This is a genomic window from Streptomyces sp. NPDC086023 (assembly GCF_044540325.1).
Taxonomy (GTDB): Bacteria; Actinomycetota; Actinomycetes; order Streptomycetales; family Streptomycetaceae; genus Streptomyces.
The window spans coordinates 1-56,180 of the sequence record NZ_JBITRX010000029.1; the positions used below are offsets into that span (position 1 = coordinate 1).

Annotated in this window: 49 protein-coding genes, 4 tRNA genes and 1 pseudogene (1 of these 54 running past the window's edge); 22 read left to right on the forward strand and 32 right to left on the reverse strand. The window is 73.4% G+C overall.

Annotated features, from left to right (window positions below):
* Window positions 1-663, forward strand: a 663-nt coding sequence (locus tag ACIF6F_RS34350) for an SIS domain-containing protein (protein WP_399956485.1), incomplete at its 5' end; no start/stop codon positions are given.
* 100 nt (window positions 664-763) lie between these two features.
* Here the strand turns inward: ACIF6F_RS34350 and ACIF6F_RS34355 are convergent.
* Complete coding sequence (locus tag ACIF6F_RS34355) at window positions 764-1,333, reverse strand: GPR1/FUN34/YaaH family transporter (RefSeq protein WP_399956688.1); 570 nt, start codon at window positions 1,331-1,333, stop codon at window positions 764-766.
* A gap of 167 nt (window positions 1,334-1,500) precedes the next feature.
* Window positions 1,501-2,028 (reverse strand): universal stress protein, encoded by a 528-nt coding sequence (locus ACIF6F_RS34360; RefSeq protein WP_399956488.1) that lies wholly within the window; start codon window positions 2,026-2,028, stop codon window positions 1,501-1,503.
* Between the two features lie 295 nt (window positions 2,029-2,323).
* On the opposite strand from ACIF6F_RS34360, the gene ACIF6F_RS34365 reads away from it, so the two are divergent.
* The 4 genes from ACIF6F_RS34365 (at window position 2,324) to ACIF6F_RS34380 (ending at window position 5,212) form a co-directional block, all read left to right on the forward strand.
* Entirely contained in the window at window positions 2,324-2,722 is a 399-nt protein-coding gene (locus ACIF6F_RS34365) for a hypothetical protein (protein WP_399956491.1), read from the forward strand.
* 376 nt (window positions 2,723-3,098) lie between these two features.
* Window positions 3,099-4,277: a helix-turn-helix domain-containing protein gene (locus ACIF6F_RS34370; RefSeq protein ID WP_399956494.1), complete on the forward strand. Its 1,179-nt coding sequence runs from the start codon at window positions 3,099-3,101 to the stop codon at window positions 4,275-4,277.
* 154 nt (window positions 4,278-4,431) lie between these two features.
* Window positions 4,432-5,034 (forward strand): oligoribonuclease, encoded by a 603-nt coding sequence (gene orn / locus ACIF6F_RS34375; protein WP_399956497.1) that lies wholly within the window; start codon window positions 4,432-4,434, stop codon window positions 5,032-5,034.
* A 105-nt stretch (window positions 5,035-5,139) separates the two neighbouring features.
* A tRNA-His gene (locus ACIF6F_RS34380) sits at window positions 5,140-5,212 on the forward strand.
* A gap of 99 nt (window positions 5,213-5,311) precedes the next feature.
* Here the strand turns inward: ACIF6F_RS34380 and ACIF6F_RS34385 are convergent.
* Window positions 5,312-6,391, reverse strand: a complete 1,080-nt coding sequence (locus ACIF6F_RS34385) for a LacI family DNA-binding transcriptional regulator (RefSeq protein WP_399956500.1) — start codon at window positions 6,389-6,391, stop codon at window positions 5,312-5,314.
* Window positions 6,392-6,509: 118 nt separating this feature from the next.
* Between ACIF6F_RS34385 and ACIF6F_RS34390 the strand changes: the two genes are divergently transcribed.
* From ACIF6F_RS34390 to ACIF6F_RS34405, 4 genes are read left to right on the forward strand one after another with little or no spacing between them, the layout of a single operon-like run.
* Window positions 6,510-7,820: an ABC transporter substrate-binding protein gene (locus ACIF6F_RS34390; protein ID WP_399956503.1), complete on the forward strand. Its 1,311-nt coding sequence runs from the start codon at window positions 6,510-6,512 to the stop codon at window positions 7,818-7,820.
* Window positions 7,817-8,791 (forward strand): carbohydrate ABC transporter permease, encoded by a 975-nt coding sequence (locus tag ACIF6F_RS34395; protein ID WP_399956506.1) that lies wholly within the window; start codon window positions 7,817-7,819, stop codon window positions 8,789-8,791. Before ACIF6F_RS34390 ends, ACIF6F_RS34395 begins: the two co-directional genes overlap by 4 nt.
* Window positions 8,743-9,609 carry a carbohydrate ABC transporter permease gene (locus ACIF6F_RS34400; RefSeq protein WP_399956692.1) on the forward strand — a complete coding sequence of 289 codons (867 nt, stop codon included), beginning with the start codon at window positions 8,743-8,745 and terminating at the stop codon, window positions 9,607-9,609. The genes ACIF6F_RS34395 and ACIF6F_RS34400 overlap by 49 nt, the downstream gene beginning before the upstream one ends.
* Window positions 9,606-11,000 (forward strand): GH1 family beta-glucosidase, encoded by a 1,395-nt coding sequence (locus ACIF6F_RS34405; RefSeq protein ID WP_399956509.1) that lies wholly within the window; start codon window positions 9,606-9,608, stop codon window positions 10,998-11,000. The genes ACIF6F_RS34400 and ACIF6F_RS34405 overlap by 4 nt, the downstream gene beginning before the upstream one ends.
* 138 nt (window positions 11,001-11,138) lie before the next feature.
* On the opposite strand, the gene ACIF6F_RS34410 is transcribed toward ACIF6F_RS34405, so the two are convergent.
* The 5 genes from ACIF6F_RS34410 to ACIF6F_RS34430 all read right to left on the reverse strand — a co-directional run bounded on the left by ACIF6F_RS34410 (window position 11,139) and on the right by ACIF6F_RS34430 (window position 15,782).
* On the reverse strand, window positions 11,139-12,119 hold the full coding sequence (locus ACIF6F_RS34410; RefSeq protein ID WP_399956512.1) for a trypsin-like serine peptidase: 981 nt from the start codon (window positions 12,117-12,119) through the stop codon (window positions 11,139-11,141).
* A gap of 524 nt (window positions 12,120-12,643) precedes the next feature.
* Entirely contained in the window at window positions 12,644-13,276 is a 633-nt protein-coding gene (locus tag ACIF6F_RS34415; protein WP_399956515.1) for a disulfide bond formation protein B, read from the reverse strand.
* 12 nt (window positions 13,277-13,288) lie between these two features.
* Window positions 13,289-13,453: a DUF5993 family protein gene (locus tag ACIF6F_RS34420; protein ID WP_399956518.1), complete on the reverse strand. Its 165-nt coding sequence runs from the start codon at window positions 13,451-13,453 to the stop codon at window positions 13,289-13,291.
* Between the two features lie 215 nt (window positions 13,454-13,668).
* Window positions 13,669-15,096 (reverse strand): ATP-binding protein, encoded by a 1,428-nt coding sequence (locus ACIF6F_RS34425; protein WP_399956522.1) that lies wholly within the window; start codon window positions 15,094-15,096, stop codon window positions 13,669-13,671.
* Window positions 15,093-15,782 carry a response regulator transcription factor gene (locus ACIF6F_RS34430; protein WP_399956525.1) on the reverse strand — a complete coding sequence of 230 codons (690 nt, stop codon included), beginning with the start codon at window positions 15,780-15,782 and terminating at the stop codon, window positions 15,093-15,095. The genes ACIF6F_RS34425 and ACIF6F_RS34430 overlap by 4 nt, the downstream gene beginning before the upstream one ends.
* Window positions 15,783-15,871: 89 nt before the next feature.
* Between ACIF6F_RS34430 and ACIF6F_RS34435 the strand changes: the two genes are divergently transcribed.
* Window positions 15,872-16,429: a hypothetical protein gene (locus ACIF6F_RS34435; protein WP_399956527.1), complete on the forward strand. Its 558-nt coding sequence runs from the start codon at window positions 15,872-15,874 to the stop codon at window positions 16,427-16,429.
* A gap of 17 nt (window positions 16,430-16,446) precedes the next feature.
* On the opposite strand, the gene ACIF6F_RS34440 is transcribed toward ACIF6F_RS34435, so the two are convergent.
* The 4 genes from ACIF6F_RS34440 to ACIF6F_RS34455 all read right to left on the reverse strand — a co-directional run bounded on the left by ACIF6F_RS34440 (window position 16,447) and on the right by ACIF6F_RS34455 (window position 19,806).
* Complete coding sequence (locus ACIF6F_RS34440; RefSeq protein WP_399956530.1) at window positions 16,447-16,605, reverse strand: hypothetical protein; 159 nt, start codon at window positions 16,603-16,605, stop codon at window positions 16,447-16,449.
* Between the two features lie 18 nt (window positions 16,606-16,623).
* Entirely contained in the window at window positions 16,624-17,490 is an 867-nt protein-coding gene (locus ACIF6F_RS34445) for a spermidine synthase (protein WP_399956534.1), read from the reverse strand.
* A 221-nt stretch (window positions 17,491-17,711) separates the two neighbouring features.
* Window positions 17,712-18,095: a hypothetical protein gene (locus ACIF6F_RS34450; RefSeq protein WP_399956695.1), complete on the reverse strand. Its 384-nt coding sequence runs from the start codon at window positions 18,093-18,095 to the stop codon at window positions 17,712-17,714.
* 40 nt (window positions 18,096-18,135) lie between these two features.
* Window positions 18,136-19,806: an IS200/IS605 family accessory protein TnpB-related protein gene (locus ACIF6F_RS34455; protein ID WP_399956537.1), complete on the reverse strand. Its 1,671-nt coding sequence runs from the start codon at window positions 19,804-19,806 to the stop codon at window positions 18,136-18,138.
* A 362-nt stretch (window positions 19,807-20,168) separates the two neighbouring features.
* Here ACIF6F_RS34455 and ACIF6F_RS34460 point away from each other — a divergent pair, with 362 nt between their 5' ends.
* Complete coding sequence (locus ACIF6F_RS34460) at window positions 20,169-21,500, forward strand: tetratricopeptide repeat protein (RefSeq protein WP_399956540.1); 1,332 nt, start codon at window positions 20,169-20,171, stop codon at window positions 21,498-21,500.
* Window positions 21,501-21,546: 46 nt separating this feature from the next.
* On the opposite strand, the gene ACIF6F_RS34465 is transcribed toward ACIF6F_RS34460, so the two are convergent.
* The gene (locus ACIF6F_RS34465) at window positions 21,547-22,143 is read right to left on the reverse strand and encodes a histidine phosphatase family protein (RefSeq protein ID WP_399956543.1); all 597 of its coding nucleotides are present in this window, start codon (window positions 22,141-22,143) and stop codon (window positions 21,547-21,549) included.
* A gap of 196 nt (window positions 22,144-22,339) precedes the next feature.
* Between ACIF6F_RS34465 and ACIF6F_RS34470 the strand changes: the two genes are divergently transcribed.
* From ACIF6F_RS34470 to ACIF6F_RS34485, 4 genes are all read left to right on the forward strand, one after another.
* The gene (locus ACIF6F_RS34470) at window positions 22,340-23,542 is read left to right on the forward strand and encodes a hypothetical protein (RefSeq protein WP_399956546.1); all 1,203 of its coding nucleotides are present in this window, start codon (window positions 22,340-22,342) and stop codon (window positions 23,540-23,542) included.
* Entirely contained in the window at window positions 23,542-25,110 is a 1,569-nt protein-coding gene (locus ACIF6F_RS34475) for a hypothetical protein (protein WP_399956549.1), read from the forward strand. The genes ACIF6F_RS34470 and ACIF6F_RS34475 overlap by 1 nt, the downstream gene beginning before the upstream one ends.
* 148 nt (window positions 25,111-25,258) lie before the next feature.
* The gene (locus ACIF6F_RS34480) at window positions 25,259-26,527 is read left to right on the forward strand and encodes an AAA domain-containing protein (protein WP_399956700.1); all 1,269 of its coding nucleotides are present in this window, start codon (window positions 25,259-25,261) and stop codon (window positions 26,525-26,527) included.
* Between the two features lie 293 nt (window positions 26,528-26,820).
* Window positions 26,821-27,168: a hypothetical protein gene (locus ACIF6F_RS34485; protein ID WP_399956552.1), complete on the forward strand. Its 348-nt coding sequence runs from the start codon at window positions 26,821-26,823 to the stop codon at window positions 27,166-27,168.
* 236 nt (window positions 27,169-27,404) lie between these two features.
* Here ACIF6F_RS34485 and ACIF6F_RS34490 read toward each other — a convergent pair whose 3' ends face one another.
* Entirely contained in the window at window positions 27,405-27,734 is a 330-nt protein-coding gene (locus ACIF6F_RS34490) for a recombinase family protein (RefSeq protein ID WP_399956555.1), read from the reverse strand.
* A gap of 132 nt (window positions 27,735-27,866) precedes the next feature.
* Here ACIF6F_RS34490 and ACIF6F_RS34495 point away from each other — a divergent pair, with 132 nt between their 5' ends.
* The 3 genes from ACIF6F_RS34495 (at window position 27,867) to ACIF6F_RS34505 (ending at window position 29,120) form a co-directional block, all read left to right on the forward strand.
* On the forward strand, window positions 27,867-28,211 hold the full coding sequence (locus ACIF6F_RS34495; RefSeq protein ID WP_399956558.1) for a hypothetical protein: 345 nt from the start codon (window positions 27,867-27,869) through the stop codon (window positions 28,209-28,211).
* A 167-nt stretch (window positions 28,212-28,378) separates the two neighbouring features.
* The gene (locus ACIF6F_RS34500; RefSeq protein WP_399956561.1) at window positions 28,379-29,056 is read left to right on the forward strand and encodes a bifunctional DNA primase/polymerase; all 678 of its coding nucleotides are present in this window, start codon (window positions 28,379-28,381) and stop codon (window positions 29,054-29,056) included.
* A tRNA-Lys gene (locus ACIF6F_RS34505) sits at window positions 29,047-29,120 on the forward strand. The genes ACIF6F_RS34500 and ACIF6F_RS34505 overlap by 10 nt, the downstream gene beginning before the upstream one ends.
* An 87-nt stretch (window positions 29,121-29,207) precedes the next feature.
* Here the strand turns inward: ACIF6F_RS34505 and ACIF6F_RS34510 are convergent.
* Window positions 29,208-30,446 (reverse strand): M6 family metalloprotease domain-containing protein, encoded by a 1,239-nt coding sequence (locus ACIF6F_RS34510; RefSeq protein WP_399956565.1) that lies wholly within the window; start codon window positions 30,444-30,446, stop codon window positions 29,208-29,210.
* Window positions 30,447-30,836: 390 nt separating this feature from the next.
* Between ACIF6F_RS34510 and ACIF6F_RS34515 the strand changes: the two genes are divergently transcribed.
* Window positions 30,837-32,687 (forward strand): putative bifunctional diguanylate cyclase/phosphodiesterase, encoded by a 1,851-nt coding sequence (locus ACIF6F_RS34515; protein ID WP_399956568.1) that lies wholly within the window; start codon window positions 30,837-30,839, stop codon window positions 32,685-32,687.
* A 40-nt stretch (window positions 32,688-32,727) separates the two neighbouring features.
* Here ACIF6F_RS34515 and ACIF6F_RS34520 read toward each other — a convergent pair whose 3' ends face one another.
* Both ACIF6F_RS34520 and ACIF6F_RS34525 read right to left on the reverse strand, forming a co-directional pair.
* Window positions 32,728-34,419, reverse strand: a complete 1,692-nt coding sequence (locus ACIF6F_RS34520) for a glycosyl hydrolase family 18 protein (RefSeq protein WP_399956571.1) — start codon at window positions 34,417-34,419, stop codon at window positions 32,728-32,730.
* Window positions 34,420-34,682: 263 nt separating this feature from the next.
* Complete coding sequence (locus ACIF6F_RS34525) at window positions 34,683-35,753, reverse strand: LLM class flavin-dependent oxidoreductase (protein ID WP_399956575.1); 1,071 nt, start codon at window positions 35,751-35,753, stop codon at window positions 34,683-34,685.
* Window positions 35,754-36,015: 262 nt separating this feature from the next.
* Between ACIF6F_RS34525 and ACIF6F_RS34530 the strand changes: the two genes are divergently transcribed.
* Entirely contained in the window at window positions 36,016-36,774 is a 759-nt protein-coding gene (locus ACIF6F_RS34530; protein ID WP_399956578.1) for an IclR family transcriptional regulator, read from the forward strand.
* Window positions 36,775-36,883: 109 nt separating this feature from the next.
* Here the strand turns inward: ACIF6F_RS34530 and ACIF6F_RS34535 are convergent.
* From ACIF6F_RS34535 to ACIF6F_RS34550, 4 genes are all read right to left on the reverse strand, one after another.
* A tRNA-Lys gene (locus tag ACIF6F_RS34535) sits at window positions 36,884-36,957 on the reverse strand.
* 79 nt (window positions 36,958-37,036) lie between these two features.
* Window positions 37,037-38,740, reverse strand: a complete 1,704-nt coding sequence (locus ACIF6F_RS34540) for an AMP-binding protein (RefSeq protein WP_399956581.1) — start codon at window positions 38,738-38,740, stop codon at window positions 37,037-37,039.
* Between the two features lie 41 nt (window positions 38,741-38,781).
* The gene (locus tag ACIF6F_RS34545; RefSeq protein ID WP_399956584.1) at window positions 38,782-39,402 is read right to left on the reverse strand and encodes a lytic polysaccharide monooxygenase; all 621 of its coding nucleotides are present in this window, start codon (window positions 39,400-39,402) and stop codon (window positions 38,782-38,784) included.
* 287 nt (window positions 39,403-39,689) lie between these two features.
* The gene (locus tag ACIF6F_RS34550; RefSeq protein ID WP_399956587.1) at window positions 39,690-42,443 is read right to left on the reverse strand and encodes an SPFH domain-containing protein; all 2,754 of its coding nucleotides are present in this window, start codon (window positions 42,441-42,443) and stop codon (window positions 39,690-39,692) included.
* Between the two features lie 541 nt (window positions 42,444-42,984).
* On the opposite strand from ACIF6F_RS34550, the gene ACIF6F_RS34555 reads away from it, so the two are divergent.
* Window positions 42,985-43,794: a hypothetical protein gene (locus ACIF6F_RS34555; RefSeq protein ID WP_399956590.1), complete on the forward strand. Its 810-nt coding sequence runs from the start codon at window positions 42,985-42,987 to the stop codon at window positions 43,792-43,794.
* A gap of 1,024 nt (window positions 43,795-44,818) precedes the next feature.
* Here ACIF6F_RS34555 and ACIF6F_RS34560 read toward each other — a convergent pair.
* Complete coding sequence (locus ACIF6F_RS34560; RefSeq protein WP_399956703.1) at window positions 44,819-46,162, reverse strand: peptidoglycan-binding protein; 1,344 nt, start codon at window positions 46,160-46,162, stop codon at window positions 44,819-44,821.
* A gap of 185 nt (window positions 46,163-46,347) precedes the next feature.
* Between ACIF6F_RS34560 and ACIF6F_RS34565 the strand changes: the two genes are divergently transcribed.
* Window positions 46,348-46,421 (forward strand) — tRNA-Lys (locus ACIF6F_RS34565).
* Window positions 46,422-46,684: 263 nt separating this feature from the next.
* Here the strand turns inward: ACIF6F_RS34565 and ACIF6F_RS34570 are convergent.
* The 10 genes and pseudogenes from ACIF6F_RS34570 to ACIF6F_RS34615 form a co-directional block, all read right to left on the reverse strand.
* A pseudogene (locus ACIF6F_RS34570) lies at window positions 46,685-47,329 on the reverse strand (class F sortase); the annotation flags it as partial.
* Window positions 47,329-47,919 (reverse strand): hypothetical protein, encoded by a 591-nt coding sequence (locus ACIF6F_RS34575; RefSeq protein WP_399956593.1) that lies wholly within the window; start codon window positions 47,917-47,919, stop codon window positions 47,329-47,331. The pseudogene ACIF6F_RS34570 and the gene ACIF6F_RS34575, both read right to left, overlap by 1 nt.
* A gap of 167 nt (window positions 47,920-48,086) precedes the next feature.
* Entirely contained in the window at window positions 48,087-48,866 is a 780-nt protein-coding gene (locus ACIF6F_RS34580; RefSeq protein ID WP_399956597.1) for an HAD-IIA family hydrolase, read from the reverse strand.
* 122 nt (window positions 48,867-48,988) lie between these two features.
* Window positions 48,989-50,569, reverse strand: coding sequence for an alkaline phosphatase family protein (locus tag ACIF6F_RS34585; protein ID WP_399956601.1), 1,581 nt, complete (start codon window positions 50,567-50,569; stop codon window positions 48,989-48,991).
* A gap of 19 nt (window positions 50,570-50,588) precedes the next feature.
* Window positions 50,589-51,656, reverse strand: a complete 1,068-nt coding sequence (locus ACIF6F_RS34590; protein ID WP_399956604.1) for a 2-aminoethylphosphonate ABC transporter substrate-binding protein — start codon at window positions 51,654-51,656, stop codon at window positions 50,589-50,591.
* A 124-nt stretch (window positions 51,657-51,780) separates the two neighbouring features.
* A complete protein-coding gene (locus ACIF6F_RS34595; RefSeq protein WP_399956607.1) occupies window positions 51,781-52,578 on the reverse strand; it encodes an ABC transporter permease in 798 nt (265 codons plus the stop codon).
* Window positions 52,565-53,464, reverse strand: a complete 900-nt coding sequence (locus ACIF6F_RS34600; protein ID WP_399956610.1) for a 2-aminoethylphosphonate ABC transporter permease subunit — start codon at window positions 53,462-53,464, stop codon at window positions 52,565-52,567. The genes ACIF6F_RS34595 and ACIF6F_RS34600 overlap by 14 nt, the downstream gene beginning before the upstream one ends.
* Window positions 53,457-54,533, reverse strand: a complete 1,077-nt coding sequence (locus ACIF6F_RS34605; protein WP_399956613.1) for an ABC transporter ATP-binding protein — start codon at window positions 54,531-54,533, stop codon at window positions 53,457-53,459. The genes ACIF6F_RS34600 and ACIF6F_RS34605 overlap by 8 nt, the downstream gene beginning before the upstream one ends.
* A complete protein-coding gene (locus tag ACIF6F_RS34610; protein WP_399956616.1) occupies window positions 54,530-55,246 on the reverse strand; it encodes a phosphonatase-like hydrolase in 717 nt (238 codons plus the stop codon). The genes ACIF6F_RS34605 and ACIF6F_RS34610 overlap by 4 nt, the downstream gene beginning before the upstream one ends.
* Window positions 55,247-55,251: 5 nt before the next feature.
* On the reverse strand, window positions 55,252-56,180 hold the 3' portion of the coding sequence (locus ACIF6F_RS34615; protein WP_399956619.1) for a TIGR03364 family FAD-dependent oxidoreductase. The gene runs 193 nt beyond the window's last position; the window shows 929 of its 1,122 coding nt (coding positions 194-1,122); its start codon lies off the right edge, out of view; the stop codon is at window positions 55,252-55,254.

Sequence of the window (56,180 nt, forward strand, 5' to 3'; positions counted from 1 at the left end):
GCCGACGGCGGCGTGTACGTGCACGCCGGCCCCGAGGTCTGCGTCGTGTCCACCAAGTGCTTCACCAACACCGTCGTCGCCTTCGCGCTGCTCGCCCTGCACCTGGGCCGCATCCGCGACCTGTCCGTCGCCGACGGCAAGCGGATCATCGAGGGCCTGCGCAAACTGCCCGCCCAGATCCAGGAGATCCTTCAGGGCGAGGAGGACATCAAGAAGCTCGCCGCGGAGTACGCCGAGGCCAAGTCGATGATGTTCATCGGCCGCGTCCGGGGCTACCCGGTCGCCCTGGAGGCCTCCCTGAAGCTCAAGGAGATCTCCTACATCCACGCCGAGGCCTACCCCGCCTCCGAGCTCAAGCACGGCCCCCTCGCCCTCATCGAGCCCGCCATGCCGACCGTCGCGATCGTCCCGGGCGACTCGCTGCTGGAGAAGAACCGCGCCGCCCTGGAAGAGATCAAGGCCCGCAGCGGCCGGATCCTCGCCGTCGCGCACGCCGAGCAGGAGAAGGCCGACCACACGATCGTCGTCCCGAAGAACGAGGACGAGCTCGACCCGATCCTGATGGGCATCCCGCTCCAGCTCCTCGCCTACCACACCGCCCTGCACCTGGGCCGGGACATCGACAAGCCGCGCAACCTGGCGAAGTCCGTCACCGTCGAGTAGTCGCGACGGTGGACGCGGAAGGGCCCCTCGTGCTCCTGCACGAGGGGCCCTTTCCTCTGCGCCGGGGCGGTACGGGCCCGCGCCGGGGGCGGTGCGAGCCTCAGCTCGCGGCCACCGCCCCGCTACCGGAGGCGCGGCGGACCGAAGCCGGCCAGCCGGTGAGGGCCGCCGTGGCGCCGTACCAGGCCATCAGGCCGCCGACGGCGGCGACCCAGCCGCCCGCCTTGGCCAGGGAGCCGACGTCCGCGAAGGCGGATATCGCCAGCAGCAGGAGGGCGAGGAACTGCAGGGCGTAGACGCCCTGGCTGAAGAGTCCGCCGGGTGCGGCTGCCGCGAGGGTCAGCGCGAGCAGGGCGAACAGGACCAGAAACGTTCCGGCAGCGTCCGCGGAGGCCTTGCCGTCCGCCGCGTTCGCCCAGGTGAACCAGAGGGCGCCGAGGCCGGCGAAGGCGGTTCCGTTGAAGCCGTTGCCGCCGCGGTACTCGAGGACGCCGAGCACGAAGAGGGTGAGCCCGCCGACGTACGTGGCGAGCGAGACGGAGTCGGCCGCGGTCACGCCGTCGATGACGCCGGTGTGGCCGATTCCGAACGCGAGAAGGGTCAGACCCAGGGCGATGTGCCCGAGGGTGGAAGTGGTGGCCTTGCTCCCGGCGGAGACGTCGTTGTCCACGGCCAGGCTCCCTTCGATCTGCAATTTTCTGCTGCTACCCAGCGACTCTTATGTTCCCTTCACAAGGGCACAATGCACCCGAACGTGGTCACGGAAAGGTATCGAATCCTCACGGAGTGCAGGCGCGGGCGAACAGAACACGCCACATCAGGTCGTGCCGGGATCCGTCAGGGGATGACGACGACGGGCCGCTGCGCCCGCTTGGCCAGCCGGCCGGCGACGGAGCCGAAGATCCGGCCGACGATGCCGTGGGTCGAGCCGACCACGATGGCGTCGGCCGAGTACTCGCGGCCGACCTCTTCCAGCTCGTGGCAGATGTCGCCGCCGCGCTCGACCAGGATCCACGGGACCTCGGCCAGGTAGTCGGCACAGGCCAGTTCGAGCCCCAGCACCTCGGTGCGGTGGTCCGGCACGTCCACGAAGACGGGCGGCTCGCAGCCGGCCCAGACGGTGGTGGGCAGCCGGTTGGCCACGTGCACGATGATCAGGCCGGAGCCGGAGCGCTTGGCCATGCCGATCGCGTACGCCAGGGCGCGCTCACTGGAGGTGGAGCCGTCGAACCCCACGACGACGCCGTGCCGGAAGGCCGGGTCGCACGGGTGGCGTGCCTCTTCGACCGCGCGGAGGTCCGGCGCGGAGTCTGCGAGCTGCTTGCGCTTGCGGCCCGCGGGTTCGGGGAAGTCGTGACCGGCCATGAGTGTCTCGGCGAGGAGAGTCCTTGTGGAGGCAACAGAGGGTGACGAAGCTGTGTCCGGGAATCATCTTCCCAAGCCCATACCCCCAAGGGTACGGCGACACTCCTCCCCTGCACAGGGCCGTCCGGCCCTTGGGAAAGCGTCCCGTGGAGCATGCCGGAGGCGGGGGCTCTTGGCAATGGCGGCTGGCCCCTACAGTCAGTGACGAGCCACCCTCCCGGGCAGTGACCGACACCTCGCACAGGGCGTTGAACAGACGTCCGACCGTCCCCGAAGAGCCCGCAGGGAGCGCTCCGTGCCCGGTCACCCGGCCCACTCGGCCCAGCAGTCCGCCCCGCCGCCGCCCGCCCGGCCCGCCGTCCATCCGGTTCACCCGTCCGGGGACCCCGCGGGGGACGTCGTACGGTGGGCCGCCTTCAGCTGCGTCCTGGTTCCCGTGGTGCTGGTGGTGTACGGGACCTCCTTCGGCGGGGCCGCGGTGGCGACCCTGGGCCTGGTCGCCGTCACCGCGGTGTGCCGGGTGCTCCTGCGGTACTCGGAGCTGACCGCGGCCCGCGTCACGGCCGCCGAGCAGAGCGCCGCCGGCCACCGCGGCCGGCACTCGCGGACGGGCAGCGGCGCCCACCGCGGGTGCCACGGCGGCGGGGGGACTCCCGGCCGGGGGCCGGGCGGTGGCCCGAACCCGCATGGCTGACCGGTTCGCACAGGCGCCCCCCGTATGTTTTCAGCCAACTTCGCGCCCCAGCACAACCCTTGGCGGAATGTCCACCCAACCCCCCCATCACCAGGGACGACACCGGTGCAGGTACGGTCGGACCGTATGGGTACAGGCCACCGCGGCCCGGCGCGCTTCCCCCCAAGGTCGCGGAGTGGAACGCTTCCTGATCGAATGCTTTACGCCAAGTTGCCAAGTCGACATAGCGCTGCGTGCTGAACTTGTCACGCCGACACCACGCGACGCAGTAGATTCGATCATGTATTTACGGCGGGGGAACACGTGCAAGGCCGAGGGGAAACGTGCAGGTGCGACCAGACCAAGGAGTCGCGACACCCAAGGGGGGCTTAGCGCCATGAGCCAGGACTCCACCGCCGTCGTCGCCGACGCGGGCAGGAAGCTCGCGGGGCGCCGCCGCAGGGAGATCGTCGCGGTGCTGCTGTTCAGCGGCGGACCAATCTTCGAAAGTTCCATTCCACTCTCCGTGTTCGGCATTGACCGGCAGGACGCGGGGGTGCCTCGATACCGACTGCTCGTCTGCGCGGGCGAGGACGGGCCGCTGCGGACCACGGGCGGACTCGAACTCACCGCGCCGTACGGGCTGGAGGCGATCGCCCGGGCAGGCACGGTCGTCGTTCCGGCCTGGCGGTCGATCACTTCACCGCCGCCTCCCGAGGCGCTCGACGCACTGCGTCTGGCGCACGAGGAGGGGGCCCGGATCGTCGGCCTGTGCACGGGCGCCTTCGTGCTCGCGGCCGCCGGTCTGCTGGACGGCCGCCCGGCGACGACGCACTGGATGTACGCGCCGACGCTGGCCAAGCGGTACCCGTCCGTCCACGTCGATCCGCGCGAGCTGTTCGTCGACGACGGCGACGTCCTGACGTCCGCGGGCACCGCGGCCGGAATCGACCTCTGTCTGCACATCGTGCGGACGGACCACGGCAGCGAGGCGGCCGGGGCCCTGGCCCGCAGGCTCGTCGTCCCGCCCCGCCGCACCGGCGGGCAGGAGCGCTACCTCGACCGGTCCCTGCCGGAGGAGATCGGCGCCGACCCGCTGGCCGAGGTCGTCGCCTGGGCGCTGGAACACCTCCACGAGCAGTTCGACGTGGAGACCCTGGCGGCCCGCGCCTACATGAGCAGGCGCACCTTCGACCGGCGGTTCCGCTCGCTGACCGGCAGCGCGCCGCTCCAGTGGCTGATCACCCAGCGGGTGCTCCAGGCACAGCGGCTGCTGGAGACCTCCGACTACTCGGTCGACGAGGTCGCCGGACGCTGCGGGTTCCGCTCGCCGGTCGCGCTGCGCGGGCACTTCCGGCGGCAGCTGGGGTCCTCCCCGGCGGCGTACCGGTCCGCGTACCGGGCGCGCCGGCCGCAGGCCGACACGTCCAACGTCACCGAGGTGCCGGTGCCGCACCAGCGCACTCCGCAGCCCCAGCGGGCGGCGGCGGCACTGGCGGCCAGCGGCCCGTCCGTCACGGAGCTGTACGCCCCGGGCCGGGCGTCGATGATGCCGGGGCAGCGCGAGCACGCCTAGCGCCGCCCCCGTGAACCGAGGTCCCGCGGATCTGTAGTCGTACGGTCCGCGGGACCTCCCACGTGTCCGGGTCCCCGCGCGCGGGGCGCCCCGGCGCGTTCCCGCGCCTCCGCGGGACCCCCCGTTCGCGGATACCTCCCATAAGGTGGACCGCATGAACGATCGCATGGTGTGGATCGACTGCGAGATGACCGGGCTCTCGCTGACGGACGACGCACTTATCGAGGTGGCCGCACTGGTCACCGACTCGGAGCTGAACGTGCTCGGCGACGGCGTGGACATCGTGATCCGCCCGCCGGAGGCGGCGCTGGAGAACATGCCCGACGTGGTGCGCCAGATGCACACCGCCTCCGGCCTGCTGGACGAGCTGGCCGGCGGGACCACCCTGGAGGACGCCGAGGCCCAGGTCCTGGCGTACGTGCGCGAGCACGTCAAGGAGCCGGGCAAGGCCCCGCTCTGCGGGAACTCCGTCGGCACCGACCGCGGCTTCCTGCTGCGCGACATGCCCGCGCTGGAGGGCCACCTGCACTACCGGATCGTGGACGTGTCCTCGGTCAAGGAGCTGGCGCGCCGCTGGTACCCCCGGGCGTACTTCAACAGCCCGCCGAAGAACGGCAACCACCGGGCGCTGGCGGACATCAAGGAGTCGATCGCGGAGCTGCGCTACTACCGCGAGGCGGTCTTCGTCCCGCAGCCGGGTCCGGACTCCGAGACCGCGAGGACCATCGCGGCCAAGCACGTCCTGCCCGCCGAATAGCGGGCTGACGGCCACGGCACCGCCGGCCGGGCGATAAGGCGGAGCGAGCACCCCTTCCGACCCTGTACTCTTTTCTTCGGCCGGTCGGAGTTCCGACCGGACATGGTGGGTGTAGCTCAGTTGGTAGAGCACCTGGTTGTGGTCCAGGTGGCCGCGGGTTCGAGTCCCGTCACTCACCCTGTACGAGGGCCCCGTTCCGCGGATGCGGAACGGGGCCCTCGCCGTTTTCGGCACTGCACCCGGCCGGATGGCCACGCTCCCGGCACCGGGCCCCGGCTCACGCCGAGTCCCGCACCACCAGCTCCGTCGGCAGCACGATCCGCGGCCGCTCGCCCGAGCCGGCGATCTGTTCCAGCAGTACCCGGGCCATGGTCCGGCCCATCTCCTCGATCGGCTGGCGGACGCTGGTCAGGGCCGGGTCCATGTGCCGGGCCACCACCGAGTCGTCGAAGCCCACCAGTGCCACGTCGTCGGGTATCCGGCGGCCCGCCGCGCGCAAGGCCTGGCGGGCGCCGGCCGCCATCACGTCGGAGGCGGCGAAGACCGCGTCGAGGCCCGGGCGCCGCTCCAGCAGCTCGGCCATCGCCCGCCGGCCGCCCTCCTCGGTGAAGTCGCCCTCGGCCACCAGCAGGGCGTCCGCGGGCAGGCCGGCCGCCTCCAGGGAGGCCCGGTAGCCGTCGAGCCGGCGGCGGGCACCGTACACGTCCAGGCGGCCGGTGATGGTGGCTATGGTCCGCCGCCCCCGGTCCACGAGGTGGCGCACGGCGGCGGTGGCGCCCGCGAAGTTGTCGGAGTCCACCGAGGCCAGCGGCTCGTCGGCGGACCTGCGGCCGCTGACGACGGCCGGGATGTTCAGCTCGTCCAGGAGGTCGGGCAGCGGGTCGTCGGCGTGTACGGAGACCAGCAGCACGCCGTCGACCCGGTCGGCCGCCAGGTACTGGGCCAGCCGGGTGCGCTCGCGCTCGTTGCCCGCGAAGGTCAGCAGCAGCTGCATCTCGGTCTCCGCGAGGGCGGCCCCGACCCCGCGCAGCACGTCGGAGAAGTAGGGCTCGGCGAAGAACCGGGACTCGGGCTCGGGCACCACCAGGGCGATCGCGTCGGTCCGGTGCGCGGCCAGCGCCCGGGCCGCCCGGTTGGGCACGTACCCCAGCTCGGCGACGGCGGCCTCGACCGCCGCCCGGGTGGCGTCGCTGACCTTCGCCGAACCGTTGATCACTCGGGACACCGTGCCGCGGCCCACGCCCGCCCGCGCGGCGACCTCCTCCAGGGTGGGCCGTCCCCCGCGCCCCGAACCCGCGCCGGGACCGCCCGCGCCGGGCCTCGCCCCGGGGGTCCCCACCCGCCCACGACCGTTCATGGCTGCCTCCCTCGTGGAAATCTAACGAACATCCCTCCGATTCGGTCCGTGCAGGACCCCTTGACGCCCCGTGGGAGCGCTCCCACACTGTGGCACACATCGGTCAGGGAGGAAACGCATGCGCTCCAGAACCAGAACCGCCGTCACCGCCGCCCTCGTGGGCACCGCCCTGCTGGCGGCCGGCTGCGCCCAGGACGGCACGCCGGGGCGGGACGCCGGCACCGGCGGCGCCAAGGGCAAGACCACGATCACCGTCGGCGTCTTCGGGGCCTTCGGGCTCCAGGAAGCCGGCCTGTACGACCAGTACATGGCCGAGCACCCGGACGTCGTGATCAAGCAGACCTCGATCGAACGCAACGAGAACTACTACCCCCAGCTGCTCACCCACCTGGGCACCGGCAGCGGCCTGGCGGACATCCAGGCCGTCGAGGTCAACAACATCGCGGAGATCACCGCGACCCAGGCCGACAAGCTGGTGGACCTCGGAAAGACGGCGGGCGTGGACCAGGCCGCGTTCCTGCCCTGGAAGTGGGCGCAGGCCGGCACGAAGGACGGCCGGACGGTCGGCCTCGGCACCGACATCGGCCCCCAGGGCATCTGCTACCGCAAGGACCTGTTCGCGGCGGCCGGACTGCCCACGGACCGCGCCGCGGTCGGCGCCCTGTGGGCGGGCGACTGGGCCAAGTACCGCGACGTCGGCCTCAGGTACAAGGCCAAGGCGGCGAAGGGCAAGGCGTTCGTGGACTCGGCGTCCGGCGTGATGGCGGCGGTCACCGGCAGCAGCGCCCAGCGCTTCTACGACGCGGACGGCAAGGTCGTCTACAAGACCAACCCGGCGGTCAAGGGGGCCTTCGACCTCGCGGCCTCCTTCGCGACCGGCGGGCTGAGCGCCAAGCTCCAGCAGTTCACCCCCGGCTGGGACCAGGGCTTCTCCAACGGCTCCTTCGCCACCGTGTCCTGCCCGGCGTGGATGCTGGGCTACATCCAGGACAAGGCCGGGGACGCCGGCAAGGACAAGTGGGACGTGGCGCAGGCGCCGCTGCCGAGCAACTGGGGCGGTTCGTTCCTCGTCGTGCCCAAGGCCGGCCGGCACAGCGCCGAGGCGGCGAAGCTGGCGGCCTGGCTGACGGCCCCGGCGCAGCAGGCGAAGCTGTTCGAGAAGCGCGGCAGCTTCCCGAGCGCCAAGGCCGCGTACGCGCTGCCCGCGGTGTCCGGCGCCAAGCACCCGTACTTCGGCAACGCGCCCATCGGGGAGATCTTCGCGAAGGCCGCCGAGGGCATCCCGGTGACGATCGTGGGACCGAAGGACCTGGTGATCGCGCAGAACCTGGCGGACGTCGGCATGCTCCAGGTGGACCAGAAGGGCCGTACGCCGCAACAGGGCTGGGAGGCGGCCGTGAAGGCGATCGACAACGCCCTCGACCAGTGAGCCGGGAGCTCGTGGGCCGGCGCCTGTCGGCACCGGGCAGGTGGGCCGCCGAGCGGCCCGCCGCCCGGCGCCGGGGCGCCGGGCGCTGGACCCCGTACGGCTACCTCGCGCCCTTCTTCCTGTTCTTCGCGGTCTTCGGGCTGTTCCCTCTGCTGTACACGGGCTGGGCGGCGCTGCACCAGGTGGAGCTGACCGACCCGGACACGATGACCTGGGTGGGGCTGCGGAACTTCACGCGGCTGTGGGACGACGAGTTCTTCTGGAACGCGCTGCGCAACACGGTGACCATCGGGCTGCTGTCGACGGTGCCGCAGCTGGCGGTCGCCCTCGGCATCGCGCACCTGCTCAACCACCGGCTGCGCGGCCGGACCTTCTTCCGGGTGGCCGTGCTCACCCCGTACGCAACCTCCGTGGCGGCGGCGACGCTCGTGTTCGTGCTGCTCTTCGGTCGGGACTACGGGATGGTCAACTGGGCGCTGGAAGCGGTCGGGTTCGGGCCGGTGGACTGGCAGAACGGCACGCTGGCCTCGCAGCTGGCGGTGTCCACGATCGTCGTCTGGCGCTGGACGGGCTACAACGCGCTGATCTACCTGGCGGCGATGCAGGCGGTGCCGGAGGAGCTGTACGAGTCGGCGGCACTGGACGGCGCCTCCCGGTGGCAGCAGTTCGTGCACGTGACGGTGCCCTCGCTGCGCCACACGATCCTCTTCACCTGTGTGGTGTCGACGATCGGCGCGACGCAGCTGTTCGGCGAGCCGCTGCTGTTCAACGGCAGCGCGGGGGCCACGGGCGGGGCGGAGCACCAGTTCCAGACGCTCGGGCTGTACCTGTACGAGCAGGGCTGGGTGAACCTGCACCTCGGGCGGGCCTCGGCGATCGCCTGGGCGATGTTCCTGATCCTGCTGCTGATCGGGGCCGTGAACTGGGCGCTGGCCAGGTGGCTGCGGCGCGGCGAGGGGGAGGTCGCGTGAGGCGGCGGGCCGGAGTGTGGACGTACGTGGCGCTGGGGCTGTTCACGGCGGGCTCGCTGTTCCCGCTGGTGTGGACGGCGGTGGCGGCCTCCAGGGACAACACGCGGCTGGCGCAGACGCCGCCGCCGCTGTGGTTCGGCAGCAACCTCTGGGCGAACCTGCAGACCGCGTGGACGGACGCCAACCTGGGGTCGGCGCTGCTCAACACCACGGTGGTGGCGGGGACGGTGGCGGCCGGTTCGGTGCTGTTCTCGACGCTGGCCGGGTTCGCCTTCGCCAAGCTGCGGTTCCGGGGGCGCGGGGTGCTGCTGATGGTGGTGATCGGCACGATGATGGTGCCGCCGCAGCTGAGCGTCGTACCGCTGTACATGCTGGTCGCGAAGCTGAGCTGGACCGATCAGCTGCAGGCCGTGATCCTGCCGACGCTGGTGTCGGCGTTCGGCGTCTTCTTCATGCGGCAGTACCTGGTGGAGGCGCTGCCCGGGGAGCTGGTCGAGGCCGCGCGGGTGGACGGCGCCGGGGCCCTGCGGCTGGTGTGGCACGTGGTGTTCCCGGTGGCCCGGCCGGCCATGGCCGTGCTGGGGATGCTGACCTTCGTGATGGCCTGGAACGACTTCTTCTGGCCCATCATCGCGCTGACGCAGCACGGGAGTCCGACCGTCCAGGTGGCCCTGACGGGCCTGGGGCGCGGCTTCATCCCGGACCAGTCGGTGATCATGGCGGGCGCGCTGCTGGGAACGCTGCCGCTGCTGCTCGTCTTCGTCCTGTTCGGAAAGCACATCGTCGGCGGAATCATGCAGGGAGCGGTGAAGGGATGACGGGCGTGGAGTTTCCGGAGGACTTCGTGTGGGGGGCCGCCACGGCCGCCTACCAGATCGAGGGGGCCGTGCGGGAGGACGGGCGGCAGGCGTCGATCTGGGACACGTTCAGCGCGACGCCCGGGAAGGTGCTCGGCGGGGACACCGGCGAGGTGGCCGTGGACCACTACCACCGGTGGCAGGAGGACATCGGGCTGATGGCCGACCTCGGGCTGTCCTCGTACCGGTTCTCGGTCTCGTGGCCGCGGGTGCGGGCCGGCGGGCTGGGGTTCTACGACCGGCTGGTGGACGGGCTGCTGGAGCGGGGGGTGCGGCCGAACCTGACGCTGTACCACTGGGACCTGCCGCAGGAGCTGGAGACCCCGTCCGGGGGCGGCGGCGAGGGCGGCTGGCCGGCGCGGGACACCGCGTACGCCTTCGCGGAGTACGCCGGCCAGGTGGCCAAGGCCCTGGGCGACCGGGTCGGCATGTGGACCACGCTCAACGAGCCCTGGTGCGCGGCCTTCCTGGGGTACGCCTCGGGGGTGCACGCGCCGGGCCGTACGGACCCGGTGGCGGCGCTGCGGGCGGCGCACCACCTGAACCTCGGGCACGGCCTGGCGGCGGCGGCGCTGCGGGCCGCGCTGCCCGCGGACGCGCGGATCGGCATCAGCCTCAACCCGAGCGCGGTGCGCCCGCTGACGGGATCGGCCGCCGACCTGGACGCGGCGCGGCGGATCGACGCCCTGGCGAACCGGGTGTTCACCGGCCCGCTGCTGCACGGCGGCTATCCGGAGGACCTGCGGGCGGACACGGCGGCGCTGACCGACTGGTCCTTCGTGCGCGAGGGCGACGAGCGGGCGATCGGGGCGCCGCTGGACTTCCTCGGGGTGAACTACTACACCCCGGCGGTGGTCTCGGCGGCGGACGGGGCAGCGGTACGGGCGGACGGGCACGGCGCCTCGGCGCACTCGCCCTGGCCGGCGGCGGACGGGGTCTCCTTCCACCAGCCGCCGGGCGAACGGACCGCCATGGGCTGGTCGGTGGACGCCACGGGCCTGTACGACCTGCTGATGCGGTTCACCCGGGAGGCGCCGGGGCTGCCGCTGCTGGTGACGGAGAACGGCGCGGCGTACGAGGACGTGCCGGGGCCGTCGGGGCAGGTCGAGGACCTGGACCGGATCGCGTACCTGCGGGCGCACCTGGCCGAGGTGGCCCGGGCCCGGGCGGACGGAGCGCCGGTCGAGGGGTACTACCTGTGGTCGCTGCTGGACAATTTCGAGTGGTCGTACGGCTACAGCAGGCGGTTCGGGCTGTACCACGTGGACTACGCGACGCAGCGGCGCACGCCGAAGGCCAGCGCCCACTGGTACGCCCGGCTGACCCGCTCCGGGGTACTGGCGAGCGAGTAGGCCCGGCCATGGTTGCGTCTATTTTCAGCCATGCGTGACCTCCCCCACACTCATGGCCGGAAACGGGTGTGCCCCCGCCCCCGGGAACCGGGGACGGGGGCACACCGTTCAGATGCCGCTCGCGGTGCGGTCAGGTCGTCAGACCCGGCTGCCCTGCGCGTCGAACATCTTCTTGACGTACTCGTCGAAGTACGGGCTCTTGTTCCAGCCCAGCGAGTTGACCGTGCTGGTCACACCGTTGAGGTAGCCGAGCTGGGTGGAGCTGCTGTACTTGCGCAGCCAGGGGCCGCCGGAGGCGCCACCGGTGAGGTTGCACTTGATGCGGACCTTGGAGGTGCCGGGGTCCGCCGAGGTGGTGCCCTGGCAGTAGATCATGACCTGGCCGTTCTGGCGGGCGACCGGGTAACCGAAGATCGTGACGTAGTTGCTGCGGTCGTAGTTGTAGCTCAGACCGTTGCCGCCGACGACGTTGACGAGCTTCTTGCCGTCGCTGCGCTTGTAGGTCGTGACGAAGGCGACGTCACGGCTCAGGTTGCTGCTGGATATCCAGGACGTGAAGGTCCGGAACTCCTTGGCGGCGAAGGTGCCGTAGGGACGCGAGCCGTTGTTGTAGCGCGGCACGAACGTCCAGTTGGTCATCCACTTGCCGCCCTTGCCGCCGTGCACGCAGTGGCCGGCGGTGGCGACCATCTGCTTCGAGGCGCTGTTGATGGCGCTGGCGGAGCAGACGTAGTTCTTGCCGTCCTGGGGGTTCTTGAAGAACACCTTGCCGGCGGTACGCGACGCGGTGGGCGCGAAGGTGGAGCTGGGCTTGCCCTCGGTGGCCTGCGCGGGCGCGGTCGAGCCCGGGTTGCCGACCTTGTAGACGGTCTTGGCGGCCACGGCCTCGTCGGCCTTCGTGGCCACGCGGTCGAGCGAGATGGCGTTCTTCATCCGCTCGGGGGTCCAGTACGCGACCGCCGCCTTGGCGGCGTCGTCCTGGACGTTCTTCGTCGCGAACGCAGAGTCCGTCGTGGTGGGCGACGACGGAGCGGCTACTGCCTCTGCGGAGGCGATGCCGGACACGGCCAGGGTCGTGGCCGCGGCCAGGGGCAGGAGGACCTTGCGGAACCTGCGCACAGAGAAAACCTTCCCGTAGGTGATTCATTTGCGACGACATCGGCCGCCGCACAGCAACGACAGTACGGGGGGCCGCTCTGTACCTGACAAGCGCGGAATCAGACGCTCCGCCCGAGAAGTTGGCTGAAAACAGTCGCTTTTTGGGGCACTTTTCGGCGTCTATGCGCGAAGTAAAGGGGACCGAAGTACGTCGGAGACAAGGGCGGGTCGGCGCACGAAGGGAGGTTGATCAAATGTCCGAACCTGTAGGCTTCCGCGGGGTTTTCGCCCCCGCGGGACCCACGCCGCCCGTGACGGCGTTCCCGGCACGGCCGCCCGCCGCGCTCTGCCCGACGGGAACCCTGCCGCTCGTCGACGAACAGCCGCCGGTGGCGCGGACCGCGCTCGCGCCCGCCGCCGGTCCGACGGTGCCGCAGATCGGCCCGGGGCACCGCAGTGCCGGGGGGCGGCTCGGGGTACCCGGCGTCCGGCTCGGGGTACCAGGGGGCTCCGGGTGCCCGGGGGGCGCCTCCGGGCGCCCGCGGTCAGTTCAGGATGCCCAGGTCGTACAGCAGCTCGTACCGGATCGGGTCGTCCGGCAGGAACCAGTGGAAGCCCTCCTCGAAGAAGACCGCCACCACGTTGATCGCGATCACCACGCCGAGGAAGCCGAGGGCCAGCCTGCCGGTGATCCGGTACGCGTCCGTCGTCGGCACCGTGCGGTCCGCCGTGCTGTGCGCGAACGCCATCACCAGCCCGATGGCCACCACCGAGGCCTGGAAGAGGATCCACGCCCAGACGTACAGGTGCAGGCCGAAGACCTCGCTGCCGTACCCCTTGTCGCCCGGGAGGATGTGCAGCATGGTCTGCCGCCACGAGGCGAAGGACCCGGCGATCACCGCGATCAGCGCCAGACCCCAGCCCATCATGTAGTCGCGGCCGGCGATCTGGCCGTCGATGCCCCGGCGGACGATCACGCCCGCGCCGATGGCCGCGAGGAGCATGAACATCCGCTGCACGATGCACAGCGGGCAGGGGTACTCCCACTCCACGAACTGGTAGTAGAGCCCGCCGCAGACGACACCCGTCCAGCCGACGACGAAGAAGCACGCGAACCAGTACTGGATCCTGCCCAGGAGGCCGCCCTCGACGGAGGCCTCGGGGAGGATGCTGCTCATCGCTGCCATGGGTCAGTAGCTCAGGTTCAGGGCGAGGCTGCTGGTGATGTGGTGGGCCATCAGCAGGATGACGGCGACCAGCATGACGAACCAGGCCCCGAGCACCACCATCCGGGACGACTGCCGGTACATGGCCAGCAGGGTGGCGAGCAGGCCGCCGAAGATCAGGGTGTCCATGAGGCCGGACGGTACCGAGACTCGGACAAATGCCCCATGAGGCGCGCCCGAGGATGCCCACGACGGAGGCCGCGCCCGCGGCACACGGGAGGAGCCCCCTGCCCCTCGGGGTGGCCCCTGCTTCCCGGCCGTCCCGGCGCGCCCGCCGCCACGCGAGTCCCCTCTCTCTATAGGGGCCGCACAAGGGGCCGCCCGCCACGGACCGCCCCCGGCCCCTACGAAGCCGCCCCCGCGCCCTTCCGCCGCCGTCCGACCCGGCTCCGGTGGCCCCGGCGCCCCTGCTCCGGGAGGCGCCCGCGCCCGCCGGCACCGATCCACACCCGTACCTCCGTGCCCCCCAGCACCGAGCGCCCGATGCGCACGTCGCCGCCCGTCGACTCGGCGACCCGCCGCACGATGTCCAGGCCCAGGCCGGTCGACCCGTCCCGCGCCCCGTCGTTGCCCCGGCGCAGCGCGCCCTCCGGGTCCGCGATGCCCGGCCCCGCGTCGGAGACCAGCACGATCACCGCGTCCCCCGCGTCGTGCACGTCCACCGCGAACGGCGTCCCCTCGGGCGTGTGCCGGAAGACGTTGCCGAGCATGGCGTCCAGGGCCGCGGCCAGTTCGGCCCGCGCCACGGGGATCCGTACCGTACGGTCCACCCCCGCCATCCGCACCTCACGGCCCTCGTCCTCGGCCAGCGCCGACCAGAAGGCCATCCGCTCCCGGATCACCTCGGAGGCGTCGCAGCCCGCCCCGGCACCAAGCTGCCCCTGGGTCCCCGGGCGCTGCTCGCGGGCGGTACGGATGATCGTGTCCACCTCCCGCTCCAGCTGTTCCACCGCGGCCCGCGTCTGGTCGGCCGCCGGCCCCTCCCCGAGGGAGGCCGCGTTGAGCCGCAGCACGGTCAGCGGGGTGCGCAGCCGGTGCGAGAGGTCGGCCGCCAGCTCCCTCTCGTTGGCCAGCAGCCGCACCACCTGGTCGGCCATCGAGTTGAACGCCACGGCCGCGGACCGCAGCTCCGCCGGCCCCTCCTCGGGCACCCGGGCGCCCAGGCGGCCCTCCCCCAGCTCCTGTGCGGCGTGCGCGAGGCGGCCGGCGGGCTGGACCATGCGTACGCCGAGCCGGTCCGCCACCGCCACCGAGCCGACGACCAGCGCGAGGCCCACGCCCGCCAGCACCAGCCAGGCGGTGCCGACGCCGTTGCTGACCTCGCCTTCCGGGACGTAGACCTCCACGATCGCGATCCCGCCCGAGCCGATGGCGGTGGGCTGGAGCAGGACGAAACCGCCGCCCGCGACGGCCATGGTGGTGGCCCGCCCCAGCCGCCGGGTGTCCGCCACCTGACCGGGGCCCGCCCAGCCGCGGCCCACGTCCACCGGGCCGGCCCCGGCCACGCCGGCGCCGGGATCGGCCGGTACGGCGGGCACGTGCACGGCCATCCGGTCCGCGGCGCCCATCTGCGTGGAGGCGACGGCCTTGGCCAGCTGGCGGCGGTCGGTGGTGATCGAGAGGGTGGGGCCGATGGCGGCCGCCTGCCGCTCGGCGTTGGAGAAGGCCCGGTCCCGCGCCATCTCCTGCACCACGAGACCGAGGGGTACGGCGAAGGCCACGACCACCATCACGGTGACCGCGAGGCACACCTTCACCAGCGCCCACCTCACAGCGGCGGCTCCAGCTTGACGCCCACTCCCCTGAGGGTGTGGAGGTACCGGGGCTTGGCGGCCGTCTCGCCCAGCTTGCGGCGCAGCCAGGACAGGTGCACGTCGATCGTCTGGTCGTCGCCGTACGACTGCTGCCAGACCTCGGCCAGCAGTTCCTTGCGCGCGACGACCACGCCGGGCCGTCCGGCGAGGAAGGCCAGCAGGTCGAACTCCCGGCGGGTCAGGTCGAGCACCGCGCCGTCCAGCTCGGCCGAGCGGCGCAGCGGGTCGATGGCCAGCCCGCCCACCCGCAGCACCCGCGAGGGCGGCTCGGCGCCGGCCGCGGCCCGCGACCGGCGCAGCACGGCGGCCATCCGGGCGGACAGGTGCTCCACGGAGAACGGTTTCGTCAGATAGTCGTCCGCGCCGTCGTTGAGCAGGCGCACGATCTCGGCCTCGTCGTCCCGGGCCGTCGCGATGATCACGGGTACGTCGGTGATGCCGCGCAGCATCTTCAGGGCCTCGGCGCCGTCGAGGTCGGGCAGGCCGAGGTCCAGGATGACCACGTCGAACCGGTGGTGGGCCACCTCGCGCAGCGCCTCCAGAGCCGTGCCGACGCTCCGCACGGTGTGGGCGGCCTCGGTCAGGTGCCGGATGAGGGCGGAACGTACGAACTGGTCGTCCTCGACCACGAGCACACTTGCCATGGGCGGCACCGTACGCCATACGGGGGAACTCGCGGGACCCTCGGGGGTGTCGGTGCACCCCTGGGGCGTGTGGTGCAGTATGTGCCCTGATGCACAGAGGACTTGTACACGTGTTGGCGTGGACCCTGGCGACCGGCGCCGCGGTGACCCTGTCGTGGTGGGGCGTGCACACGGTCATGTCGGGCACCGCGTACGACCCTCCGCGCGCCCTCCCGCTCTCCGCGGGCGCCCTGTCCTCCTCCACGCACGGGGTCGCGCCACCGCCCTCCCCCACACCTTCACGGCCGCCCTCGGCCCGGCCGAGCCCGTCGGCACCGCCGCCCCCGGCCACCACCCGCCCGGCCACGCCGAAGCCGAAGCACAGCACCGCGCGCCCGGCCCCGGACACGTACGGCTCGTCGGGCTCGTCGGGCTCTTCCGGCACCGTGAAGAGCTACGCCGTGGAGGGCGGGCGGGTGGTCTTCGACCTGGGCACGACCTCGGCCGAACTGGTCAACGCCACCCCGGACGCGGGCTGGCGCATGCAGGTCTGGAAGCAGCCCACCTGGATCCGCGTCACCTTCACCCGCGACGGCCGCGAGATGTCGGTCTTCTGCACCTGGCACGACCACCCGCCGCTGGTGGAGACCTACCAGTCGGACGGGTAGCTCTTCAGCGTGGACGTTCAGTCCGTGGGGGGGGCGGTCGGGATCATCATCGCGACGAGGATCCGGCCATCGCTCGTCTGCACCTTCCACCGGCCCTCGTGGTGCTCCGCCAGTTCCGCGATCTGCTCCGCGAAGTGGTGCAGCCGTCGCCTGTCGTCAGGTGTCAGGTCGGCCACGAGGGTCCTCCCGATGGGTCAGCGGAACACGGAGGGCGGCGGGGGCGGGGAGGGGGCGGCTGCGGTGTCGGTGACCGGGGTCGCGCCGCCGGTGAAGTCGACCAGGCCGCGGCCGTGTTCGACGCGGCCGGGGTGCGGGTCGCTCGCGACCCGGCGGGTGAGTTCCGCGACCGGAAGCGGCTGGTCGGCCGCGACCAGCACGGCGTTGCCGAAGCGCTTGCCGCGGAAGACCACCGGGTCGGCGGCCAGGGCGAGTTCGGGGAAGCGCACGGCGGCGGTGGCGATCTGGCCCCGGAGGTGGGCCAGCGGGGGGCCGTCCGCGAGGTTGGCGACGTACCAGCCGGTGGGCGACAGGGCGCGGCGCACCTCGTCGAGGAACTCGGTGCTGGTCAGGTGGGCCGGGGTGCGGGCGGCGCTGAAGACATCGGCGACGACCAGGTCCGCCCAGCCGTCGGGGACCTTGGCCAGGCCGGCGCGGGCGTCGACGGACCGGACCCGGATGCGGGCGCCGGGGTCGAGGGGGAGGTGGGTCCGCACCAGCTGGACCAGGCGCCCGTCGATCTCCACGACCTGCTGGGTGGAGCGGGGGCGGGTGGCCACGACGTACCGGGCGAGGGTGAAGGCGCCGCCGCCGAGGTGCACGACGTTGAGGGACTGGCGGGCCGGGGCGGCCAGGTCGATGACGTGGCCGATGCGGCGCTGGTAGGCGAAATCCAGGTACGTGGGGTCGTCGAGGTCGACGTGGGACTGCGGGGCGCCGTCGATCAGGAGGGTCCAGGCGTTCGCGCGCTCGCGGTCGGGGGCCAGCTCGGCGAGCCCGCCGTCCACCTGCTCGACGACTGCTTCCGGGGTGCGCGGGCGGCTGCCGCGCCGTTCTCTGGCCATCCGGCCATTATCCCTGGCCGGGGGCGGGGCGGGGGCGGGCCTGGGGCCGGGGGCCAAGCCTTCCGGGGGCGGGCCGGGGAACCGGGGGTTCGGGGTCGGGCCGCACCGAGACGGGCCGGGGGCGGCTGCCGGGCCGCACCGAGGCGGGGCGGAGGGGCCGCGGCCCGAGGCGGGCGCCGGGCCCGGGTGGTCACCGGGCCACTGGGCCACCGGTCACCGGGTCACCGCGTCAGCTGGTCGGCGGCCTCGATCAGGCGGGCCGCCTCGCCGAGGGCCGCGCGCAGCACCTCGGGGTCGGTGACGGGCTCCACGGCCTCCGGCGGCAGCAGCCACTGCGGTCCCTCGGGGGCGGGCGGCTGCTCGATGCGCAGCCCGCGGCCCGAGGTGTGCGTACAGGCGCTGCCCGGCAGGTCCCAGCCGTCGGCGGTGCCGTGCGGCACCAGGAAGCCCAGGGTGTCGTCCGCTCCGTCGTGGAGCACGGGCCCGACGCCGACCGCCGCCGCGGCGCGGCGGATGATGTCCACCGCCTCCAGGCCCTGCCGGGCGGGGACGGTGACGAGGTCGGGGGCGGTGTCCTCGCCGCTCCCGCCGCTGCGGGTTTCCATGCGTTCGGCCTCCAGGGCTGTCTCCGACATCGGACCGTTCCTAAACAGTGTCCAGGAGTGACATTTGCTGCCAGCTCCCGGAACTGCACGCATCCCGAACGGTGTTGGATGCGCTGGTTGCCCGCGTTCGCTGTGTCCCCGTCCGGCGACGTGCATCGTGTGCACGTTCCGTGACGGGCGGGCGGGTTCCCTCACGCCCTGGTGCATCCGGTGCGGCCTGGGCGGTCCGATGCCCCGCGGCATCACTCTGGTGTTGCGGGGGCGGTGCCGTCCGTCGCCGGATCGGGTGTCCGAGGGCGCGTCGCCCGATCGCGATGCCAGCGGCATCGTGTCGGGACATCTTTCGCTTGTTGCTGGTCAGGGGCTCACGCCAGTGCTGATCGCCCCACATCGACGTGTATGCCGGGTCGACGGCGACGATCGACAGGCCGTGCTCGGCGGCCATGGAGACGAGCCGGGCTTTGAGCTTGCCGGTGGGGATGCGGGAGATGAGCTGCCGGAACCTCTTGCGCCGGCCGTGCTTCTCGCGGGTCTTCTCGGCGGTGAAGTCGAGGTTCTCGATGCCGATGGCTTTGACGCCGCAGCGGTTTGCCCAGTGCAGCAGTTGGCTGATGGCGTGCCGGATCTGGGCGTCGCGGTGGTCGGCGGTGCCGGTGAGGTCGTAGAAGAAGCGCTTGGGGTCGCCGACAGGGTTGCCGTGTGGGTCGAGCTGGTAGGCGGCGAAGTGGTCGGTGTTGGTGTCCACACCGACCATGCCCTCAGCCCGTGCCGTCTCCAGCGGGATCGTTTTGATGACGGGCTTCGTCCACGAGGCGGTGAGGTACCGGCGTCCGCGTTCCACGTCGTAGTGGATGCGGTACGCCACGGCACGGTTGCCCTCGATGCGGTCGCGCCACTCGGCGCCCCGGTGCCGGAAGGCGACCTTGGAGGCGAGGACGTACCGGCCGTGCTTGGCGTTGGCCAGGTCGGCGAGCGGTGCCGGGGGCTTGATGCTGATCTCGCCGTCAGGGGTGACGCGGATGGTCTCGTTGCCGAAGCGTTTGCCGGACTCGCCGTCGGCGGCGAGGAACCACCGTTCGGTTTCCCACCGCTGCCGCCACTGCTCGGCGGTGAGCTGGGCAGCTTCGAGGTTGTGACGGGTGTTGAGCAGGCGTCGGCCGCCGCGCACGACATGCACGACACCTGCCTCACGCTCAGCGCGGGCGACATCGAGGCGGTGTTCCAGCGTGGCCAGGCGGCGGGACTTGTTGAACCACTCGCTCTTGGAGCGGTATCCGCCGGGTGCCCGCTTGGTGCCCTTCTCCCCGATGGGCTGGGACAGGCGGTGCATCAGCATCCGCACACCGGCCTCCAGGGACTGGATGTGGGCGAGCTGGCAGCGGCGGGACAGCGCCCACTGATCGTGGGTGGACTTCGTGACACTCCCGGCCCAGCGGGACGAGGAGTCGGCCGTCAAGCCCTGCTTCCGCGCCGCCCACGTATCCGAGTTGTGGTCCGGGCCGTCTGCGCAGCGGTTCTTGAGGTCCAGCGAGGCGAGATGTCCGAGGTGTTCGCCGACCAGCCGCAACACCTTTTCGTCCACGTCGGTGAGGTGCCCCAGGAAGTCGCGTATCGCCACTCCGGACGGGCCGAGCGCGACAAAGGGGTCAGCGATGACACGCAGTTGCCTTTTCTGATCTCGCTGCACCGCTCCCCCCTTCGTGATCAACACCCAGGACCTGCCGGCCACCACTGACAATCCGATCCCTGCCGATCGCGCACGCTTCCCACACCACGGCGGAGACCACACTCATGCACCGCTACACACACTCCTGGCCACTCGATCCGCAGCAGTTCGCCAACCCTCTCGTACCGGCCGGGAGACATCTCCCGCTCCTCATGGTTCAACGCGCGGGGTCGTCAACGGGTGCGGCGACAGGCCGCCGCAAAGGATGGCAGTTCATGGCGGATCGCGGGTGAGATATCCCGTTTGTAGCTAAACACCGGTTGCCGTACCCCTTCCGGCCGGTACGTTTTTGCGCGCCGGACCCCCACACGTACCGGCGGCAGCACTTCGCCAGAGAGGGCACGGCCATGGCGTCGTCACCAACCTCCCCCGCGACCCCCAACCTTGCCTTCCGCAGGCTGCGCGGCCGGCGGTCCGCGGGCGAGTTCGCGGCGGCGGTGCGGCGGGCGGCCCGCGAGATCGGCGAGTCGGTCTCGTGCGACGCCCGGTACATCGGGCGGGTGGAGGCGGGTGAGATCCGCTGCCCCAACTACGCGTACGAGCGGGTCTTCCTGCACATGTTCCCCGGGCGGACGCTGGCCGACCTGGGCTTCTCGGCCCGCGAATCCGTGCGTGGCCGGGGGGCACGGTCGGCCGCCGCCCCTGTCCCACCTGAGGAGAGCGACGTGTTGCGTCGCGCGTTCATGACCGGCGGTTCCGCCACGGTGGCGGCCGCCACGCTGGGGTTCGCCCCCGCCCTGGGCCCCGTACCCGCGCAGGCGGCGGAGCGGCGCGCCCTGCCCCGGCGGGCCGGCGAGGCCGAGGCCGCCGCGGTCGAGGAGGCCGTACGCCGCATCCGGCTGCTGGACGACCGGCACGGCGCCGACGGCCTCTACCGCCGGGCGGCCGAGCCGCTGCGGGCGGCCTACGCCCTGCTCGACGCGGGCGCCACCCGGCAGTCCACGGAGGACCGGCTGCACGCGGGCGCGGGCGAGCTGGCCCTCTCGGTGGGCTGGCTGGCCCACGACTCGGGGCGGCTGGACGACGCCCGCTCGCACTACGCGGAGGCGCTGGCCACCGCCCGGGTCTCCGGCGACGCGGGCCTGGAGGCGCACGCCTTCTCGAACATGGCCTTCCTGGCCCGGGACACGGGCCGCCCCCGCGAGGCGATCCGGGCGGCGGAGGCGGGCCAGCGGGCGGCGCGCGGCCTCTCCTCGCCCCGGCTGCTCTCGCTGCTCACGCTGCGGGAGGCGGGCGGCTGGGCACTGCTCCGGGACCGCAGGTCCTGCGAGGACGCGCTGGGCCGGGCCCACACGCTGTTCGCCAAGGGGGCGTCGCCGGCGGACCCGGAGTGGATGTCCTTCTTCGGGGAAGCGGAGCTGGAGCTGCTGGAGGCGCAGTGCTGGTCCGCGCTGTCGGAGTGGTCCCGCGCGGCCCGGCACGCCCGCCGCGCGGCCGGTCTCCAGGACCCGCACTTCGCGCGGAACGTGGCCCTGTACACCTCGCAGCTGGCCGGGGACCTGGCCCACGCGGGCGCCCCGGACGAGGCGGCGGCAGCCGGCCACCGGGTGCTGGACCTGCTCGGCGAGGTGCAGTCCTCGCGGGTGCAGTCGATGCTGGGGGCGACCGCCCGGACGCTGGTGCCGCACCAGCGCTCGCCCCGGGTGGCGTCGTTCCTGACCAGGCACGCGGCGGTCTGACGGGGTGACCGGCCGTCGGGCCGCACCCCTTCGGCCGGTCACCCCGTCAGACAGTCAGGTGCCCGGTGTCGTTCCAGCGCTCCAGGGCCGGCATCCCGTACGCCCAGCCCAGCACCGACAGCGAGGTCGGCTCCAGGCGCAGGCGCGCGCCGAAGGAGGCGGGCTCGCCGAGCCAGCGGGCGCCGAGGGTGCGCAGGAAGTGGCCGTGCGCGAAGACCAGCACGTCGCGGTCGGCGGAGCGGGCCCACTCGATCACCTGGTCGGCGCGGGCGGAGATGTCGGCGACCGCCTCGCCGTCCGGCACGCCGTCGCGCCAGATGAGCCAGCCCGGGCGGACGGCCTGGATCTCGGCGGGGGTCATCCCCTCGTACGCGCCGTAGTGCCATTCCATGAGCAGGTCCCAGGGCTCCGCCCGGTCCCCGAAGCCGGCCAGCTCGCAGCTCTCGCTGGCCCGCACCAGCGGGCTGGTGCGGACCTCCACGTCCGGCAGTCCGGCGAAGGGTTCCCGCGCCAGGCGCGCACCCAGCAGCTTCGCCCCCTGCCGCCCCTCGTCCAGCAGCGGGACGTCCGTCCGGCCCGTGTGCTTCCCGGACAGGGACCAGGCGGTCTGTCCGTGACGGGCCAGGAGGATGCGGGGTGCCATGAGGACTCTCCAGACGCGAGGAACCGCGGGTTCCGGCCGGTGTGACGTCCTGCCGGGCGCGGTTCGCGCACGTTCGGCACCCGACACAAACGGAACAAACGGATAAACGGGCAAAACGGATAACCCCTCCATCATCCCGCACGCGAAAAGCGCGGACGACCACCCACTGTCAGTGGCGGATGGGAGACTTCCGCGCGTGAGCGTCTACCCACCCGACGGAACCCCCGACCCGCGGCCGCCGCTGCGCCGGCGGCTGGCCGAACTGCGCGGACCACAGGTGCCACCCCGGCCCCTCGACGCCCGCGCCCTGGCCGCCCTCGCGGCCAACCCGGGGTGCCGCAGACGCGCGCTCCTCGACGGCGCCGGGGTGGACAAGAACCGCCTCGCGGAGGCGCTCGGCTCCCCCGCGGCCTTCGGCCAGTCCCAGTTCGCGATCGTCCGCGGCAACTCCTTCGAGGCCCGGGTCAAGGCCGACGGCGGCCGGGAGCTGATCCGGCTGCTCGCCGAGCACCGCTCCGGCCCCGCGCTCCCCACCCCCGTCCCCGGCGAGGTGCTCCTCCCCGACCTGACCGCCGTCGGCCCCGAGGGCCGCGCCGCCCGCACCGCGCTCGCCCTCCGCGAGGCCACCGAGGCCGGCGCCTGGGCGCTGCTCGACCACCCGATGCTGGCCCTGGAGGTGGCCGGAACCCCCGCCTTCCTGGAGCCCGACGCCGTCGTGGTCCGACCCGACGGCCGCTGGACGGTCGTGGAGATCAAGTCCTTCCCGATGGTCGACGGCACCGCGGACCCCGCCAAGGTCGGCGCCGCCGCCCGCCAGTCCGCCGTGTACGTCCTCGCCCTGGAGCGGATCGCGGGCCTCGTGGAGGGCTCGGCCGTGGACCAGTCGGTGCTGCTGGTCTGCCCCAAGGACTTCTCCAACCTGCCGACGGCGGCATCCGTCGACATCCGCAGGCAGCGCTCCGTCACCCGCCGCCAGCTGGAGCGCCTCACCCGGGTCGAGGAACTGGCCGAGGGCCTGGCCGAGGGCACCTGCTTCGACCCCGAGCGCCCCCGCGAGGAACTCACCGCCGCCGTCGAGTCCGTCTCCGCCGCCTACGCACCCGAGTGCCTGGCCGCCTGCGAGCTGGCCTTCCACTGTCGTGAGCGGGCCCGCGAGGACGGCTCCGTCACCGCCCTCGGCCGCTCGGTGCGCGGGGAGCTGGGCGCGCTCACCACCGTGGCCGAGGCCCTCGAAGCCGCCGGGTCCCGCGCGCCCGACGGGCCCGAGGACCCCGCCGCCGAGGCCCTGCGGCGGGCCGCCCGGCTGCGCGCCGAGGCCCTGGCCGAAGCCGCCGCCCGCCCCCGGCCGCCGGCCGCCGGCACCCCCGCCGCCGCGCCCGACTCCCCGGAGGTCCCCTGATGCCCCTGCTGAGCACCCTGGCCCGGCTGGAGGCGGTACGGGACGGACGTGCCGTCCCCCTCGCGACGGTGCGCCACCGCCACCTGGCGCCGCGGCCGCTGGTCCTCGTACCGCTGACCACCGCCGGCGAGGCGGGCGCCCCGCTCGGCGCGCTGGTCGGCACCGACCCCGAGGAGCCCCGGCTGCTCGTGGTCCCGCAGCCCCGGGACCGCGACCTGCGCTGGGAGTTCCTGGCGGAGCTGGCGGACGCCGTCCTGCCGTACGTCGACGGCTTCGCCGACGAGGTGGAGCCGGCCGAGCGGACCGAGACCGACCCCGAGACCGGCAAGCGGGTCAAGGTCACCACCGAGCTGTGCACGGACGCACCCCAGATCGTCGTCCCCAACCGGGCCGGCGTGGAGTACGTACGCCTGCTCGGCCGCTCCATGCGCTTCCGCCGCACCGCCGAGCAGGACCCCGACACGCCGTACCCCGCCCCGCCGCGCATCCCGCTGCTCGGCCGCTGGCTCACCCACCTCGGCGAGCGCGCCCGCGTGCCCGGCTCCTCGATGCTGCTCGCCGCCACCGACCTGCTCGGCCGGCACTGGGCCACCGGCCAGAGCAACCTGGAGGACCAGCACCTCGGTGCGCTGCTCGGCTGGATCGACCCCGCGGAGGGAGAGTCCGGCGCGGAGCGGGCCCTCCGCGCCGAGCTGGGCCGGGACGAGCGGGGCCAGCTGCTCTGGCCGCCCGCCGGTCCCGCCACCGACCCCGCCTTCGACAACCGCCTGCTGGCCCCGGCCATGGCCCGGTACGACGCGGCCCGCGCCGCCCGCCCCCGGGACGAGGAGGCCGTGCTGCGCGCCGGCCGGGAGGTGCGGCGGCTGGTCGCGGAGCAGCTGCGGCCCACCTGGTGGGCGGTGTGGCGGGCGCTCGACCTGCTGCGCGCGCTGCCGCCCGGCGAGCGGGCCGAGGACCGCTGGACCGGCGACCGCTGGTCGTACACGGCCCACCGCGACCGCATCAGGGCCGGCGAGCCGCCGCAGCCGCGGGTGGACGACGCGGTCACGGCCGCGCAGAAGCTGGCGCGCCGCGAGAGCGAGCAGGCGAAGCTGGACGCGCAGGAGGCGCTGGACGACCCGCTGGTGATGGCGGGGTGCCGGCTGGCCGGCGAGGCGTTCGCGGGCGAGGTGACCGAGGTCGTCATGGAGTGGACGGAGTCCAAGCGGCCCAGCCCGCGCCCGCTGGTGACCGTCGCCACCGAGGACCAGCCACGGCTCGCGCCCGGCGCGAAGGTCTACCGCTCGCTGGACGGCCGCCCGCAGAGCGCCGCGTTCGTGCGGTACGAGCAGGAGGGCGGCGGGCTGGTCCTGCGGCTGCTGGACAAGATGGGCCGGAGCCGGGACCCCGAGCCGGGGTCGGTGCCGGAGAAGGGCGACCGGGTCTGCTGGACGCTCTTCGAGCACGACAGCCGTACGGGCCCCAGGTTGCCCGAGCCCGAGGACACGCCCTGGACCCACGGCGGACCGCCGTCGGCCCGTACGACGGCCGAGGCCCCGGACGCCGTGACCGCCGAGGACCTGCTGTGACGCCGACCGCCGAGGACCTGCTGCGCCCGGCCGCGGGCGTGCCGACCCCGACCGCCGAGGACCTGCCGTGACCCCGACCGCATCCGCCACGGACTTCGACCCCGGAGCCGCCGCGGCCGAGGCCACCCGCGCGATCCTGCGCGACACGATGGACGGCCGGCACCGCGGCGTGGTCGTCGACTCCCCGCCCGGGGCCGGCAAGTCCACGCTCGTGGTGCGGGCCGCCCGTGAGCTGGCGGCGGCCGGGCGGCGCCTGATGGTGGTCGCCCAGACCAACGCCCAGGTGGACGATCTGGTGCTGCGGCTGCACGAGAAGGACCCGGAGCTGCGGGTGGGGCGCCTGCACAGCAGCGACGCCGAGTCCTACGACCCGGCGCTGACCGAGCTGCCCTCGGTCTCCCTGTCCAGCAAGGCGGGGGAGCTGGACGGGCTGCCGGTGGTGATCTCCACCGCCGCGAAGTGGGCCCACGTGCAGGGCGTCGAGCCGTGGGAGCATGCGATCGTCGACGAGGCGTACCAGATGCGTTCGGACGCGCTGCTGGCCGTGGCCGGGCTGTTCGAGCGCGCGCTGTTCGTGGGGGATCCCGGCCAGCTGGACCCGTTCAGCGTGGTGGGCGCCGAGCAGTGGGCCGGGCTGTCGTACGACCCTTCGGCGAGCGCCGTCGCCACGCTGCTGGCGCACAACCCGCAGCTGCCGCAGCACCGCCTGCCGGTCTCGTGGCGGCTCCCGGCGTCGGCCGCGCCGCTGGTGTCGGGCGCGTTCTACCCGTACACGCCGTTCCGCAGCGGCACCGGTCCGGGTGACCGGCGGCTGTCCTTCGGGGTGGCGTCCGACGGCTCGGGGCCCGACCGGGTGCTGGACGAGGCGGCCGAGTCGGGGTGGGGGCTGCTGGAGCTGCCGGCCCGGCACACCCCGCGCACCGACCCGGAGGCGGTGCGGGCGGTGGCGCTGGTGGTGCGCCGGGTGCTGGACCGGGGCACGGTGGCCGTCTCGGAGCGGTCCGACGGGCCGGTGCCGGTCACGGCCGAGCGGATCGCGGTCGGCACCGCGCACCGCGACCAGGCGGCGGCGGTCCGCGCGGCCCTGGCGGAACTGGGCGTGACGGGCGTGACGGTGGACACCGCCAACCGCCTCCAAGGCCGCGAGTACGACCTGACGGTGGTGCTGCACCCCCTGTCGGGGCGGCCGGACGCCACCGCCTTCCACCTGGAGACGGGCCGCCTGTGCGTCCTGGCCTCCCGGCACCGCCACGCGTGCGTGGTGGTCTGCCGCGCGGGCGTGGCGGAACTCCTGGACGAACACCCGTCGACCGACCCAGTCCAACTGGGCGTGACGGTCAAGTTCCCGGACGGCTGGGAGGCGATGATGACCACGTGGGACTCCTGGTCCAACCACCGCGTCTCGTGGCGACCGTAGGGCATGTGCGGTCTCAGGGCCCGGTCACTTCGTCCATGAGCATCCGCAGAGCCAGGGAGTGCTTCTCGGGTGGCAGAGCAGCCAAAGCAGCCCGCGCATGGAGAGATGACATAGACAGCCAGGTCTCGCCCCTTCTCCTTGGGGTGCCCCCAGACGAAGAGTCGAAAGCCGGCCTCGCGAAGGAACGGCCCCCGCTCCTTCCAACCTCTCATGGTGGACCACTTTTCGGCGTAGGTCTGGCCGGTGCCTTGATCTTCTTCCTATTATCCCGACCTGGGACATACTGGCGTTCCATGATTTCCTCGTTCCTTCCCTACCGAGCTGTTCTCATACATTTTCCTTCCGCACGGACAGTGGAGAACACCCGCCATCGGAGATGCGTTGGACTTGATGCCTGCACGATGCCGACCGAGTGCGGTAACGGCTACCTGCAAATTGGCGAATTCCTCATCACCGAGGATTGGGTCTGCCCACCGCACCGGAATGCCGTCACGAAGAAGTGGCTCGCCCTTGTGCATGGCGATCCCTTGAAGGATCGGCTTCTTCAGAATCTTCCCCAAGGTGGAAGCGTCCACCTGGTTCCCTTGATGGCCGCCTTCACGCCGACCTTCTTCTCGTCTGCGTTCACACTCCGCTGGTAGTCCTGCGACGTGAGGCCACCCCGCTTGTTCCAGTCCTCGCAGAGGCGACTCATGCTCCACCCCTGGACGCCGATTCGCTCGTACGCCTCACGGATCAGGGGCCCTGTCACAGGGTCGATGACCAGTTTGTAGCGTTGCCCGCCCTGGTACTCGGTGAGGACCGGGCGGTAGTCGAAGGGCCAAGTACCGCCACCCCACAGGGATTCATCGCGGTAGTACCGAGTCTGGTTCCGGCGCTACTGCACGATGGCTTCCCGGTACTCCTGCGCTTGCGTCGCTTTGATGTAGGCGATCATCCGGCCATTGCCGGGGGTGATGTCCAGCGCGGGGTCGTCCAGGCAGATGACTTCCTTGCCACCCCGGTAGCACTTGTCCGCGAACATCTCCCAGTGCGTCTGGTCGCGAGTGACGCGATCCAGAGAAGTGACCATGATCGCGTCCCACTCGTACCAGAGCGGCTCACGCATCCACCTGCCGAGGCCAGGCCGCTCCTCGGGGCGGACCGCACCCGAGATGAACGAGTCCTCTACGTCCCCCACCACATCGAACCGGCCTTCAGCGGCCACCGCGTCCCCTGGCGCCCCTGACCGGGGCGGGGGTGCCGCCGGGCTCGGCCGCCGGGGTCCTCTTGCGCGGCGTTGGACAATGGAGGGTGGCCCGGAAGCACGGATCGCACGCAGCACGTCAGGAGGACACGGATGGCAGAGGCCGAGCGGGAGCGGAGGCTGCGGCCCGCGCAGTTGCTCTTCGAGCCCGCGGAAGCGGTGGCGGACCCGGAGCACTTCTTCGACCTGGAGTCGATAGACGACCCCCGGGCGCTGCTCGCCCGCGCCACCGAGCTGACCCTGGCGTTCCGCGCCGCGCACGACAGGGCGATCGAGTTCCAGGCGGTGGCGGCGGCGCAGCTCGCGGATCCGCGCCGGTTCGACCGGCTGTCCGCGGCGGCGATCGCGGAGAGCGCGGCCTGGACCGAGGACTACGCGAAGAAGATGATCGAGTTCGGTGAGGGGCTGCTCCGCGGCGAGGGCGAGAGCCACCACTGACCGGTACCTCGCGACCGCGCTGAGCGCGCTTCCGGCACCCCGTGGCCCGTCCGGGCACGGGGTGCTGGCATATGCCGAGGGGGCAAGGTACCGGTCCCGCGCCTCCGGCGTCCCGGTTTTCGGCAACTCTCCGAGAGGAGTTCGCCACACCCGGTACACATGGAGTCATGAACTCCTGGCTGCGCGAAGAGACCCGCGAAGAGACGTCCGGCTGCGGCACCGCCACCGGCACCGAAGAGTTCGACCTGTTCGGCCTGCTGGCCGCCGAGGACGCGCGTCCCGCCGCGCACCCGGCCGCGGCCGTCACCCCGCCGGGCGCCGCGTGGCTGGCCTCCGCCTCGGCGTACCCGCGCAGCACCCTCTCGCTGTGGGAGTCCCGGCCGACCGCTCCCGCGGTGCTGCCCTGCGGCACGGCCTTCGACGTGGTGAACGTCCCGGTGGTCTTCGGCCGGCGGATGCTGGACCAGCTGTGGGAGGCGGGGCCCGGTTCGGGGCCGGTGGCGGTGCACCGCGGGCGGATGCTGCTCTTCGCCGCGCCCGGGACGGCCCAGCGGCTGCCCTCGCTGCTGGACTGGGAGGAGTGGGGCGAGGCGATTCCGGCGCCGCTGTGCCACGGCCGCGGGGACGCGGTGACCGTGCCGGCGCTGGCCGCGGGGGCGCCGGGCGGGCCCTCGCGCTGGCTGGTGGCCCCCGACACGCGGCAGCCCTGGCTGCCGGGCCCCGAGGTGCTGCTGTGGGCCTGCGTGCGGGCGGCCAGGGCGGCGTCCGCCGAGGCCGTGCGCGTATCGATTTTTCCTCCGGCGGATGAGGGTGCTAATGTCTACGACGTCAGCAGGCGCCGCTAGCTCAGTTGGTTAGAGCAGCTGACTCTTAATCAGCGGGTCCGGGGTTCGAGTCCCTGGCGGCGCACCGACGGAAGAAGCCCCTCGCAGCAGCGAGGGGCTTCTTCGTTTGCCGACCTGCGCGGCCGACTCGCGGCGGGCGGCCCGCCGCCCGTCAGGTCGTGATCTTGACGGTGTAGGCGCCGGAAGGCGTGCGGTCGGCCACCTCGATGCGGACCCGTTCGCCCGGCACGGTGTACGCCTCGCCCACCTCCAGCGGCGCGTCCGCCAGCGGCGGGTACACGGAGCGGTCCCAGCAGGCCTCGCTGTCCGGGTGCCCGTCCATCACCTCGACGGGGCCGCGGCCCGAGGCGGCCTCGTTGCGGACCTTGTAGACCAGCACGCCCTCGGCGCAGGTGTCCTCGTCGTTCCCGGCGGAGCCGCGCGCCTCGATGGCCACCGCGCTGTTGGGGCCCGTACGGACCACCGCGAGCCGGGTACCGCCGACGGCGCCGCGCGGCGCGGGCTGGCCGAGCGGCTGGAGCGTGTGCAGGGACGTACCGCCCTGGACGCAGTCCACCTGGTCCGGCCCGAGCCAGCCCAGCTTCCACTTGTGCCAGGCGAAGAGGTCGGGCGCCAGGCCGAACTGGCTGCCCATGACGTCCCAGTCGCCGACGTACGTGTCCCAGTCGCCCTTGCCGTCGGTGGGCCGGTGGTAGAGGTCGGGCAGGTCGAAGACGTGGCCGGTTTCGTGGGCGAGGACGTTGCGGTCCGGCGGGTGCTTCTCGAAGACGGTGACGATCCTGCGCAGGTCGGAGCCGTCGGCGCGCAGCGGCCGGTCGAAGTTGACCACCTTCGTCGCGTCGGAGTCGACGCCGGGGGCGTCCGGGTCGGCCACGAAGTAGACGATGTCGTACCGGCTGAAGTCGACCTCCCGGTCCGCGGCCGCCACCGCGTCCCTGAGGTAGGAGGCGCGGTCGCCGGGCGCCCAGTCACGCTTTATCCGGTACGCGCCGGACGGCTTGGGCATCCGGACCCACCGCTCCTGCGGGTGCGGCACCAGCCGGAACTTCCCGTAGGAGGCCCGCTCGAAGAACTCGCTGGTCGCGGGGAAGTAGTCGCCCGTCAGTTCCTGCGGGGTGGTCGCCGGGACGGCGTCGGGGAAGGAGAGGAAGACCATCACCGCGTCGAGTGAGCGCACCGGCTTCGGGTAGTCGCCGTTCCAGGTGTCCAGGCCCAGGGAGTGGTGGGCGGACGTGCGGGTGAGGGCGCAGGGGCCGGCGCCGGGGGCGACGGCCTCCGCCGGGCCCGCGACGAGCGACATGGCGGCGAGGGCCGTCAGGGAGGTGAGGGCCGCCGCCGTACTGCGCGCGCGGCAACGCTCCACTCCCCCGGGTGTCTGCTGTCGCGGCACGTCGACCTCCGGTGATGGTTTGGGTCAGTCCATCCACCTTGTGCCGCTTCATTGCCTTATGTCCTGTTCCAGTGCCCCACACGAGTGAGCGGAAGGGCGGCGCGCTGCCTTACGGAACGTCACAGCCGATCAGGTCGCAGCGCAGGGCGTTCACAGCCGCGCAGAGCCGCACAGAGCCGCGCAGAAACGATCGATCCTGGAAGCGCTACCGCCCATCCGGGTAACGGAACGCGCGGCGCCGGCGCTGGATAGCCCCTCCCGGCAGCCTCTATGATCGGCACACTTTCCTGCGCGGACACGGCCTCCGGGCGGTCTCCCCTCATCCGGCCGGCGGTTCCGGACCGACCTGCCGAGACAACTGCCGAGACAACTGCACTGCGGGAGCGAACGGTGAGCGGAACCCCAGAAGGACCCGGCTCAGCGGCCGACAGCCTCCGGCCAACGACTACGCAACGTCATCACGTCGGCCGGTCCGCTGCCGAACTGCGCGACTACCGGGCAGCATTCAACGCGGCCCACCTGCCGATGGCGGTGGTCGACCGGGACGGCCAGGTGGTGGCCGCCAACCACGCCCTGGCCCAACTGCTCGGCACGGAGACGCACTCCCTGGTCGAACAGTCCGCCGCGGAGCTGGTCGACCTCGCGGCCGAGGCCCGTACCTGGCAGGCGTACCTGGAGGTGCTCCGCGGGCGGCAGGCCAAGCTGCGCTGCACCCGCCGGCTGAAGCACCCCGACGGGCACTCGCTGTGGACCGAGGTCACCCTCGGCCCGGTGCCCGGCACGCCCGACGTCCTGCTGTCCGTCGCCGACATCAGCGACCGGCGCGACCTCCAGGCCCGGCTGCGCCACCTCCAGATGCACGACCCGGTCACCCGGCTGCCCAACCGGGCGCTGTTCTTCGAGCGCCTCTCCGCGGCCCTGGAGGCCTCCTCGTACGACCGGGGCGGCACGGGCCGGATCGGGCTCTGCTACCTCGACCTGGACGGCTTCAAGGCGGTCAACGACACCCTGGGCCACCGCGTCGGCGACCGCCTGCTGACCGCCGTGGCGGCCCGCCTGACGCACTGCGCGGACCAGGTCGGGTACGGGAGGCCGGGCGGGCACCTGGTGGCGCGGCTCGGCGGCGACGAGTTCGCCCTGCTCGTGGAGGACTCGACCGGCACCGAGCAGCTGGCCGACCTGGCCAAGTCCGTGCTGGCGGCCCTCCAGGAGCCCTTCGACCTCGCCGGCCAGCGGCTCTCGGTCTCCGCGTCGATCGGCGTCGTCGAGCGGACCTGTGCCGGGACCTCGGCGACCGGGCTGATGCAGGCCGCCGACACCACGCTGTACTGGGCGAAGGCGGACGGCAAGGCCCGCTGGACCCTCTTCGACCCCGAGCGCAACGCCCACCGGATGACCCGGCAGGCGCTGTCCAGCACGCTCCGCCCGGCGGTGGAGCGCGGGGAGTTCACGCTGGAGTACCAGCCGCTGGTGGACCTGGAGAGCGGCGCGGTGCGCGGCGTCGAGGCGCTCGCCCGATGGAACCACCCGCAGTTCGGCACGCTGACGCCGAATCGGTTCATCGGAATTGCGGAAGAGGACGGTTCCATCGTGCAGTTGGGGCAGTGGGTGCTGCGCACGGCGTGCCGGCAGGCCCGCCGCTGGCAGCTCGACCACCCGTCCGACGAGCCGGTGTTCGTTTCGGTCAACGTCGCGGTACGCCAGGTCTGGGACTCCGACCTGGTGGGCGACGTGGCGGAGATCCTCGCCGAGACCGGGCTCGCGCCCGAGCTGCTCCAGCTGGAGCTGACCGAGTCCGCGGTGATGGGCTCGGCGGGCCGTCCGCTCCAGGCGCTCCAGGCGCTCAGCGACATGGGCGTGCGGATCGCCATCGACGACTTCGGCACCGGCTACTCGAACCTCGCCTACCTGAGCCGGCTGCCCGTCTCGGTGCTCAAGCTCGACGGCTCCTTCGTGCGCGGCTTCCGCTACGAGGAGGGCGCCCACCCCAACCCGGCCGACGAGACGATCGTGGAGGCCCTGGTCCAGCTCGCGCACCGGCTCGGGCTGACGGTGACGGCGGAGTGCGTGGAGACGGCGGGCCAGGCGGCGCGGCTGCGCCGGGTGGGCTGCGACACCGGGCAGGGCTGGTTGTACTCGCGGGCCGTGGGGCCGGAGCGGATCGCGGAGATGATCGGCCGGGCCGCGTACGGCGGTGCGCCCGCCGGCACGTACGGCAGCGCCCCGTCCCCCCGGGTGTGAGGGGTCGGGGCGCTCCGTCGCTCGGCGCGAGGTGGGGGGATCAGCAGGCGCCGAGGTCCTGCCAGACGCCCCACTCACCGGTGGTGCCGGGCTCCTCGTTCTGCGTCCACCACTTGGCCTTCCAGTTGTGGCCCTTGTGGGAGACCTGCTGGCCGCCGGTGTAGACGGTGCCGGCGACGTACGCGGGAGCCGTGCAGCCCGTGGTGGGCGGCGTGGTCGGCGGGGTCGTCGGAGGCGTCGTGGGCGGGGTCGTCGGGGGCGTGGTCGGCGGCGTGGTGGGCGGGGTGCTCGGGGAGCTGCCGACGGCCGCGACGATCTGGTTGAGCAGGGTGGTGTTCTCGTCCAGGCCGAGCAGCGAGTACATCATCGCTCCGGCCAGGCCGCGCTGGTGGGCGTAGTCGGCCCGGGCCTGGATCGACTTCTGGTTCAGGCCGGTGAACCACTCGCCGTCCTTGTAGAAGTACGAGGCCTTGGCCTGGTCGTCCCAGAAGGTGGTGGCGGCGTTGTCCACGATGCCGCCCAGCTCCTTGTAGTGGGCGATGCCGGCCTGCTGGCTGACCGGGCGGACGCCGGAGGCGCCGGTCGCGGGCTGGGCGAGGCCGTTGGCGGCGCCCGCGGGGACGCCCTTCCAGCCGCGGTAGTAGAACTCGTAGCCCAGGGTCAGCTTGTTCGCCGGGAAGCCGCCGGCGATGCCGTAGGCGGCGTTGCCGTCGATCCAGGAGTCGATCGCGTTGTCGATGCTGTACTTCTCGGTGCCCGGCGCGATCGGGTCGGTCGGGTCGTTGGCACCGGAGTAGAGCGGGGACTGGTGGTACGTCGGCCCGTCGCCGTCCCAGGCGCCGTGCATGTCGTACGTCATGATGTTCGCGTAGTCGAGGTACGCGCCGATCTTGTCCGTCTCGATGTACTTGATCTTGTCCTGGCCGGCCGGCAGGGCGGCGGTCAGCATGTACTTCCTGCCGCCGTTGGCCGCGCCGTAGGCGTCGAGCTGGGTGCGGAACTCCTTGAGCAGCAGCGTGAAGTTCTGCTTGTCCTCGGGGCCGTAGTGGTTGCCCAGGTGGCCGCCGGAGGAGCCGGGGTACTCCCAGTCGATGTCGATGCCGTCGAAGATGCCGGCCGCGGTGCCGGGGCCGCCGTAGCCGCCCTCGACCGGCAGGTTGCCCTTGATGTACTGGTCGATGCAGGAGCTGACGAACTTCTTGCGGCTCGCGTCGGTGAGCGCGGCGTCGTGGAAGTACTTGGAGTAGGTCCAGCCGCCGAGCGAGATGTTGATCTTCAGGTGCGGGTACTTCGCCTTCAGTTCCTTGAACTGGTTGAAGACGCCCACGATCGGCTGGTCCCACTTGTCGGCGACCCCGTCGACGCTGTCCGCGGCGCTGAAGGACTTCTGGTAGTCGGCGTACGAGTCGCCCGCGCCGTCACCGGCGTTGGGGTTGTTGTCGTCGCCCGCCGCCTTGTTGGCCTCGAAGCAGGTGAGGTTGGTGGGGTGGATGTTGCCGAACGAGTAGTTGATGACGTCCAGCTTGCCGGCGATGCCCCGGGTGTCGAGGTGCTTGGGGTAGAAGGCGTTGCCGTACACGCTCCACTGGTCGTAGTACGCGATCTTCACGCCGCCGGTGCTGGGGGTGGCGTCCGCGGCCTGGGCGGTGCCGAGCCCGGCGAAACCGGCCAGGGCGCCGGCGGCCAGGGCCGCGGTGGAGATGGCCGCGAGAAGCGGTTTACGGATGTGCATGAACAGCCCCCGGGGAGGTGGGAGGGAGACGGGAGGTGCGCGCTGGGTGAAGTGATAGCCGTCGCTCCGTGGCCGAGTCAATGGTTTGGACCAAACAAGGACTAGACCACTCGCGAGACAAAACCTCTGGTCAGGCCCTTGATCGCATACGAAAAACCGCTCGCCACCCCGGGTGACGAGCGGTTTAAGGCTCCCTTGAATGTTGCGCGCGCAAGGTTTCGGCAACAAACCAGCCAATCCCCGTTCGCACGCCGTACGTCAGCTCAGGAGGCGCCCCCGGGGAGCCCGTACGCATCTGCGACGAGCTCGTAGGAGCGCCTTCTGGCCTCCCCCGCATGGGCGTTGGAGGTCAGCATCAGCTCGTCCGCGCCCGTCCGCGCGGCCAGCGCGTCCAGCCCCGCGCGCACCTCGTCGGCGGTGCCGTGGACGACGTTGCGCAGCCAGCCGTCGAGGAACTCGCGCTCGGCCGCGGAGTACGGGTACGCCTCGGCCTCCTCCGGCGTCGGCACCAGCCCGGGCCGCCCCGTGCGCAGCTTCAGCATCGACAGCGCGGCCGCGCGCACCTGGCGGCGGGCCTCGCGCTCGTCGTCGGCGGCCAGCGCGGCCACCCCGATCAGCGCGTACGGCCGGTCCAGCACCGCGGACGGGCGGAACGAGTCGCGGTAGAGGTCCAGGGCCGGGAGGGTGCTGGCCGCCGAGAAGTGGTGGGCGAAGGCGAACGGCAGGCCCAGCTCGCCGGCCAGCCGGGCGCTGAAGCCGGAGGAGCCGAGCAGCCACACCGGCGGCCGCCCGGCCGGCCCCTGCACTGGGCCGGGCACGGCGTGCACGCGGGCGTACGGGTGCCCGTCGGGGAAGTCGTCGTCGAGGAACCGCACCAGCTCGGCCAGGGCCCGCGGGAACTCCTCGGCGGCGTCGTCCGTCCGGCCGGGCCCGCGCAGCGCCCGGGCGGTGTGCCCGTCCGTGCCCGGCGCGCGGCCCAGCCCCAGGTCGACGCGGCCCGGCGCGAGCGCCTCCAGGGTGCCGAACTGCTCGGCGACCGTCAGCGGCGCGTGGTTGGGGAGCATCACGCCGCCGGAGCCGAGGCGGATGCGGGAGGTGTGGGCGGCCAGGTGCGCGAGGATCACGGCCGGCGAGGAACTGGCGACCCCGGGCATCGAGTGGTGCTCCGCCACCCAGTGCCGGTGGTAGCCGCGGGCCTCGGCCAGCCGGGAGATCGCGACGCTGGTCCGCAGCGACTCCGCCGCCGTGGATCCGGCGCCGACGGTGACGAGGTCCAGTACCGACAACGGGACCGGAGCCGTGCCCTGCGCTGTCCCTCGAATGGCGTCTTGCATACCGCCCTCGCCCGCCTCTCCCGCCACTTCCGTGCGGTTCTCGTCCGGTGATCGAAACTGTACGAAGAGGTCGAACAGGGACCGGTCGGCGGACATTCCCGATGTTGACGGCCCAGGCCCATGACCATGGCATATGCCAGAGATATAGGTCCCTGTGGGGCGCCCCGATTGAGCCATCAATCTGTTCAACAGACGCTCCACGTGGGCCTCTTGGTGGCTATCGTGGTAAGCGCAAGCGGTAACAACCTGCTAGGGGGAAACCGTGGCGCTGAAGCCCGAGCCGACCGCGCCGTTCCACTCGGTGCAGTACGCCCTGCGCGTACTCGAAACGATCTCGCGGCACACCGGGGGTGTGACCGACACCCAGATCACCCGCGAGACCGGCCTGCCCTCGGTCCACCTCACCCCCATGCTGCTCATGCTGCGCCGCGAGGGGTACGTGGTCCAGGTCTCGGACGGCGCGTACGCCATAGGGGATTCACTGGTGCTCCTCGGCTCGGGGACGGACCGGCAGCAGGCGCTCCAGGCCAAGCTCCAGGAGAGCCTCGACGAACTGCGCGACACGGTCGGTGCGGCCGTCTACATCAGCCGGTACGTCGACGGCGAGGTGAAGATCACGCAGTTCGCGGACAGCCCGCGCACGCCCAAGGTGCACGAGTGGGTCGACTTCCGCTCCGCCGCCCACGCCAGCGCGGTCGGCAAGTGCCTGCTCACCCAGCTCGACCTCAACGGCCGCCGTGACCACCTGTCCCGCCACAAGATCGCCAGGCTGACCTCCCGGACGATCACGAACGAGCGGGTGCTGTTCTCGAAGCTGGACGCCCAGCCGGCCACGGTGCCGACCCTGGACCTCCAGGAGTACGCCGTGGGGACCGTGTGCGCGGCGGTGCCGATCACCGCGGGTTCCGCGGTGGGCTGCCTGGCGCTGTCGATGCCGGTCGAGCACGCGCACCGGCTGCGGGCGGCCGCGGACACGCTCAACCGGAGGGCGGCCCCGCTGCTGCTGTCGCTGACGATCTGAGGGCCGCGCCCCCGCGACGGACGGGGGCACGCGGCCCCGGGCCCGTCCCACATTCGGGGAAAACACTTCGGGCGGTTCCCGGTGAACCGGAAACCGCCCGAAGATCAGGTGCGCCGCCAGGGACTCGAACCCCGGACCCGCTGATTAAGAGTCAGCTGCTCTAACCAACTGAGCTAGCGGCGCCTGCTGACAGAGAAAATACTACCTGGTCCCGAGGGGTGCTCGTGACCACCCCCGGCCCTGCCCCGCAGGTGGGGGCGGCTCAGCCCAGCAGGTGGGCCCGGGACTGGGCCGCGTACCGCGCCAGCAGCGCGGTCAGGTCGGGGCCCGCCAGGGGCCGGAATTCCGGGCCCGCGCCCGGGCGCCACCACACGGGGTCACCGCACCGGAAGCCCTCGCGGCGCAGCGCCACCCGGTGCACCTTGTTCGTGGCGGTGACCGGCATCACAGGGACCACCCGGACGAAGCGGGGGGCCATCTTGGTGCCGAGGTCCGGCTGAGCGGCCAGGAAGGCGGCGAAGGCTTCGGGCGAGAACGCGGCGCCCTCCCTCAGTGCGAGGGCGGCCATCACCTGGTCGCCGGCCACCGGGTCCGGCACCGCGTACACGGCCACGCCCGCCGCATCCTCCCAGCGGGCCAGGATGTTCTCGATCATCGCGGCGGCCAGGTTCTCGCTGTCCACGCGCAGCCGGTCGTCGGTGCGCCCGGCGAAGTAGAGGAAGCCGGCCTCGTCGCGGTAGAAGAGGTCACCCGTCCAGTACCAGCCGCCGCGCCTGCGGTCCGCCTCGGCCGCCGGGTTGCGCCAGTAGCCCTCGAAGGGGTTGGGCCCCCGGTTCACCAGCTCCCCGATGGCCCCGTCCACACCCCGCAGCGTCCCGTCCGGGCCGCGCCGCGCGGGCGGCCGCTCCTCCAGGGTCTCCGGGTCCACCACCGCCAGGTCGTCGCGCGGTGCGGCGCGCCCGATGGCCCCCGGGGGCGTGTCCGGGGTGCGCTGGATCGCGGCGCCGCCCTCGGAGGACCCGTACCCCTCGACGAGCCGGACCCCGAAGCGCTCGGCGAAGCGCGCCGCGTCCACCGCGCCCGCCTCCGTGCCGAAGCCGAGGCGGAGGGTGTGGTCGCGGTCGTCGGGACGGGGCGGGGTGGCCAGCAGGTACTGGACGGCGCGGCCGACGTACGTGAAGTAGGTCGCGCCGTGGCGGCGTACGTCGTCCAGGAAGGCGGACGCGGAGAAGCGGCGGCGCAGCGCGACGGAGGCCCCCGCCACGAGGGCGGGTGCCCAGTCGGCGATCACGGCGTTGCCGTGGAACATCGGCATGCAGACGTAGTGGACGTCCTCGGGCGTGACGTCGAACTGCCGCACCAGGGAGGCGCCGGCCGCGGCGAGCCTGCCCTGGGTGCAGAGAGCGGCCTTGGGCGCACCGGTGGAGCCGGAGGTGAAGTAGAGGAGGAAGCGGTCGGCGGGCCCGGGGCCGCCGCGCCGGAGCACGGCCTCACCGGGCTTGGCGCCGGCGTACGGGGCGAGGAAGGCGGCGTACGCGTCGGTGTCGGTCACCAGGATCCGTACGCCGGGCAGGTCCAGGCCGTCGAGCAGGGGCAGCAGGGCCCGCTCGGTCACCAGCAGCCGGCAGTCCGTGTGGACGATGTCGCGCGCCAGCTCGGCGCCCCGCCGGGTGGGGTTGATGCCGGCGACGGCGGCCCCGGCGAGGGCCGCCGCGCTCAGCCACAGCGGGAACTCCGGGGTGTTCTCCAGGAGCACCCCGAGGTGCGGTTCCGCGCCGCGCGGCAGGAGGTCGACCAGCAGCGCGGCGCGGGCGGCGGCGGCCCGGGCCACCTCGTGGTGGGTGAGGCGGGTGTCCGCCTCACCCAGCCCGGTGCGGTGGTCGCCCCACTGGCGCTGGACGAGCTCCGCGACCGTCGCGGGTGCCGAGGGCCGCCCCGAGCGGTGTTCCGGTGTCCCAGTCCCCATGCCGCCGCACGGTAACTGACGTCACGTCAGAACTGAATGCCTCAGAACTGGACGTCCGAGCAGGAGTAGAAGGCGTTCACGGTGTCGTGGATGGTCCACACCGCGAGGATCATGTGCCTGCCGGTCTTGCCGCTCGGCATGGTGCCGGGGTGGACGACGGTGTACGGCGGGCGGGTGCCGTTGTAGCTGACGGTCATGAAGGGCTGGGGGTCGAGCGCGGCCCGGGTGAGGGGCTTGCTCCAGTCCCAGCCGTTGCGGGTGATGTAGTACTTGAAGTCGGTGGTGGCGTGCGGGGCCGTGAACTGCCAGCGGAAGTTGAAGGCCTGGCCGCCGAACACCTGGGTGGCGGGCCAGTTGCCGCCGCGCGGGTCGTCGAGCTGGGCGAACTCGGTGTGGTTCGCGGAACATATGCGGCCGTCCGCGGGACCGGCCGCCGGGAAGCCCTTGGGGCCCTCGACGGACTGGGGCTCCCACTGGATGGGGCCGCAGTCGGGGACGACCTTGTTGGCGCAGAGCTTCTGGCGGCTGATGGGCTGGTCGGTGTAGCCGTGGCTGGTGGCGTCGGGGGCACTGAGCGCGGAGAACCCGCCGATGAGGGCGACGCCGAGGGCGGCTGCGGTGAGGCGTCTGCGGGTGGGGGTGGGCAGGGCGAAGCGACGCATGATGCTCCTTGGACGTGGGGGGAGTTCCTGGGGCGTGCGCACGCGGGGATTCAGGTCTAGACCAAGTCCCAGACTATTGACGGCAATTGGCCATGTCCAGACCAATGGGTGAAGGAGGACGGACCGGGCGGGGACGGTGTCCTCCGGCGGTGTCCTGCGGCGGTGTCCTGCGGCGGTGCGGAACGTCCCCGGACGGCGGAACGGCCGACGCGCGGGGTGCGCGTCGGCCGTTCCGTTTCGGCTTCCGTTTCCGGTTGGCGGTGGGTGGTGGGCGGTGGGCGGTGGGTCTAGTCCTGGCGGCCGGTGTAGAAGGCGACGGTCAGGTCCTTCACCAGGGCCTTGCGCTCGTAGTCGTCGAGCTCGACCAGACCGCGGGACGTCAGGCGGTTGACGGTGTCGTCGACGGCGTCGACGACGGAGTTGAGCACGGCGTCCCGGTGCTTGGCGTCGATGGCGGCCACCCGGCGGCGCCGCATGGCCGCGGCGACCTCGGGGGCGTACTCGATGCGGGTGGGCTGGGCGGAGTACACCTCGATGCCCGCCACCTCGGTGTCGGCCGCCAGCATCCGGGTGAGCGCGTCCCCGACGGCCTCGGCGTCGCGGAGGGTCGGGGCGTCCTCGTGGAAGGCGTCGGCCGGGAGCTGGGAGAGCACGCGGGCCATGGCGGACTCGACCTGCTCGGCGAGGTAGTCGGTGTGGTCCTCGACGGCGAGCGCGGCGCGGGCGGTGTCCTTGACGCGCCAGACGACGTGGACGACGACCCGGAGGGCGAGGCCGCCCGCGTCGACGGCGGGCATCGGTTCGCTGCGCCAGTGCCGGAGGCGTACGTCGATCCGTCGGCGCAGCAGCATGGGGCTGACCCAGACGAGGCCGGTCCGCCGGACGGTGCCGCGGTAGCTGCCGAAGAGGGTGAGCACCCAGGCGTGGCCGGCCCGGCCACGGCCGAGCCCGCCGAGGGCGACGAGGGCCACGACGCCGAGGGCCGCGAGGGCGGCCCAGTGGTACCGGGTGGGCCCGGCGCCCGCGGCGACCCCGAGGGCGTCGGCCACCCGCCCCGGCACGAGTCCGGCCCGTACCCCGACCAGTGCGGCGCCGGCGGCGGCACCGACCCCGGCCAGTACCCCGACCCACCCGGGTGCGGCGGGCCCCCGCCGCTCGCTGAGCGCGGGGTCCGCGGGGGGCGCGGTCCGGGGCGGCACGGGCGTCCGGGTGGGCGAACCGTGCGGGGCGGTGGGGGCGGGAGCACGGGTGCCGGGGGCGGTACGGGTGCCGGGAGCCGTACCGGGATCGAGCGCCCCGCCGGTACGGCGGGCGGCCCCGTCCGCCACCGGCCCGGCACCGGCGACCGGCCCCGGAACCGAGCCCGTCCCCGCACCCTGGTCCCGGAACAGCAGGTGCAACGGGATGGCGGTGGCCCCGGGGCTCCCGATGAGGTGCCGCCCGGAGGCGACCCCGGGCCCGGGCACGCCGGCCCCGACCCGCGGCAGGTCCTGGGTGTCGTCATCCGCCACCGGCGCGGCCGTCCAGCGCATTTGACCTGCCGGACCTCCGCCGAACCGGACCTCCTCGCCGGGGACGCCGATGGCCACCACCGCATCGGCGGCTGCCTTCGCAGTGCTCTCCGCACCGCCTCCGACGGAGCGGGCCTCCGCCGCCTGCTCCCCGGTGGCCGTCGTCGCAAGACCCTCGGCGCGTCGGGCACGGGTGCCCCATGCGGGTCCCGCGAGGTGGGGCTCGACCGCCGCCGTCCGGCGGCCGGCACCGACCTCGTCCGAAGCCCGGCCGTGCGCCTCGACGGGGGCCCCCGCGACGGTTCGAGTACCGGCGGCCTCAGTCGCCGGCGTTTCGGCACGGGGCTCACCGGCAGCCCGCTCGGCCGCCGCGAAAGCGGAAGCCGCTGCGGCGAGTCCGCCGACGCGGGCCCCCGCCGGCAGCCCTCCGGCGCCAGTGCCGGTGGCCGCCTCGGCGGGACCCTCGGTACGAGCGGAGTGGGGCACCGTGGCTGCCCCCTCGGCCGGCGCGTCGCCGCCCCGCGCCCCCCGGCGCCGAGCCTGCGCGTGCCCTTCGGCGGGGGTGGCCGCCGCGGCAGCCTCTCGGGCGGGGGCCGCCACGGCGGACCACCCGGCGGCAGCGGTGGCACCGGCCCCGCCGGCGCGGGCCTCCGCCGCAGCCTCTTCGGCGCGATTGCCGGCAACCGGCGTCATGAGTCCCTCGGGGCGAGCCTCGGCAGCCGCTCCTGCGCGGGCCTCGGGGTGGGGCGCAGTGGCTGCCGACTCGGCACGGGAGCCGCCGGCTGCCGCCGCTGCGCGCCCGGCAAGGACCTCGTCCGGGGCCTGAGCGAGCGCGCCGGACGCAGCCGGGCCGGCGGCCGCCTCCGCACAACCTGCGGGCGGAGCCGTGAGGGCATCACGGCGGGCCGAGGACGGCTCTGCGGTACGGACGGCCTCCGCCGGCACGTGCAGGGAAGGCGCCTCCGGGCGCGCGGCGTCGGTGTGCGGGGCCGGGGTGCCGGGGTCGCCGGGGGCCGCGGACTCGGCGGTCGTGACGGCGTCGGCCGGTGCGGGCTGGGCGCCGGACAGCCCGCGCGGGGCCCCGGTGCGGGCCTGGATGCCGGGCTCGCCGTCAGCCGGGAACCCGGTGGTCCGGATGGTGTCGGACTCGCCGGCGGCGGAAGCCGCGACGTCCTCACCGTGCCCGGAGCGGGCATCGAGGCACGGCGTACCCCCGGTCATGTCCGCGTCGGCGGAGGGGCGACGGATGGCGGGTGCAGAGGGGTCGCCGAGCCGGGTGCCGGCACGCGGGGCCGGGGTCCGCCCGCCGTCGGCAGCCTCGCCGGGTGCGGTCGCCGTGGTGGACGCGGTGGTGGGGGCGGTGGTGGAAGCGGTGGTGGGCGCTCCGGGCGCGGTCTCGCCGCCCGGCGCCGAGGGGGTGTCCCCCTCGGCGCGCTCCGCCCGCCCGGGGGCGGCGAGTTCTTCCTCACCATCAGCGAGACCCTCGCGGGGAGCGTCCTGGCCGGCAGCCGCGCGCGCTCCCTGGGACACGCCCCCGAACCGCCCCTCGCCCTGGCCGGCAGCCAAAGGCTCGCCGTCCCTGGCCGCGCCCGGCCCGGTGGCCGGGCTCGCCGCAGGGGCGCCGGTTCCGGAGGCCCCGTCCGCGTCGGGGTCACAGGGCTCGTTCGGTGCCGGTGCGCGGCCACCGGACCGGCCTGCCGCCCATGCCTCCGGCTGGGAGCCGACCGTGGACGGGCCGGCTGCCGCCGGGCCCCGGTCCCCGGCAGCCCTGGGCGCCGGAGCGTCGGCTTCGCGCCCCGCCACCGCAGGGGCAGCGGCTGCGCCGGCCGCGCCCCGTGACGGCTGGCTCTCGGTCGTGGCCCGGGGCTGCGGCGTCCGGTCCGGCACGGGCTCGGCGTTCCGGCGCGGGGCTCCCGCGACGGCGTCCGACGACCGCGGCGGGGCCACCTGCGGGTGCTCGGCGGGCCGTTCGGCAGCCGGAGCGGGCGGGCCGGCCACTCGGGGGGTACCGGTCGGCTTCCCCGCGGGGCGTGCCGGCTCTTCGGGCGCCACGAGGCGGAGGACCTCGTCGGTGTACGCCTCCCACTCCTCGGCGCTCGCGGCGGTCCCGTCGGTCTTCCCGGGCGCGTCCTGCGCCGACGGCGCGCCGGCCGGGTTCACCGGCATCAGACCCCAGGCCGATCGCTCGGCCCCGCGCCGCGTCCGGTCAGCGGCGGCGGGCGCGCCGCCGACGGGACCGTCCGCGGCCGAAGTCGCCGGCGCCGGCGGCGACGCCGGCCCAGCGCTGGTCGGGCCTTCAGCCGCCGACCGCGCCGGCGCCGCTCCGGCGGCGGACCCGCCCGAAGCCGCCGTCCCTGCGGCCGACCGTCCCGGGGCCGAGCCGGCCGGGACCGGTCCCTCGGAAGCAGCATCCGCCGCCGCCGAAGCCCGCCGGCCCCGGGCAGCCGGTTCCCCGGCCCCCTGGAGCGCGGACGGCTCCGACCCCGCCATGACCAACCCGGCCGAAGCCCGTCCCGCGGAGGCCGGTTCGCCGGATGCCGGGGCGACTGGTGCGGCCGCCGCGCCGGGCTCCGTACGGGCAGACCGCGCCGCGGCCTCCGGTGAAGGCGACGCGCTCGCGGACGACTCCGGCAGCAGGCCCCAGGCCGAGCGCCTGGCCGGGCGGCCGGCGGCGGGCGGGCCATCCGGCGCGCCGCCCGATCCGGCGGCCGAGGCCGGAACCGCGGTGGCAGCGGAGGAAGCCGCGCCCGGCGCGAGGGCCGAGGCCTTGGCCGGTGCGGCGGTGGCCCGGGCCCGCGCCGAACCCCCGTCCGGAGTGGCCGGGACCGGGGCCGAAGCGGCCGCCGGCCTGGACGTGCCCCCGGACGACGGCGCGCCCTGAGCGGCGGCGGCCGAAGCCCGACCCGATCGGCCCGTCACCGAGCCCGCCTGCGGCGCGGCGACCGCCGAAGCCACACCTGGTGTGATCGCCGCGGGGGCCGGAACCGCACCCGGCACGGCAGCGGACGGGACGGAAGGGACGCTCGACGGGGCGGCGGCCGAAGCCGTGGCCCGCGAAGTCGCCGCCGGCGCACGGGAGTCACCCGGCGCGGCGACCGCGGCAGCGTCCGGGGCCGTCCCCGGCGTGGCGGAGGCCAGAGCTGCCCCCGGCGTGGTGGCACAGGAAACAACCGCGCCCCGCGCGGCGGTACCCGGGACCGCGCCCGGTACCACGGACGCCGGAGCAAAAGGCGTGCCCGGCATGGCGGCGGCCGAAGCCCCGTCAGCGCTCCCCGCCAACCGGGCCGAAGCCGCACCCGGCACGGCGCCGGCCCGCACCGAAGGCGCGCCCTGCACGCCGACAACGGGCACCGAGGTGGCGCCCGGCGTGGCGGCGGCCGAACCCGCCCCCGGCAGGCCGGTGACGGCGGCCGGAAGCGCGCCCCGGGCCCCCGGAGCCGCAGCCGCGCCCGGCGCGGTCACCCCCGGCCCTGAGGACGTGTCCGGCACGGCATCGGCCGGGACGGAGGTCCCCGCCCGCGAGGTGGTGCCGGAGACAGAAGGAGCACCCGGCGCGCCCGCTGCCGAGACCCCGCCCGGCAGGGCGTCGGCCGGCGTGGAGGGCGCGCCCGGCACGGCAGCGACCGGAACAGAAGGCGGCACGGCGCCGGCGGGAGCAGCAGGCGCGCCCGGAACCGCGCCGGTTACGGCACCCGGCGCGCCCAGGTCAACGCCGGCTACGGCACCTGGCGCGCCCGGAACCGCGCCGGCCACGGCAGCAGGCGCGCCCGGCACCGCGCCGGTCGGGGGGCCGTCCGGTGCTGCCGGTGGGCCCGCTGCGGGGGTGGACGGGGTTCGGGGCGCCCCGGCGAGGGTCGCGTCGCCCGTCGTCGATGTCGTGTGCGAGGGGTACATGCCTGCCTCCGTCATGCGAAGAGCCGTCGCCAGGTTTCCGGGCCGGGGTGGCCGTCCGCCGCCGCGCCCCGCCAGCCCTGAGCGCGCTGGAAGGCCTCGACGTTGCGGCGGTCCGCCTCACCCCAGCTCGGGCCCGGGCCGGACGTGTAGTGCTTGCCGAAGCCCTTCTTCACGAGCTGCCGGCCGAGGGCCGTGACGGCCGGCGAGGACTGGCCGGGCCGGAAGACGCCGCGGCCCGGGTACGGCGGCACCTTGGTCGTGGTCCCGCCCCCGGCACCCGTACCGCCCCCGCCGGTACCGCCGCCCGTACCGCCGCCCCCGATGTTCTTGCCCTTGCCCTGCACCAGCAGCTGCCAGGTGTGCGGGCCGGGGAAGCCGTCCGCCTCGCTGCCCTTCCAGCCCTGAGCCCGCTGGAAGGCCCGGGTCGCCAGCCGGTCGGCCTCGCCCCAGCGGGGCCCCGGCCCCTCGCGGTAGAAGCGCGCCCCGCCCCGCTGGACCAGCATCCGGCCGAGCCGCGTCACGTGCGCGTTGTTCGCGCCCGGCCCGAAGGCGCTCCGCCCGGGGTACGCGGCGGAGCCGCCCGGCCCCGGGTTCCCGGGGTCCGGCTTGTCCTGGTCCACCGCGGCGCCGGTCACGCCGTTGTACCGGTACGGCAGGTACTTCGCGGCGTTGTTCCAGTACCCGTACGGCGTCGCCTGCGCGCGCGTGTGCGGGCGGGTCTGCTCGTACGCCCGGTAGTGGGTCTTCGTGTGGTCCGTCCAGCCGCCGAAGATCGTGACGTGCGAGCCCGAGGTCGGGTCGGCCGGATTGTGGAAGAGCAGTATGTCGCCGGGCAGCAGCTCGTCCTTGGTGATCCGGGTGGCGAACTTGTCCAGGCTGCCGGTCCACTCGTTCGACCCGAGGTTCCACGCCATCGAGACGAAGCCCGAGCAGTCCTGCCGGTACCCGTCGCTCCAGTACTTGGACATGCTGTACGGGACCTTCGCGTCCAGCCACAGCTTCGCGCGGTTGATGATCGTCGCCCGGTCGGTCTTCTCTTCGGCCAGCGTCGTGGCCGACACCACCGCGTCCGGACCGTAGAGCGGCGCCGGCGAGCCCTGCGGGGTGCCCTCGTCCTCGCCGGCGGCGGGCGCGGCCCGGCCCGCCGCCCCGGGGCCCGCGGCGACGGCCGCGCCTCCCCCGCCCAGCACCACGCCCGCCGCCGTGACCATCACCAGCGCGCGTCGCGCGCCCTGCGCGCCCGGGTGGCCCCCGTCCCTGGGGGCCAGGGTGCGGGCTTCGGCGCGCTGCGCGGCGCAGCCGGCACAGGGACAGTCGGTCGCGGGCTCGTACTCCTCGAACTCCGGCGTCGGCATCTGCATCGTCATGCGGTTCCGTCCACTCCCCTGGGGTCAGCTCGTACCTGTCGAGGCGTCAGGTCCTACTTCGGCCAGGACATATAGTGCACAGAGAAACCGACGAATGTGGGTTAATCGGACAAGCCGGGCGTGGCTGTTCACGAGCACCCCTGGAGGTGGGGTAGAGTTTTCTCTGTCAGCAGGCGCCGCTAGCTCAGTTGGTTAGAGCAGCTGACTCTTAATCAGCGGGTCCGGGGTTCGAGTCCCTGGCGGCGCACCGACGGAAGAAGCCCCTCGCAGCAGCGAGGGGCTTCTTCGTATTGTCATATTGGCTCTACAGTGACCTCAGGCCTCCCGTGTACGGCCCCCGGGCTTCTCCCGCAGTCCGGGCGCGCCCGCGGTCGAGGACCGGCCCGGCCCGAGGTCCCGGGGAGCGGGCTCTCGGCCGGGCCCGGTGAGGACCGGAGCCGCCTCCAGCCGACCGCCGGCCGTCACCTTGGCGCCCGCGGTCTCCTTCGCGCCCGCCGTCTCCTTCGCGCCCTCGACCGTGTCCGTCAGGTACGCCGAGACCACCACGTTCGCCGTGTACTGCTTCGCCACCCGGTCGTACGTGCCCCCGCACGTCACCAGCCGCAGCTCGGCACGCCCGCGCACCCGCGGCCCGTACACCTTGTGCGCGTCGAACCGGTCGCGCTCGTAGACCTGCACGTCCTCGACGGTGAACTCGGCGACCACCCCGTCGGCCCGCACGATCCGCACCTTGTCGCCCTGCCGCGCGGAGCTGAGCCCGTAGAACACGGCCGGCTTCGAGCGCGTGTCGACGTGCCCCACCAGCAGCGCCGCGCCCGGCGCGCCGGGCTGCGTACCGCTGCGGTACCAGCCCACGGTGCCGGGCTGGTCGTACGGCGGCGGGTCGATGCCGCCGTCGGAGTCCAGGCCCCGGGGGACCACCGGGGCCTGGATGCCTATGGAGGGCATGTCGACGCGCTGTGGAAGCGCGCCCGCCAGCGGCGCGTGCGGGGCGGGCAGGCCCAGCACGATCATCGAGCCGGCGGTGCCCGGCCCCGGCCCCGGAGGTACGCCGGTGATCTCCCGGCCCCACAGCCACAGGCCGAGCACGAGCACCGCCCAGGCGGCGCCGGTGAGCAGCCGCGAACCCGGTGCGGGGCGGTCGGCGTCCGCCATCAGTCCCCGCTGCGGCGGCGCCGCAGCTTCAGCGCCCGGCCCGCGACGGCGATGGTCGCCGCCCCGGCCAGCACCGCGCCGATGGCGGTGTGCAGCACCCCCGGCCCGTCGCCCGCGTCCTCCCGCTTGGCGGCCAGCTCGGTGGCCATGCCTCCGCCGCCCGCGTGCACGGGCCAGACGGGCGAGGGGTGGTGGGTCGGCTGGTGGTCGTTGCCCCGGTGCTCGATCTGGATGGAACCGGTGGCCTTGCCGTCCTTGCCGTCGCAGGTCACCCGGATGGTGTGCCAGCCCGGCTGGGCGTGGGAGCTGATCATCGCCTCGCCGTACAGCGGGTTGCCCTTTCCGTCCCGGCCGGACAGCTCCGCGTCGGCGACGAAGACGGACGACTTGGCGGCACCCGTGGTGCCGTTGCAGCCGTTGACGCGCAGCTCGATCTGCGCGCCGGGGTGGGCGGTGGACGGGGTCGCCCACACCGTGCCCCGTTCCTCGCCGGCCTGGGCGAGCGGGGCGAAGGCGGCGGACGCCACGGATACGGTCAGCAGGGCGGCGGCCGCCCCGGTGGCACGGACAGCGAGCAGAGCAGTGCGCATCGTGAACCTCCTGGTAACGGCAGGTTCACGCGCCGTGGCGGCCGACGCATCCCGGGAGGCGTGTCGCTGGCCCGTACGGGTGCGGCCGCACCTCCCCGGGGAGGAAGCCGTGGAGGATGCGGCGGGAGCCCCCGGGGCGTCCCCGACCGCCCCCGAGGACGGGCGCCTCAGACCAGGTCGACCAGGTCCGCGATCGAGTCGACCGTCTTGGACGGCCGGAACGGGAACTTGTCGATGTCCGCGGGCGTGGTCAGGCCGGTCAGCACCAGGAAGGTCTTCATCCCGGCCTCCAGCCCGGCGAGCACGTCGGTGTCCATCCGGTCGCCGATCATCGCGCTGGTCTCGGAGTGCGCGCCGATGGCGTTCAGGCCGGTGCGCATCATCAGCGGGTTCGGCTTGCCGGCGAAGTACGGCTTCTTGCCGGTGGCCTTGGTGATCAGTGCGGCGACCGCGCCGGTGGCGGGCAGCGGGCCCTCGGTGCTGGGGCCGGTCTCGTCGGGGTTGGTGCAGATGAACCGGGCGCCCGCGTTGATCAGCCGGACCGCCTTGGTCATGGCCTCGAAGGAGTACGTACGGGTCTCGCCCAGCACCACGTAGTCCGGGTCGTGGTCGGTGAGGATGTAGCCGATGTCGTGCAGCGCGGTGGTCAGCCCGGCCTCGCCGATGACGTAGGCGGTGCCGTGCGGGCGCTGGTCGTCGAGGAACTTCGCGGTCGCGAGGGCGGAGGTCCAGATGTTCTCGACCGGCACGTCGAGGCCCATGCGCTGGAGACGGGCCTGGAGGTCGCGCGGGGTGTAGATGGAGTTGTTGGTCAGGACCAGGAAAGGCTTTCCGGACTCGCGCAGCCGCTTGATGAAGGCGTCGGCGCCGGGGATCGGGGTGCCCTCGTGGATGAGGACCCCGTCCATGTCGGTGAGCCAGGATTCGATCGGCTTGCGCTCTGCCACGGGACTGTTCTCCGCTCTGCGGTGGCCTCCGACCTCGGTGGTCGCTGGTCTGTACCACCCTATCGGGGCCGGGCCGTGGGCGTCGGTGACGTCCACGGCCCGGGACGGCACGCGGCCCGGGGTCAGTTCAGGGTGACGTCGTCGACCGTCCAGAACCAGTTGTTGGAGCCCGTGTAGCGGAAGCGGACCTGTACGTCGGTGGCGCCGGCCGGGACCTGGAGGGTGACGGCCTCGCTCTTGGCGACCGCGTCGGCCGTGTGGCTCTTGACGACCGTCGGCGTGCCGCCGTTGTACGAGACGAGGACCTGGGCGGTCTGCGGGGACTCGTGGCGGTAGTGGGTCCGGTAGCTCAGGGTGCGCGTGGTGCCGCCGGTGACCGCGTACTTGGGGCTGACCAGCGTGGAGTCGAAGGAGCCGGTGTGGGTCTTGTCGTCCCACTCGTCGGAGTCGGCGACGGCGAAGACGTCACGGGAGCGGACGTTCAGCTCGCGCCACTGGTCGCGCTGCGCCTGGGTCCAGAACTCGTCGGTGGCGAAGGCCCAGCCGGCCCACTCGGTGACGCCGCCGCTGCCCATCCGGGAGTTGTCGACGGACCAGCCGGCGGGCGGGGTGTGGGTGAAACCCTTGACCGTCGCGCCGATACCGGTCTCGTCCACCCGGGTGCGCAGGGACGGGCGGACGGTGTCGAACGCGTCGTTGTCGGCGGCGCCCAGCGCGAGGCCGTCGACCGCGGAGGTGCCGGCGTGGACGTGGTCCAGGGCGATCGCGGCCACGTCGACGAGGCGTACGTCGTCGCGTACCGAACCGGCCGGGATCCCGGCGCCCTTGGCGATGACGAAGGTGCCGCGCTCCTGGATGGTGGAACCGCCGTGGCCGCCCGCGTCGGTGTGGCCGTGGTCGGTGGTGACCAGGATCTTCCAGTTCTCCTGCGCGTACGTCGGGCGGGCGGCGACGGCGTCGAGCAGCTGTCCGACCAGGGCGTCGACGCGGGCGATCGTGTCGAGGTACTGCTGGCTGGCAGCACCGTACGAGTGGCCGGCCACGTCGACCTCGCCGAGGTAGACGAAGGCGGCGTCCGGGTTGCCGTCGCGCAGTTCGGCGGCGGCCGCGGCGGCGATCTTCGGGTCCTCGTTGCGGTAGCCGTCGCGGTCGCCCTTGAGGCTGAAGCGCTTGTCGACCTTGGCGGAGAAGATCGGACCGTTCTGGTCGGTGGAGGCGATGGGCTCCCAGTCGGCCGCGGCGTAGGTGTTGAGCGCCGGGTTGGTGTTCTCGGCACGGGTCAGGAAGTCGGGGTACGCGGTGTAGTTCTTGCCGGTGAAGGAGTTGTCCTTCACGCCGTGCTTGTCGGGCCAGACGCCGGTGGCGATGGTGGACCAGCCGGGGCCCGAGGAGGTGGCGGCCATCGGGTTGGCGTACAGGGTGCTCTTGGCGGTGAGGCCCTGGCTCATCAGGCCTTTGAGGCGGGGGGCGTTGGCTGCCTTGACGCGGTCGAGGACCACGCCGTCGAGGCCGATGACGAGGACCTTGTCGGTGTTGGCGGCCTCCGCGGCGGGGGCGGCCTGGGCGGAGACGCCGGCGGCGAGCAGGGCGCCGGCGGTGGCGGCCACGGCGAGGGTGCGTCCGAGCGGGACGGTCTGCACGTACTCCTCCTGGAGCGGGTTGCGGTGCGCGAGGGGCGGGCTGGGGTCTGGGCCGGAGTGCATCCCGGCTTGCAGGCGTGCGTCAGGAGCCGGTCGCGGACTTCCACGCGTCGACGTACGCGGTGAGGTTCTTGTCGATGTCGGCCCAGTCCGGCTCGAACACCTCGACCCCGCCCATGAGCCTGGTGAGTTCGACGGCGTTGGCATCGGTCGGCTTGACGTCCGTGCGGGCCGGGAAGCCGCCGCCGACCTCGCTGACCAGCTTCTGGGCCTCCTCGCTGAGCAGGTGGTCCAGCAGCTTCCTGCCGTTCTCGCCGTGCGGGGCACCCGCGACCAGCCCGGCCGCGTACGGCAGGGCGAACGTGGTGGACTTGCCGCCCTCGCGGGCCGGGAACCAGATGCCGAGGTTCGGCATGGACCTGGACTGGGCGAAGTTCATCTGCACGTCGCCGTTGGCGACCAGGAGTTCGCCCTTGTCGGTCTTGGGCGCGAGCTTGCTGGTGGAGGAGGACGGGCCGACGTTGTTGGCCTGGAGCTTCTTCAGGTACTCCAGCGCCGGCTGCTGTCCGCCGAAGTCGTGCATGGCCTTGATGAGGACGGCGGTGCCGTCGCCCGCGACGCCGGGGGTGGAGTACTGCAGGCGGTTCTTGAACCGGCCGTCCAGCAGCTGCTCCCAGGTGGTGGGGGCCTGCGCCAGCTCCTTCTTGTTGTAGACGAAGCCGAAGTAGTTGTTGACGACGGAGGTCCACTTGCCGTCGGCGGCCTTGTCCGCGCCGCTGACCTGGTCGGACCCCTTGGGCTGGTACGCCTGGAGGAGGCCCTTGCCGTCGGCCTGCTGGATGAAGGGCGGGAGGGTGACGATCACGTCGGCCTGGGTGTTGGTCTTCTCGCGGACGGCGCGCTGGACCATCTCGCCGGAGCCGCCCTCGACGTACTTGACCTCGATGCCGGTCTTCTTGGTGAAGTCGGCGAAGACCTTGTCGTACCAGCCGTCGCCCTTCTCGCCCTTGAGGCCGTCGGCGCTGTAGACGGTGACGACCTTCTCGCCGTCGGCGGAGTCGGCGGAGGAGGAGCCGCAGGCGGTGAGGGCGGCGGCGAGGGCGAGGCTTCCGGTGACGGCGGCGCAGGCGCGCATCAGGTGGCGGGACATGGGGTTCGTATCTCCTCGGGAGGCAGGGGGTGCCGGGGGCGGTACGGGGAAGCGGTGCGGGGGGTTGGGCGTGGTTCGGCGGTACGGGGGTTGGGCCTGCTCGGCGGTACGGGGGCGGCGCGGTTCAGCGGTACGAGGCCCTGGTGCGGACGCGGGAGACGGCCAGCAGGACGAGCAGGGTGGTGGCCATCAGGACCACGGCGACGGCGGAGCCGCCGAAGAGCGAACCGCGGTCGGTGGCGGTGAAGATGCGGACGGGCAGGGGCACCCAGTCCGGCGGGTAGAGCATCATCGTGGCGCTCAGCTCGCCCATGGAGAGGGCGAAGCAGAGGCCTGCGGCGGCGTTCAGGGAGGGCAGCAGCAGCGGGAGCCTGACCCGCCACAGCACGTACGAGGGCCGGGCGCCCAGACTGGCCGCCGCCTGCTCGTACGCCGGGTCGAGGCGGCGTATGGCGGCGGAGACGGACTGGTGGGCGAAGGCCGTGACCAGGATGGTGTGGGCCAGCACCACGATGGTGCCGGTGCCGTTGAGGAGCAGCGGGGGCCGGCTGAAGGCGACGAGCACGGCGAGGCCGACGACCACCGAGGGCACCGCGACGGGCAGCATGAACAGCGCGTCGAGCAGCCGCCGCCCGCGCCGTCCCAGTGCGTCGGCGGCCAGGGCCGCCCAGGTCCCGACGGTCAGCGCCAGCAGGCTCGCGACCACGGCGGTGACCAGGCTGGTGACGAGGGCCTGGAGGGATTCGCCGCGCACCGCCGAGGCGTAGTGCTCGGTGGTGGGTCCCGAGGGGAGGGCGCCGGACCAGTGGGTGGCGAACGAGGCGGCCACGACCACGAGCAGCGGCAGCGCGAAGAGCGGCAGGAACAGGACGCCGAAGGCGGCCCAGGAGGCCCAGCGGCCGGCCTTGCTATGCACCAGCACGCTTGCTCACCACCCGGTAGAGGCCGTAGAGGCCGACGGAGATCGCGATGTTGACGACGGCGACCGCGCAGGCGGCCGTGTAGTCGGATTCGAGGATGGCCTTGCCGTAGACGAGCATCGGGAGCGTGGTGACGCCCTTGGCGCCGGTGAAGAGCACGATGCCGAACTCGTTGAGGCACATGACCAGGACGAGGCTGCCGCCGGCGGCGAGGGCGGGCAGGGACTCGGGCAGGATCACCCGGCGCACCACGCGGGCGGGGCGGGCGCCGAGGCTGGAAGCGACCTCCAGCTGGGCGGTGTCGATCTGCGAGAAGGCGGCGAGCAGGGGGCGCATCACGAAGGGCGTGAAGTACGTGACCTCCGCGAGGAGCACGCCCCAGGGGGTGGTCAGGAACCGGAACGGGCCCTCGGCGGCCCCGGTGAGGCCGGTCCACATCCCGTTGGCCATCCCGACCGTGCCGTAGACGAACAGCAGGGCGAGCGTGATGAGGAAGGACGGGAAGGACAGGAAGACGTCGATGAACTTGGCGACCGCCCGGCCGCCGGGGAACGGCACGAACGCGATGACCAGCGCGAGCGCGAAGCCGAGCACCAGGCATCCGGCGGTCGCGCCGAGCGCCAGGGTGACGGTGTTGCCCAGCGCCTCGCGGAAGGCCGGCGAGCCGAGCACCCGCCCGTACGTGCCGAACGGGCCCCCCGTCTCGGGGGCGAGGGACTGCTGGACCACCAGACCCAGCGGGTAGAGGAAGACCAGCCCGAGCACGGCCACGGGCGGTACGGCCCACACCCAGCGCGGCACGCTCCGGCGCGCCCCGGTCCGTACCGGACGTACCGGCCGTACCGCGCGTACCGCACGCGCCGGCCGGCCGGTCGAGGTGTCAGCCATCCGACGCCCTCCCCCAGCTGCCGCTGGGGGGACCCCCGGCCGCGAGCAGCACCCCGTCCTCCGGGGCGAAGTGCAGGGCGATCTCGTCGCCCAGGGCCGGGGTCGCCCGCAGCTCCGGGACGTCGGCCTTCACGCGGTGGCCGGCCACGTCGACGTACAGCCGGTGCGTGGAGCCGCGCCACTGCACCTCGGCGATCCGGCCGCGCAGCGTGTTGCGGCCCTCCCCCGGGGCGAGCAGGTGGGGGCGTACGCAGAGGGTGGCCTGCGAACCGGGCGCGGCACGGTTCGTGTCCAGGGCGAACTCCTGCTCCCCGAACCGGACTCCGTCCTCGGCGACGCGTACGGGCAGCAGGTTGGCGTTGCCCACGAAGGAGGCCGTGAACTCGGTGCGGGGGCGCCGGTACAGCTCCTGCGGGGTGCCGCAGTCCTGGAGGCGGGCCCGGTCCATCACCGCGATGCGGTCGGCCAGGGTGAGGGCCTCGACCTGGTCGTGGGTGACGTAGAGGATCGACACGTCGGGCAGTTCGCGGTGCAGGCGGGCCAGTTCGGCGAGCATCCCGGAGCGCAGCTGGGCGTCGAGGGCGGACAGCGGTTCGTCGAGGAGCAGGACGCCGGGCCGGATCGCGAGGGCCCGGGCGATGGCGACGCGCTGCTGCTGGCCGCCCGACAGTTCGCGCGGGTGGCGGCGGGCGTACGCGGCCATGCCGGTCATCTCCAGCACCTCGGCGACGCGGGCCGGGATGCCGGCCTTGGGGGCCCTCTGGGCGCGCAGTCCGAAGGCGACGTTCTCGTCGACCCGCATGTGCGGGAAGAGGGCGTACTGCTGGACGACCATGCCGATGCCGCGGCGGTGCGGCGGGAGGGCGGTGACGTCCCGGCCGCCGATCAGGACCCGGCCGGAGAGCGGGCGCACGAAGCCGGCGACGGCCCGCAGCGCGGTGGTCTTGCCGGAGCCGGAGGGTCCGAGGAGGGCCATCACCTCGCCGGGCTCGACGGTGAGGTCGAGGGAGTCCAGGACGGTGGTGCCGTGGTAGGCGACCGAGACCGACTCGAAGCGGATGCCGGTCACGACGGCTCCCGCGTCAGCAGGCCGGGCAGCCGGGCCACCGAGGCCAGGACGTGGGTGGCGCCGTTGCGCTCCAGCTCCTCGCGGCCGTGGGCGCCGGTCAGCACGCCGGCGACGGTGCCGGCCCCGGCGCGGACGCCGCTGAGCATGTCGTACGCCGTGTCGCCGGCCACCACGACCTCGTGGACGCCGGCCACGGCTCCGGTGCGCAGGAAGGCGGTCAGCACCATGTCGGGGTACGGGCGTCCGCGTCCGCCTGCGTCGGCCGGGCAGAGGGTGAGGTCGGCCAGGTCACGCCAGCCGAGGGCGTCGAGGATGGCGTCCTGGGTGACCCGGGCGAAGCCGGTGGTCAGGACGACGGTGTGGCCCTGGGCGCGGAGTTCCCCGATGGCCTCGCGGGCGCCGGGGAGGGGCTCGACCAGGCCGCCGTCGACGAGTTCCGCGTACGCCTCCTCGAAGGCGGAGTTGGCGCGCCGGGCGAGGTCCTCCGTGCCGAAGAGGTGGCGGAAGACGGAGATCTTCGACTCGCCCATGGTGTCGCGGACGTACTGGAGCTTCTCCGCGTGCTCGGGGGTGCCGGGCTCGACGCCGAGCCGGGCGGCGGCCCGCTCGAAGGCGCGCTCGACGAGGCCGCCGTCGGCGACGGTGGTGCCGGCCATGTCGAGGACGACGAGGCGGCGGGGGGTCGTGGTGCTCGTGGGGGTGTTGTCGCTCATGGTGCTTACCAGCCCAGTTCGTTCGCGGTGGCTTCTGCGATGGCGGGCGAGCAGGTCATGCCCCGGCCGCCGGGGCCGGTGACCAGCCAGACGCCGTCGCGGACCTGCTGGCGGTGGACGACACGGGTGGTGTCGGTGCACTGCGCGTACACGCCGGCCCAGCGCCGGCGGATGCGCGGCAGCGGGCGGCCGAGGAAGGCCTCGACGACCTCGGTGAGGTGCTCGTACGGCTCCTCGACGGTGTCGAAGGCGAAGGGGTGCTCGTACTCGTGGGTGTCGCCGATGGTCAGACCGCCGTCGCGGCGCTGGACCATGAGCAGCTGCATCCTGTGCGCGGCGGCGGTCTCGGTCTGCGCCTGCCCCTCGTTGAGCGCGTCGAGGGCCGGGCCCCGGTAGGCCGGGTAGTAGCGGAAGCTGTCGGCGTCCGCGACGGAGGTGGTCAGGGGCTCGCCGAGCGGGTCGGTCTGCATCATCTGGAGGCGGACCCGGCGTACGGGCAGGTCCGGGACCAGCTCGCGGACCAGGCCGGACAGCCAGGCGCCGGTGCACAGGACGACCGCGTCGGCGGTGTGGGTGTCCCCGTGGTCGTCGCGTACGGCGTGCCCGCCCACGACCTCGCGGACCTCGCGGCCGGGCAGGAAGGTGTAGCGCCCGGTGGCCAGGAGAGCGCTGCGCAGGGCGAGTTGGGCGGTGCGCGGCTCGACGGCGGCGTCCCGCTCGCACCAGAGTGCGGCGGTGTAGGCGCCGCGCAGGGCGGGGTTGGCCTCCCTGGCCTCGGCAGCGGTCAGCAGCTTGTAGCCGCGGGCGGCGGCGTCCGGGCGGGCCAGCGCGGCCTCGGCGACGGCGAGTTCGCGCTCGTTGCGCACGAGCGTGAGCGAACCGTTGGGCCGGAAGCCGAGGTCCGGGACCTCTGCTCCGATGCCCTCCCACAGCT

Excerpts from the sequence above, each read along its gene's own strand:
- ACIF6F_RS34360 (WP_399956488.1), bottom strand. The coding sequence starts at position 2,028 with ATGGCCGGTCACGACTTCCCCGAACCCGCGGGCCGCAAGCGCAAGCAG.
- ACIF6F_RS34370 (WP_399956494.1), top strand. The coding sequence starts at position 3,099 with ATGAGCCAGGACTCCACCGCCGTCGTCGCCGACGCGGGCAGGAAGCTC.
- orn (WP_399956497.1), top strand. The coding sequence starts at position 4,432 with ATGAACGATCGCATGGTGTGGATCGACTGCGAGATGACCGGGCTCTCG.
- ACIF6F_RS34385 (WP_399956500.1), bottom strand. The coding sequence starts at position 6,391 with ATGAACGGTCGTGGGCGGGTGGGGACCCCCGGGGCGAGGCCCGGCGCG.
- ACIF6F_RS34390 (WP_399956503.1), top strand. The coding sequence starts at position 6,510 with ATGCGCTCCAGAACCAGAACCGCCGTCACCGCCGCCCTCGTGGGCACC.
- ACIF6F_RS34405 (WP_399956509.1), top strand. The coding sequence starts at position 9,606 with ATGACGGGCGTGGAGTTTCCGGAGGACTTCGTGTGGGGGGCCGCCACG.
- ACIF6F_RS34415 (WP_399956515.1), bottom strand. The coding sequence starts at position 13,276 with ATGAGCAGCATCCTCCCCGAGGCCTCCGTCGAGGGCGGCCTCCTGGGC.
- ACIF6F_RS34420 (WP_399956518.1), bottom strand. The coding sequence starts at position 13,453 with ATGGACACCCTGATCTTCGGCGGCCTGCTCGCCACCCTGCTGGCCATG.
- ACIF6F_RS34430 (WP_399956525.1), bottom strand. The coding sequence starts at position 15,782 with ATGGCAAGTGTGCTCGTGGTCGAGGACGACCAGTTCGTACGTTCCGCC.
- ACIF6F_RS34435 (WP_399956527.1), top strand. The coding sequence starts at position 15,872 with ATGCACAGAGGACTTGTACACGTGTTGGCGTGGACCCTGGCGACCGGC.
- ACIF6F_RS34445 (WP_399956534.1), bottom strand. The coding sequence starts at position 17,490 with ATGGCCAGAGAACGGCGCGGCAGCCGCCCGCGCACCCCGGAAGCAGTC.
- ACIF6F_RS34450 (WP_399956695.1), bottom strand. The coding sequence starts at position 18,095 with ATGGAAACCCGCAGCGGCGGGAGCGGCGAGGACACCGCCCCCGACCTC.
- ACIF6F_RS34460 (WP_399956540.1), top strand. The coding sequence starts at position 20,169 with ATGGCGTCGTCACCAACCTCCCCCGCGACCCCCAACCTTGCCTTCCGC.
- ACIF6F_RS34465 (WP_399956543.1), bottom strand. The coding sequence starts at position 22,143 with ATGGCACCCCGCATCCTCCTGGCCCGTCACGGACAGACCGCCTGGTCC.
- ACIF6F_RS34475 (WP_399956549.1), top strand. The coding sequence starts at position 23,542 with ATGCCCCTGCTGAGCACCCTGGCCCGGCTGGAGGCGGTACGGGACGGA.
- ACIF6F_RS34480 (WP_399956700.1), top strand. The coding sequence starts at position 25,259 with ATGGACGGCCGGCACCGCGGCGTGGTCGTCGACTCCCCGCCCGGGGCC.
- ACIF6F_RS34485 (WP_399956552.1), top strand. The coding sequence starts at position 26,821 with ATGATTTCCTCGTTCCTTCCCTACCGAGCTGTTCTCATACATTTTCCT.
- ACIF6F_RS34495 (WP_399956558.1), top strand. The coding sequence starts at position 27,867 with ATGGCAGAGGCCGAGCGGGAGCGGAGGCTGCGGCCCGCGCAGTTGCTC.
- ACIF6F_RS34500 (WP_399956561.1), top strand. The coding sequence starts at position 28,379 with ATGAACTCCTGGCTGCGCGAAGAGACCCGCGAAGAGACGTCCGGCTGC.
- ACIF6F_RS34520 (WP_399956571.1), bottom strand. The coding sequence starts at position 34,419 with ATGCACATCCGTAAACCGCTTCTCGCGGCCATCTCCACCGCGGCCCTG.
- ACIF6F_RS34525 (WP_399956575.1), bottom strand. The coding sequence starts at position 35,753 with ATGCAAGACGCCATTCGAGGGACAGCGCAGGGCACGGCTCCGGTCCCG.
- ACIF6F_RS34540 (WP_399956581.1), bottom strand. The coding sequence starts at position 38,740 with ATGGGGACTGGGACACCGGAACACCGCTCGGGGCGGCCCTCGGCACCC.
- ACIF6F_RS34545 (WP_399956584.1), bottom strand. The coding sequence starts at position 39,402 with ATGCGTCGCTTCGCCCTGCCCACCCCCACCCGCAGACGCCTCACCGCA.
- ACIF6F_RS34560 (WP_399956703.1), bottom strand. The coding sequence starts at position 46,162 with ATGCCGACGCCGGAGTTCGAGGAGTACGAGCCCGCGACCGACTGTCCC.
- ACIF6F_RS34575 (WP_399956593.1), bottom strand. The coding sequence starts at position 47,919 with ATGCGCACTGCTCTGCTCGCTGTCCGTGCCACCGGGGCGGCCGCCGCC.
- ACIF6F_RS34585 (WP_399956601.1), bottom strand. The coding sequence starts at position 50,569 with ATGCACTCCGGCCCAGACCCCAGCCCGCCCCTCGCGCACCGCAACCCG.
- ACIF6F_RS34590 (WP_399956604.1), bottom strand. The coding sequence starts at position 51,656 with ATGTCCCGCCACCTGATGCGCGCCTGCGCCGCCGTCACCGGAAGCCTC.
- ACIF6F_RS34600 (WP_399956610.1), bottom strand. The coding sequence starts at position 53,464 with ATGGCTGACACCTCGACCGGCCGGCCGGCGCGTGCGGTACGCGCGGTA.
- ACIF6F_RS34610 (WP_399956616.1), bottom strand. The coding sequence starts at position 55,246 with ATGAGCGACAACACCCCCACGAGCACCACGACCCCCCGCCGCCTCGTC.